Source organism: Natrinema pellirubrum DSM 15624 (assembly GCF_000230735.2).
GTDB lineage: Archaea > Halobacteriota > Halobacteria > Halobacteriales > Natrialbaceae > Natrinema > Natrinema pellirubrum.
This window is the reverse complement of sequence record NC_019962.1, coordinates 1116645-1174315: the sequence shown is the minus strand read 5'-3', so window position 1 is coordinate 1174315 and position 57671 is coordinate 1116645. Positions and strand designations below refer to the sequence as shown.

The 57671-nt window shown below is 62.8% G+C and carries 47 protein-coding genes, 1 tRNA gene and 2 pseudogenes (2 of these 50 cut by a window edge); 22 read left to right on the top strand and 28 right to left on the bottom strand.

Annotated elements, in window-relative coordinates:
* Together NATPE_RS05780 and NATPE_RS05775 are read right to left on the bottom strand one after the other, a co-directional pair.
* Positions 1 to 449 carry the beginning of a transcription initiation factor IIB gene (locus NATPE_RS05780; RefSeq protein ID WP_015298819.1) on the bottom strand. 529 nt of this gene lie to the left of the window's left edge, so 449 of the gene's 978 nt are visible here — the first part of the coding sequence; its start codon is at positions 447 to 449; the stop codon falls past the left edge of the window.
* A gap of 214 nt (positions 450 to 663) precedes the next feature.
* Positions 664 to 951 carry a DUF357 domain-containing protein gene (locus NATPE_RS05775; protein ID WP_006179700.1) on the bottom strand — a complete coding sequence of 96 codons (288 nt, stop codon included), beginning with the start codon at positions 949 to 951 and terminating at the stop codon, positions 664 to 666.
* Between the two features lie 272 nt (positions 952 to 1223).
* Between NATPE_RS05775 and NATPE_RS05770 the strand changes: the two genes are divergently transcribed.
* From NATPE_RS05770 to NATPE_RS05760, 3 genes are all read left to right on the top strand, one after another.
* Entirely contained in the window at positions 1224 to 2549 is a 1326-nt protein-coding gene (locus NATPE_RS05770) for an FAD-dependent oxidoreductase (RefSeq protein ID WP_006179701.1), read from the top strand.
* Positions 2550 to 2792: 243 nt separating this feature from the next.
* Positions 2793 to 4406, top strand: coding sequence for a COG1361 S-layer family protein (locus NATPE_RS05765; protein WP_006179702.1), 1614 nt, complete (start codon positions 2793 to 2795; stop codon positions 4404 to 4406).
* Between the two features lie 3 nt (positions 4407 to 4409).
* Positions 4410 to 6896 (top strand): efflux RND transporter permease subunit, encoded by a 2487-nt coding sequence (locus tag NATPE_RS05760; protein WP_006179703.1) that lies wholly within the window; start codon positions 4410 to 4412, stop codon positions 6894 to 6896.
* An 808-nt stretch (positions 6897 to 7704) separates the two neighbouring features.
* Here the strand turns inward: NATPE_RS05760 and NATPE_RS05755 are convergent.
* The 3 genes from NATPE_RS05755 to NATPE_RS05745 form a co-directional block, all read right to left on the bottom strand.
* Positions 7705 to 9336 (bottom strand): DUF7827 domain-containing protein, encoded by a 1632-nt coding sequence (locus tag NATPE_RS05755; protein WP_006179704.1) that lies wholly within the window; start codon positions 9334 to 9336, stop codon positions 7705 to 7707.
* A gap of 349 nt (positions 9337 to 9685) precedes the next feature.
* A complete protein-coding gene (gene csg, locus NATPE_RS05750) occupies positions 9686 to 12556 on the bottom strand; it encodes an HVO_2072 family ArtA-dependent S-layer glycoprotein (RefSeq protein WP_152422556.1) in 2871 nt (956 codons plus the stop codon).
* A gap of 351 nt (positions 12557 to 12907) precedes the next feature.
* Entirely contained in the window at positions 12908 to 13681 is a 774-nt protein-coding gene (locus NATPE_RS05745; RefSeq protein ID WP_241432718.1) for a hypothetical protein, read from the bottom strand.
* A 300-nt stretch (positions 13682 to 13981) separates the two neighbouring features.
* On the opposite strand from NATPE_RS05745, the pseudogene NATPE_RS21035 reads away from it, so the two are divergent.
* Positions 13982 to 14086 (top strand): annotated as a pseudogene (locus tag NATPE_RS21035) (transposase); the annotation flags it as partial.
* Between the two features lie 6 nt (positions 14087 to 14092).
* On the opposite strand, the gene NATPE_RS05740 reads toward NATPE_RS21035, so the two are convergent.
* Positions 14093 to 15205 carry an IS630-like element ISNpe13 family transposase gene (locus NATPE_RS05740; protein WP_015298696.1) on the bottom strand — a complete coding sequence of 371 codons (1113 nt, stop codon included), beginning with the start codon at positions 15203 to 15205 and terminating at the stop codon, positions 14093 to 14095.
* A gap of 46 nt (positions 15206 to 15251) precedes the next feature.
* Here NATPE_RS05740 and NATPE_RS05735 point away from each other — a divergent pair.
* Positions 15252 to 16031, top strand: a pseudogene (locus NATPE_RS05735) (IS1595-like element ISNpe21 family transposase); the annotation flags it as partial.
* Positions 16032 to 16689: 658 nt separating this feature from the next.
* Here the strand turns inward: NATPE_RS05735 and NATPE_RS05730 are convergent.
* The 8 genes from NATPE_RS05730 to NATPE_RS05705 form a co-directional block, all read right to left on the bottom strand.
* Positions 16690 to 18636, bottom strand: a complete 1947-nt coding sequence (locus NATPE_RS05730) for a S8 family serine peptidase (RefSeq protein WP_006179708.1) — start codon at positions 18634 to 18636, stop codon at positions 16690 to 16692.
* Positions 18637 to 19086: 450 nt separating this feature from the next.
* Complete coding sequence (locus tag NATPE_RS05725) at positions 19087 to 21438, bottom strand: hypothetical protein (RefSeq protein ID WP_006179709.1); 2352 nt, start codon at positions 21436 to 21438, stop codon at positions 19087 to 19089.
* A 1009-nt stretch (positions 21439 to 22447) separates the two neighbouring features.
* Positions 22448 to 23263 carry an IS5-like element ISNpe14 family transposase gene (locus tag NATPE_RS05720; protein WP_015298633.1) on the bottom strand — a complete coding sequence of 272 codons (816 nt, stop codon included), beginning with the start codon at positions 23261 to 23263 and terminating at the stop codon, positions 22448 to 22450.
* The gene (locus NATPE_RS05715) at positions 23229 to 23792 is read right to left on the bottom strand and encodes a surface glycoprotein (RefSeq protein ID WP_015298816.1); all 564 of its coding nucleotides are present in this window, start codon (positions 23790 to 23792) and stop codon (positions 23229 to 23231) included. Before NATPE_RS05715 ends, NATPE_RS05720 begins: the two co-directional genes overlap by 35 nt.
* Before the next feature lie 130 nt (positions 23793 to 23922).
* Entirely contained in the window at positions 23923 to 24084 is a 162-nt protein-coding gene (locus tag NATPE_RS22595) for a hypothetical protein (RefSeq protein WP_172637280.1), read from the bottom strand.
* Positions 24085 to 24666: 582 nt separating this feature from the next.
* A complete protein-coding gene (locus NATPE_RS22590) occupies positions 24667 to 24816 on the bottom strand; it encodes a DUF7563 family protein (protein ID WP_006179713.1) in 150 nt (49 codons plus the stop codon).
* 342 nt (positions 24817 to 25158) lie between these two features.
* Positions 25159 to 25548, bottom strand: coding sequence for a hypothetical protein (locus NATPE_RS05710; protein ID WP_006179714.1), 390 nt, complete (start codon positions 25546 to 25548; stop codon positions 25159 to 25161).
* A gap of 1340 nt (positions 25549 to 26888) precedes the next feature.
* A complete protein-coding gene (locus NATPE_RS05705; protein WP_006179715.1) occupies positions 26889 to 27185 on the bottom strand; it encodes a TetR family transcriptional regulator C-terminal domain-containing protein in 297 nt (98 codons plus the stop codon).
* Between the two features lie 819 nt (positions 27186 to 28004).
* On the opposite strand from NATPE_RS05705, the gene NATPE_RS05700 reads away from it, so the two are divergent.
* Complete coding sequence (locus NATPE_RS05700) at positions 28005 to 28244, top strand: hypothetical protein (protein ID WP_006179716.1); 240 nt, start codon at positions 28005 to 28007, stop codon at positions 28242 to 28244.
* A complete protein-coding gene (locus tag NATPE_RS05695) occupies positions 28241 to 28594 on the top strand; it encodes a type II toxin-antitoxin system PemK/MazF family toxin (RefSeq protein WP_006179717.1) in 354 nt (117 codons plus the stop codon). The genes NATPE_RS05700 and NATPE_RS05695 overlap by 4 nt, the downstream gene beginning before the upstream one ends.
* Before the next feature lie 337 nt (positions 28595 to 28931).
* On the opposite strand, the gene NATPE_RS05690 is transcribed toward NATPE_RS05695, so the two are convergent.
* Positions 28932 to 29258 (bottom strand): chorismate mutase, encoded by a 327-nt coding sequence (locus tag NATPE_RS05690; protein ID WP_006179718.1) that lies wholly within the window; start codon positions 29256 to 29258, stop codon positions 28932 to 28934.
* A complete protein-coding gene (locus NATPE_RS05685; RefSeq protein WP_006179719.1) occupies positions 29255 to 30127 on the bottom strand; it encodes a shikimate kinase in 873 nt (290 codons plus the stop codon). The genes NATPE_RS05690 and NATPE_RS05685 overlap by 4 nt, the downstream gene beginning before the upstream one ends.
* Before the next feature lie 175 nt (positions 30128 to 30302).
* Between NATPE_RS05685 and NATPE_RS05680 the strand changes: the two genes are divergently transcribed.
* Both NATPE_RS05680 and NATPE_RS05675 read left to right on the top strand, forming a co-directional pair.
* Complete coding sequence (locus NATPE_RS05680) at positions 30303 to 30734, top strand: DUF5796 family protein (RefSeq protein WP_006179720.1); 432 nt, start codon at positions 30303 to 30305, stop codon at positions 30732 to 30734.
* Entirely contained in the window at positions 30734 to 30979 is a 246-nt protein-coding gene (locus tag NATPE_RS05675) for a DUF7508 domain-containing protein (RefSeq protein WP_006179721.1), read from the top strand. Before NATPE_RS05680 ends, NATPE_RS05675 begins: the two co-directional genes overlap by 1 nt.
* Position 30980: 1 nt before the next feature.
* Here the strand turns inward: NATPE_RS05675 and NATPE_RS23205 are convergent, their stop codons facing one another.
* Both NATPE_RS23205 and NATPE_RS05665 read right to left on the bottom strand, forming a co-directional pair.
* Positions 30981 to 31115, bottom strand: a complete 135-nt coding sequence (locus tag NATPE_RS23205; protein ID WP_006179722.1) for a DUF7128 family protein — start codon at positions 31113 to 31115, stop codon at positions 30981 to 30983.
* Positions 31116 to 31191: 76 nt separating this feature from the next.
* Positions 31192 to 32091, bottom strand: a complete 900-nt coding sequence (locus tag NATPE_RS05665; RefSeq protein WP_015298815.1) for a ribonucleotide-diphosphate reductase subunit beta — start codon at positions 32089 to 32091, stop codon at positions 31192 to 31194.
* An 86-nt stretch (positions 32092 to 32177) separates the two neighbouring features.
* Here NATPE_RS05665 and NATPE_RS05660 point away from each other — a divergent pair, with 86 nt between their 5' ends.
* Both NATPE_RS05660 and NATPE_RS05655 read left to right on the top strand, forming a co-directional pair.
* Positions 32178 to 32813: a helix-turn-helix domain-containing protein gene (locus NATPE_RS05660; RefSeq protein WP_006179724.1), complete on the top strand. Its 636-nt coding sequence runs from the start codon at positions 32178 to 32180 to the stop codon at positions 32811 to 32813.
* 52 nt (positions 32814 to 32865) lie between these two features.
* Positions 32866 to 35100: an AAA family ATPase gene (locus NATPE_RS05655; protein ID WP_006179725.1), complete on the top strand. Its 2235-nt coding sequence runs from the start codon at positions 32866 to 32868 to the stop codon at positions 35098 to 35100.
* A 69-nt stretch (positions 35101 to 35169) separates the two neighbouring features.
* Here NATPE_RS05655 and NATPE_RS05650 read toward each other — a convergent pair whose 3' ends face one another.
* The 3 genes from NATPE_RS05650 to NATPE_RS05640 are packed head-to-tail and all read right to left on the bottom strand — an operon-like array spanning position 35170 to position 38094.
* Positions 35170 to 36315: a hypothetical protein gene (locus NATPE_RS05650; protein WP_006179726.1), complete on the bottom strand. Its 1146-nt coding sequence runs from the start codon at positions 36313 to 36315 to the stop codon at positions 35170 to 35172.
* Positions 36312 to 37550 carry a hypothetical protein gene (locus NATPE_RS05645; RefSeq protein WP_241432719.1) on the bottom strand — a complete coding sequence of 413 codons (1239 nt, stop codon included), beginning with the start codon at positions 37548 to 37550 and terminating at the stop codon, positions 36312 to 36314. Before NATPE_RS05645 ends, NATPE_RS05650 begins: the two co-directional genes overlap by 4 nt.
* Positions 37551 to 37578: 28 nt before the next feature.
* Positions 37579 to 38094 (bottom strand): DUF7382 domain-containing protein, encoded by a 516-nt coding sequence (locus NATPE_RS05640; protein ID WP_006179728.1) that lies wholly within the window; start codon positions 38092 to 38094, stop codon positions 37579 to 37581.
* Positions 38095 to 38168: 74 nt separating this feature from the next.
* On the opposite strand from NATPE_RS05640, the gene NATPE_RS05635 reads away from it, so the two are divergent.
* Positions 38169 to 39245, top strand: coding sequence for an ATP-binding protein (locus NATPE_RS05635; RefSeq protein WP_006179729.1), 1077 nt, complete (start codon positions 38169 to 38171; stop codon positions 39243 to 39245).
* Positions 39246 to 39386: 141 nt separating this feature from the next.
* On the opposite strand, the gene NATPE_RS05630 is transcribed toward NATPE_RS05635, so the two are convergent.
* On the bottom strand, positions 39387 to 41618 hold the full coding sequence (locus NATPE_RS05630) for a CDC48 family AAA ATPase (RefSeq protein WP_006179730.1): 2232 nt from the start codon (positions 41616 to 41618) through the stop codon (positions 39387 to 39389).
* Between the two features lie 208 nt (positions 41619 to 41826).
* Between NATPE_RS05630 and larC the strand changes: the two genes are divergently transcribed.
* A complete protein-coding gene (gene larC, locus NATPE_RS05625) occupies positions 41827 to 43176 on the top strand; it encodes a nickel pincer cofactor biosynthesis protein LarC (protein WP_006179731.1) in 1350 nt (449 codons plus the stop codon).
* A gap of 211 nt (positions 43177 to 43387) precedes the next feature.
* Here the strand turns inward: larC and NATPE_RS05620 are convergent, their stop codons facing one another.
* Positions 43388 to 44194 (bottom strand): hypothetical protein, encoded by an 807-nt coding sequence (locus NATPE_RS05620; RefSeq protein ID WP_015298813.1) that lies wholly within the window; start codon positions 44192 to 44194, stop codon positions 43388 to 43390.
* A gap of 504 nt (positions 44195 to 44698) precedes the next feature.
* Positions 44699 to 45163 (bottom strand): hypothetical protein, encoded by a 465-nt coding sequence (locus NATPE_RS05615; RefSeq protein ID WP_241432720.1) that lies wholly within the window; start codon positions 45161 to 45163, stop codon positions 44699 to 44701.
* A gap of 773 nt (positions 45164 to 45936) precedes the next feature.
* Between NATPE_RS05615 and NATPE_RS05610 the strand changes: the two genes are divergently transcribed.
* Entirely contained in the window at positions 45937 to 47451 is a 1515-nt protein-coding gene (locus NATPE_RS05610; RefSeq protein WP_006179734.1) for a hypothetical protein, read from the top strand.
* 76 nt (positions 47452 to 47527) lie between these two features.
* On the opposite strand, the gene NATPE_RS05605 is transcribed toward NATPE_RS05610, so the two are convergent.
* Complete coding sequence (locus tag NATPE_RS05605; protein ID WP_006179735.1) at positions 47528 to 48319, bottom strand: hypothetical protein; 792 nt, start codon at positions 48317 to 48319, stop codon at positions 47528 to 47530.
* Between the two features lie 173 nt (positions 48320 to 48492).
* On the opposite strand from NATPE_RS05605, the gene radB reads away from it, so the two are divergent.
* Complete coding sequence (radB, locus tag NATPE_RS05600; protein WP_006179736.1) at positions 48493 to 49200, top strand: DNA repair and recombination protein RadB; 708 nt, start codon at positions 48493 to 48495, stop codon at positions 49198 to 49200.
* A 72-nt stretch (positions 49201 to 49272) separates the two neighbouring features.
* Here radB and NATPE_RS05595 read toward each other — a convergent pair whose 3' ends face one another.
* Complete coding sequence (locus NATPE_RS05595) at positions 49273 to 50430, bottom strand: CBS domain-containing protein (RefSeq protein WP_006179737.1); 1158 nt, start codon at positions 50428 to 50430, stop codon at positions 49273 to 49275.
* A gap of 104 nt (positions 50431 to 50534) precedes the next feature.
* On the opposite strand from NATPE_RS05595, the gene NATPE_RS05590 reads away from it, so the two are divergent.
* From NATPE_RS05590 to NATPE_RS05575, 4 genes are all read left to right on the top strand, one after another.
* Positions 50535 to 50861 carry a lycopene cyclase domain-containing protein gene (locus tag NATPE_RS05590; protein WP_006179738.1) on the top strand — a complete coding sequence of 109 codons (327 nt, stop codon included), beginning with the start codon at positions 50535 to 50537 and terminating at the stop codon, positions 50859 to 50861.
* A gap of 72 nt (positions 50862 to 50933) precedes the next feature.
* Positions 50934 to 51674, top strand: a complete 741-nt coding sequence (locus tag NATPE_RS05585) for a CAP domain-containing protein (protein WP_006179739.1) — start codon at positions 50934 to 50936, stop codon at positions 51672 to 51674.
* A 109-nt stretch (positions 51675 to 51783) separates the two neighbouring features.
* Positions 51784 to 52566 carry a YihY/virulence factor BrkB family protein gene (locus NATPE_RS05580; RefSeq protein ID WP_006179740.1) on the top strand — a complete coding sequence of 261 codons (783 nt, stop codon included), beginning with the start codon at positions 51784 to 51786 and terminating at the stop codon, positions 52564 to 52566.
* A 90-nt stretch (positions 52567 to 52656) separates the two neighbouring features.
* On the top strand, positions 52657 to 53409 hold the full coding sequence (locus tag NATPE_RS05575) for a hypothetical protein (protein ID WP_015298812.1): 753 nt from the start codon (positions 52657 to 52659) through the stop codon (positions 53407 to 53409).
* A 47-nt stretch (positions 53410 to 53456) separates the two neighbouring features.
* Here NATPE_RS05575 and NATPE_RS05570 read toward each other — a convergent pair whose 3' ends face one another.
* Complete coding sequence (locus NATPE_RS05570; protein ID WP_006179742.1) at positions 53457 to 54365, bottom strand: AEC family transporter; 909 nt, start codon at positions 54363 to 54365, stop codon at positions 53457 to 53459.
* 131 nt (positions 54366 to 54496) lie between these two features.
* Here NATPE_RS05570 and NATPE_RS05565 point away from each other — a divergent pair, with 131 nt between their 5' ends.
* A complete protein-coding gene (locus NATPE_RS05565; RefSeq protein ID WP_006179743.1) occupies positions 54497 to 55483 on the top strand; it encodes a hypothetical protein in 987 nt (328 codons plus the stop codon).
* 275 nt (positions 55484 to 55758) lie between these two features.
* On the opposite strand, the gene NATPE_RS05560 is transcribed toward NATPE_RS05565, so the two are convergent.
* Positions 55759 to 55833 (bottom strand) — tRNA-Val (locus NATPE_RS05560).
* 184 nt (positions 55834 to 56017) lie between these two features.
* On the opposite strand from NATPE_RS05560, the gene trpD reads away from it, so the two are divergent.
* Positions 56018 to 57085, top strand: a complete 1068-nt coding sequence (gene trpD / locus NATPE_RS05555; protein ID WP_006179744.1) for an anthranilate phosphoribosyltransferase — start codon at positions 56018 to 56020, stop codon at positions 57083 to 57085.
* On the top strand, positions 57082 to 57671 hold the 5' portion of the coding sequence (locus tag NATPE_RS05550; RefSeq protein WP_006179745.1) for a phosphoribosylanthranilate isomerase. Its footprint extends 67 nt past the window's final position; the window shows 590 of its 657 coding nt (coding positions 1-590); the start codon lies at positions 57082 to 57084; its stop codon lies off the right edge, out of view. Before trpD ends, NATPE_RS05550 begins: the two co-directional genes overlap by 4 nt.

Sequence of the window (57671 nt, the reverse complement as noted above, 5' to 3'; positions counted from 1 at the left end):
GCAGAGGCCATCCGGTCGATCTCGCCCAGCGCCTGCTTGAGGTTGCGCTCCTTGGAGTCACGGGTTCGGAACCGCTCGTTCCAGGTGCGCAGGCGCTGCATCTTCTGGCGCTGGCGGCTCGAGAGCGAGCGGCCGTAGGCGTCCTTGTCCTGCCAGCCGATGTTGGTCGAGAGCCCCTGGTCGTGCATCATGTTGGTCGTCGGCGCGCCGACGCGGGACTTCTCGTCTTTCTCGGCAGCGTCGAACGCACGCCATTCGGGGCCGCGGTCGATCTCGTCTTCCTCGACCACGAGGCCACAGTCCGTACAGACCGTCTCGGCGTGTTCGTCGTCGGAAACCAGTCGGCCACCACACTCGGGGCAGTGTTCCTGCTCGTCGGATACCGTGGTCTCGTCCTCGGTCTCCGCCTCTCGCTCGTTCGTATAGGTTCGGATGCTCGTATCTGTCATGGTGTATCGGGTGGGTTACTCGGGGCTCCCGGGTGGGGTAACCAGAAGAAACCCGGTCGCCTCGGCTAACATAGGGTAAGGTCGAAACGCATATAAACCTTTCGCCTACTTTATAAACTGACCGTATTTTCTATTATATAGGTTCCGGTTACATAGTGATTAATCGTGTGGGATTCTCCACCTGGGACCGAGTGTCGTCGGACGGCCCGAGTCGCTACTCGACGGTGAAGAGATGCCCCTCCCTCGGGACGTCGAACAGTCCGACCCGGGCACCCGCGTCCAGCCACGCGTGTCCGTACGAAAACGACGCCAGTGCGTTGACGAGGTCGTCCTGCTCCCGAAAATGGTTGCCGTCGTCCAGATACGACGCCGCCATCTCGTAGCAGTCGGCGGCCGCCTCGGCCATCGGTGTCCCCTCAGGCGGTGCGATCGTCGCCTCCTCGAGCGCCTCCGCGAGCAACTCTCCGTACCGGTTCGTCTTCTCCTCGAGATCGGCGGCCATATCCGATCGTCATCGCTTGCGTCCGTAAGTGCATCGGCTGGTCGATGGGCCGTCAGCAGAGTGCGGTCGAACCGTCCGGTGCGGTCTCAGCGTGTGCGTCGAGCGATCGCCGCTGCAGCGAGACGTGCGACGCTGCTCGCAGTTCGAACCGACCGCAACGGGCTGGTAGAGCGGCGTTCGTGACGGCCCCGACGACGGCGCCCGCGTCACAGTAAGGGGGAGTGATTGCTGAGAACGCAAGCGGTTTAGGCGCTCTACCCCAACCGTGACACATGAGCGACCAGCCACGCGTCGAGATTTATACGAAGACTGATTGTCCGTATTGCGAGAAGGCCAAAGATCTCTTCGACAGCAAAGGCATCGAGTACGAGACGTACAACGTCACCGACGACGACGAACTCTTCGAGGAGATGGTCGAGCGCGCGGACGGCCGCCAGACCGCTCCCGAGGTGTTCATCGACGACGAACTCATCGGTGGCTGGGACGACACCTCCGCGCTGAACGAGACCGGCGAACTCGACGAAAAGCTGGGCATCGCCGAGGACACCGACGATGAGATCGTCGAACACCGCAAACTCGTCATCGCCGGCACCGGCATCGCCGGCCTCACCGCCGCCATCTACGCCGGCCGCTCGAACAACGAGCCACTGGTCATCGAAGGCGACGAACCCGGCGGTCAGCTCACCCTGACTACCGACGTCGCCAACTACCCCGGCTTCCCCGACGGCATCGGCGGCCCGGAACTGGTCAACAACATGAAAGAGCAGGCAAAACAGTTCGGTGCTGACCTGAAAAACGGTATCATCGAGTCCGTCGATGACTCGAGACGTCCCTTCCGCGTCGAGATGAAAGACGGCGACGTCTACACCGCCGACGCCGTCATCGCCGCCTCGGGTGCCAGCGCCCGCACGCTCGGGATCCCCGGCGAGGACGAACTCATGGGCTACGGTCTCTCGACGTGTGCGACCTGTGACGGCGCGTTCTTCCGCGGCGAGGACATGCTCGTCGTCGGCGGCGGCGACGCCGCCATGGAGGAAGCAACCTTCCTCACGAAGTTCGCCGACACCGTCTACATCGCCCACCGCCGCGAGGAGTTCCGCGCGGAGGACTACTGGGTCGATCGCGTTCAGGAGAAAGTCGAGGAGGGCGAGATCGAGATCATGAAAAACACCGAACTGATCGAGATCCACGGCTCTCAGGAAGACGGCGTCGACCACGTCACCCTCGTCGAAAACGAGCAGGGCCACCCCACCGACCGCCTCGACGACCCCGAGACCGAGGAGTTCGACTTCGACGTCGGCGCGGTCTTCTTCGCGATCGGCCACACCCCCAACACCGACTACCTCGAGAACACCGGTGTCGAAACCGATGCCGACGGCTACCTGAAAACGAAGGGCGGCGACGGCGGCGACCAGACCGAAACCGATGTCCCCGGAATCTTCGGGGCTGGCGACGTCGTCGACTACCACTACCAGCAGGCCGTCACCGCGGCCGGCATGGGCTCGAAGGCCGCCCTGGACGCTGACGAGTATCTGGAGGACCTCGAGCGCGCCGAGTCCGCCGCCGGGGAAGTCGAACCTACGGCCGCGGACGACTAACGTCGTCGACTGTATTCTCTCCGCCGGTCGATCCGCCCGTCACACAGTCTCGAGGGTCGCAAAACGGAACTGCGACCGATCGGTCCGCTCCAGTAAGCCAGCTCTACGTGGAACTCAGCTCCGGTAATGAAACAATACATCTATATGAACGGGTTGGTAAGGAAACAACTGAATGTTCATTCACTCTGACTTCGTTGAGTATGTGCAGAACCGCTCGCCGCTCGAATATGGGTGGCACGGACGATGAAGCCGCTTAATCAACTCGCGTCGCTGCTCGTGGTCGTATTGGTCGTGACTGCGGGAGTCGGACCCGCAGTCGCACAGTCGTCGTCGGGTCAGGTCGTCGGGCAGCCGGATATCTCGATCGAGACGTCGGCCGGGAAGCTGACGCCGGGAACGACAGTCGAGTTGCCGCTGTCGATTACGAACCGCGGACAGATCGACCGCGCCGGCCCGCAGCAGTACGAGGACCGCGTCACCACTGCGCGCGGTCTGTCGATGTCATTTCAGGACGAGGAGTCCCCGTTGGAGGTAAATAGCGGTTCAGTCGCCGTCGGTAACGTGCCGACGGGAACGAGGGACGTCTCGCCGGTCGAGATCACCGTTCCGGAGGGGCTCGATCCCGGCGTCTACGAGCTTCCGGTCGAATACGAGTACTCGTACACTCGAGTTGCGGAGTATGGTGCGAGTACCGAATACAACGACCTCACGCGAACGCGGACGGCGACGGTCGAGATCGAAGTGGACGACAAACCACGGTTCGACGTCGTCGGCGTCGACTCGAGCGCACAGATCGGCGATCGAAACGACGTCGCGGTAACGCTTCGGAACACGGGAACCGAGACGGCACGTGACGCGAGCGTGACGGCACAGTCGAAGACGAAAGAACTGACGTTCGGCGCCGGTCCGGCGAGTTCGACGGGATACGTCGGCGACTGGGAACCGGGTGAAACGAAAACCGCAAACTACAGCGTCGGACTGTCGGACGATGCGCCACATCGCGGCTACTCCGTCGATCTCTCCGTCGATTATACCGATTCCAACGGCATCGATCAAACCTCTCGCCAGTTAGAGGCGGGTATCCCCACCACCGCCGAACAGTCGTTCGGCCTCGAAAACGTTTCCTCGACACTTCGCGTGGGCGAAGACGGGAGTATCTCAGGGACCGTCACGAACACGGGCCCGAAACCGGTCGGGAGCGCCGTCGTTCAGTTCACCGACGACGACTCGCCGAACGTGATCCCTATCGAACGGTCCGTCGCCGTCGGATCACTCAAACCCGGAGAATCGAAGTCGTTCCGACTGCCGATCGAAGTGAGCAGCGAGGCCGAAGCCGGAGCGAAATTGCTGGACTTCGCCGTCCGCTATCGGAACTCCGAGGCGGAGATCCGTCAGTACACCAAACTCGACGTGACTGCCGATATCGCTCCCGAACGTGATCAGTTCGATGTCGATATACAGGAGTCGACGATCACGGCCGGCGGCGAGCAAGCGATCACCGTCTCGGTCACGAACGAACTAAATCAGACCGTGACCGATGTCGAGGCGCGTATCTTCGCCGACGACCCGCTCGACACCGGTGACGACGACACGGGTTACGTCGAGTCGCTCGAGCCCGGCGAGTCGGTCACCATGACGTTCGAACTGAGCGCGTCGGAGTCGGCGACAGAAAAGACGTACCCGGTCTCCTTTGACTTCCGATACGACGACGAACGGAACAAGAGCCAGCTTTCGAACACGATTCGCGTGCCGATGTCCGTTACGACCGACGACGGCGGCTTCCCGCTATCGCTGGTCCTCATCACGGGCTCGCTTCTCATCGGCGCGGTCGGCGTGTTCTGGTATCGGAGGGACTAATCGATGACAGCGGGCGAGCGAATCGAGACTGCGACCGAAACCCTCAATGACGTGATCATCGCCCGATCACGAACAGTCGTGATCGGGTTTCTGGTCCTCACCGTCGTCTTCGCCGGTGGATTCGGACTGGTCACCACCGATACGGATTCGACGGACTCGTTTACCGAAGACCTCCCGGAACAGGACGCGCTTGACTCCGTCAACGAGGAGTTCGAAGGCCCGTTCCAGACCTCGGACGAGACGACACAGCTCGTCCATACCGGAGATAACGTTCTGACCAAGGAAGGCCTCATCCGGAGTCTGCTGGTCCTCGAACGCGTCGAACAGCGCGAGGACCTCCGCATGGAGTCGGCGAACGGACCCGCACCGCTTATCGCTCAGGCGATCGATCCGACGGCGACCACACCGGCCGAACAGCGGCAGGTAATCGAATCCGCGACGACTACCGAGATTCGACAGGCGATCCGGGAGCAGAGCGACGATCCCACGTTTAAGCGCACCCTGTCCACGGATTTCAACCCGACGGCGGCGTCGGCGTCGGCCTCGATCACGGTGATTTCCCACGACATCCCGAACGAGTTCACCGACGACGACTTGACCGACATTCAGCTGTCGATCAAGTCGATCGCGAGCGACCAGACGGGCGACATTCGTGCGTTCGGGAGCGGTATCACCGACGCGGAGACCGCGAACGTCATCGGTGACTCGATGACGCTCGTCATGCCCGTGGTCGTCCTCCTGTTGCTTGCCTTCCTTGCGATCTCGTACCGGGACCCGATCGACCTCGCGCTGGGGCTTCTGGCGCTGTTGATGACGGTCATCTGGACGTTCGGTTTCCTCGGATACTCCGGGATTCCGTTCAACCAGCAGATGGTCTCCGTTCCTGTCTTGTTGTTGGCCGTCGGGGTCGACTTCGGGATTCATATCGTCAACCGGTATCGTGAGGAAACCGTCCAGGGGTACGAACCGCTCGAGGCGATGCGGACCGCGAACAATCAGCTTATGGTCGCGTTCGTCATTGTCACGGTGACGACCGTCTTCGGGTTCGGGGCGAACGTGATCTCGGACCTCGGCCCCATCCGGAACATGGGAATCGCCTCGAGTGTCGGGATCATCTTCACGTTCTTCATCTTCGGAATCTTCCTTCCGGCAGCCAAGCTGGAGGTCGACCAACTTCGCGAGCGGTTCGGCATCCCCGAGTTCGGCTCGGACCCGATCGCATCCGAGGACTCGTCCCTCGGACGCCTCCTTGCGATGCCCGCCAAGGCGAGTCGCCACGCACCGCTCGTGTTCGTCATCGTACTCATCGTCATAGGAGGCGCGGCGGCCGGGTACGGGGCGGGAGTTGATACCTCATTCGACACTGAGGACTTCCTGCCTCCCGAAGAGCAACCCGCGTACGTCTCATACGTCCCGGCCCCGCTCGCCCCCAACGAGTACACGGTAACGGAAACGATCAACCTCCTCGAAGACAAGTTCGCGACGGACCAAGACGAATCCGTCAAGATATACGTCGAAGGATCGTTCGAGGACGACCACGCGCTCGAGGCTCTGGCCGACCCGAACGACGATCCACCGAGCAACCTCGCAGTCGGCTCCGGCGGCGAAGCGGAGGCACGGAGCATCATCACGGTCATCCAAGCCCACGCCGCCGAAGATCCCGAGTTCGCCGCGCTCGTCGATCGGAACGATCGGAACGACAACGACATCCCCGATCGGAACCTCGATCTGATCTACGACGAACTGTTCGCGTCGTCGGCCGGCTCGCAGGCGGAACAGTATCTGACCGAAGACCGACGCAAGGCCCAGGTCGAGTACGCCATCGACGGCGATGCGTCCCAGCAGGCGGTGGCCGCGGACGCCGCCGAGTTCGCCACCGACTTCCGCTACGAAGCGACGGCAACGGGGAATATCGTCGTCTTCGCAGCGGTGACCGACCTGATCTTCTCGTCGTCGGTCCAAGGCCTGATCCTCGCAATCGGCTTGACTGCCGTGTTCCTCGTCATCACGTACGCCGCACTCGAGCGAAAGCCGTTACTCGGGATCGTCAACGTGTTCCCGATCCTGATCGCGATCGCGCTCTTGATTGCCACGATGCGGCTCCTCGGCATGTCGCTGAACGCGCTGACAGGGACGATCCTGTCGATTTCCGTCGGGCTCGGGATCGCATACTCCGTCCACACGACACACCGGTTCGTCGACGAACTCAGTGAAACGAACGATGCGTTCACTGCGATTACGAGGACGCTTTCGGGAACCGGCGGTGCGCTCATGGGAAGTATGCTCACGACTTCGCTCGGAACCGGTGCGCTCGCACTGGCGATTACGCCCGTACTCGGGGACTTCGGCCTGTTGATGGCGCTGAGCGTCGCCTACTCGTTCGTTACGTCGATCGTCGCCCTCCCGCCGGCGATGTTGCTGTGGGCCAGATACAACGACTCCACGAGTCTCTGGAAGCGACTGGTCGCCACGAGCGACGTCTACGAGTGACCGATTACGGCTCGATCCACCCCTAATCGGTCGCTGACGACTCTGTCGCTTAGACTAGCCGAGAAGGCTCGATTCAGTCGGGACGGTCGCTATTTCAATATTGAAGTTGCTATTGCTCGTCAACCTATGTAATCGATCACGTATCCCAGAATGTGCGCTTCTCGCCGGGCCGTCGCGTAACCTCCACTTCGGGAAGACCGCCGCCATCACCACCGCCCATCGACCGCCTTGCTCGATGATCACGGCCCGGGCCTGCTCCGCGTTGCCGCCCCAATGTCCGTTTCCAGTCCGTTACGACGACGCGCTGGCTCTGACCCTCCTGAGCGGCCGTCCGCCGCCAGTGCCGCCCGACTTTTCGTTGGCCGTCGCGGTCGTATCCGAGTCGCCCGGAGACCGCAACGTTGCCGTTCTGCTTGCTCCATTCGGACACGACTGAATCCTAACCGCGCCACTCGACCGATCGTGTCCGGTTACGCTTTCGTCGCTTTAGCTGCGTGTTCGCCTTCGTCCGTCCCACAGTCGACGTTCTGGGTGGTCGCCGTGACAGTTCCAATGAGTGCGGCGAAACGGTCGCCGCTCCGAGGGTGTCGAGCTGATCGCAGCGGTCGACAGGGGCGTCAGTGACGCTCGTATCTCGCGTTCGATCGCGGAATTGGGCGAAGTGTCAATGGATCTGTAATCCCGGTCACTCGCGCGCTGTAGGACGAACCTGCCCACGGACGGCCATTTATACACCCCAGCAGATAGAACGGTCACCAATTCGCTCGAGAGAGTCGAACGGATTTCGCCGTCACCTCTCCCAACCAGTTTAGGACGTTTCGCTCGTCGACGGTTCGTACTCGATCGGGCCCGCGAGTACCGAGTCGTTCTGCCTGACCGAAATCAGCAGCGGGGACTCGGTGTCCAGTAGGTCGAACTCGCACGACGCCGTCCCGTCCCGGTCGACCGTCGAACTACGCTCGATCAGGTAGCCGCCCTGCAGTGAGTCCGTCCGTACCCGGATCGTTACCGGACTCCCCGGTGCGAGATTCGTCGACGTAGCGACGGCCAGCGTCGACTCGTTCGTCAGTCCCGTATTCGAGATCGTCACCGATCGAGGGACGACGGTGAACTCCTCTCTCAGGACCGTTCGCTCGTGATCGAGCGGCGATTCCTCGTCGATACGGAGCTGGACCGCGTACGTACCTGTCTCGAGGCTCGCCGTATCGACGGCGGCGGTGAGCGTGTTCGTCGTCGGCTCGTACGCGACTGTCGTGGCGGCAAGCGGCGGGACGGACGCGGATGGATCATCAGCCGATCGGAGCCGGAGATCGACACCGTGGCCGAGGGTGCCCTGGCTGGGCAGTCCGTATCCGACGGTCCCGGTTTCGACGTACTGCCCCGAATCGAAGCTGACGCGAACGTCAGCGGTGCCGCTCTCGCTCGGATTCGTCGCCCGATACGCCGCGATGAGCGTCTCCGAGTCCGAGATCGTAACCGAGCCGTCGAACCGAACCTCGAGCTCGCCGTCGGACGTCGTCCGGACGCCGGTCACGGCGTGTTTCAGGGTACGATCAACGCGGCCGTCGCCGTTCGAGTCGACGCCGAGCGCTGCGATGTTCCGCCAGCCGAGCCCCTGAACGTTCGGTGCGGCTCCCCCGCTGTCGTCGTAGTCGATCGCCATCGTCCGCACGGTCTCAAGGTCGCGATCGGGGGACAGCCGGAGGTAATGGGTCGTTTCAGCTCCCGGACGACTGTCGTTCGCGAACACGAGCCGGTCGTTCGGTGTCGCTCCCTCGAGGAGGCCCTCAACCCCGCTGACCTCGAACTCGACCCGGTCGCGATCGCCCTGTGCAACCCTGGTCGGTACCTCGCGCTCGTTTGTCAGTGATTCGGCGGTTACGGTACGATCGAACTCCGCGGTCGAATTGGGGGCGACGACCATACTTCGACTCTCCCCGCTGGTCGCGTCGTCGAGCCGTAACACGGCCGCGACGCGGGACGTCTCGGTCGCCGCGATCAGGTTGTAGCGGCCCGACTCGAGCACGGGAAGCGATTGGGTCGTCGACTGCTCGCGGACGGTGGCGCTGTCAGCCCCCGCGGCAGCGAAGGCCGGACGACCGTCGCGCTCGAGGCCGCGGAACGTGTTAAATCGCACGTGGACCGTCCCGTCGTTGTTCTCGTCGCGGACCCGAAGATCGGCCCTGTAGTTCCGTTGTGCCGAGCGAATCAACAGGTCGGTCTCGTCGGTGTTCGTGAACTCGAGTCGGATCGTCGCCACGTCGCCGCGCTGGTCGACGGTTTCCGCCGCGGCGAAGCCGACCGTTCCGTCGGCAGGTTCTGGTTCGGTTTCGGTTCCGTTCGTCACGTCGGTCGTCGCGACCCCGACGCCGACCGTGACCGTCGAGAGGAGGAGACAGAGAGCGAAAAGCGTTGGTAAGAGCGCGGTGCGTAGCTGCATGGTAGTTACCGGAACCTTTGCCTACGCTGGTAAGTACTTTCTGGTGGGTTTTCAGAAGAACCAGACCGTCAGTGAAGTACGCATCTCGGCTCGGAACTGCAGGACTGTCGAGCCGGTCGTACGATGACGAGGGTGCGTCCGATCGACGGATCCAGAAGCGTCTCGAGGATCAGGAGATCCTAGTAGAACGGGACGCGGTCGTGTAGAACGAGCGTCAGCGATCAGGCTCGAGCTCTCGCAGCGACGGCGAACGGATCGCTTCTGCTGGCGTCGTCACTGGCCGAGTAGCGACGCCGAAAGAAAGGAATGTGCGACAAGGGCCAGGCGAGAAGCCTGGTAGTTCGACTGCTTAGTTGTCGTTACGGCGGAGTGCGATCAGCGCAGCACCGAGCAGCGCGATCATGGCGACAGCGACGCCGAAGCCGGGCGTCCCGTCGTCGTCACCGTCGTCACCGTCGGTGCCGTCGTCGCCATCGTCACCGTCGGTGCCGTCGTCGCCGTCGTCACCGTCGGTGCCGTCGTCGCCATCGTCACCGTCGGTGCCGTCGTCGCCGTCGTCACCGTCGGTGTCGTCTTCGCCGTCGTCACCGTCGGTGCCGTCGTCGCCGTCGTCACCGTCGTCATCCTGTCGTTCTTCGACGATCTCGATGTCGGTACGGTCGGTGGTTTCACTGTCGTCCGATTCGAGCGTGTAGGTGCCGACGTCGAGGTTGTCGGTGCTGACGGAGAGCGACCACTGACCGTCAGTGTTCCACTCATCCGTGCTGGCGATTTCCTTCGAGGTACCGTCCTCGTCGAGAATCTCCACCGAGATCGTGTTGTCGGACGGCTGGAGGTTGGTCTGGCCTTCGGCGACGATCGTGTCGTCAATGCCGACGGGGTTGACGCCGTCAGCTGCAGCCCCTTCGGGGTAGACGGACTCGACCGTGGTCGAAGCGTCCGTGTAGCGGAACGTGTCCGTGACCATGCGGTCGTCGCTGGCGGACTCGTCGACCGTCTCACTGGAGATACGGTCACGGATCTGGTCGCCAGTAAGGCTCTCGTCTTCAAGCTCGTCGACCCACGTTACGATGTCGGTGTACGTGCCGGGAAGGTCGTCGTCACCGTACTGATCGTCACGACCGTCCGAGATGACGTGTGCGGAGACCGTTCCCTGCGAGAGACCCGCCAGAGAGAAGTCCTCTTCGTCGAACGTGTGGTCGTCGCTATCGACCGAGACCGTGTCGACGACCGTGTTACCGCGCTGGTCGACGAACGCGACGACGACTTCTCTCTGGCCGCGAGCAGTGCCTTCGAAGGTGATGTCCTCGTCGACGTCCTCGGCGATCTCGCCGTTGATCGTCTCGAACTCGGCGGTCAGGTCACCTTCGGCCACGCGCAGCGACATGCTGGCGCTGGATCCCTGGTTGAAGTCCGAGGTCCCGATGGTGTTGTCGTCGTTCATCACTTCGTCGGCATCGGACTGGTCGATGACACCGAAGCGGTACGTGCCGGGCAGACTCAGAATGTCCGCACCGTCACCGTGGTCACTGCTGGAGAGGACGAAGTCCTCCTCTTCGAAGGTGTCGTCGGAGTCGACGTCGATGTTCTGGGTGATCAGTTCCCAGTCGCTGTTGTCGCGAGCGAAGAGTGCGACCTCGTCGGCACCGGTCGCGCTCCCGGTCACGTCGATTTCGGAGCCGACGACGTAGGTGTCACTGGGGTTCTCGATCGAGATGTCGCCCTCGGAGACGTCGAGGGAAACGTCGTCCTCGGAGTCAGCGTCGTCGATCTGATCGATGGCGACATCGTTGTTGTAGACGTCGACATCGATCGAGGAGTCGTCGACGTACTGGGTCTCGATCTGACCGACGGCGGTCGTGCCGTCCATCTCGACCTGAGCCCACGCGAAGTCGGCATCCTCGATGTCGGCCGGATTCTTGACGTCGTTATCCGCGTCGTACGCACCGACCTCTTCCGTGTCTGCGACGTTGCGGAAGATGCGTTCGGCGTTGTCCGGGGAGACACCGTCACGGAAGTCGGAGCTCTCGATGACCACGTAGTGCAGGTCATCGTCGCTCCCGCTGGTGACCGTGTACTTGACGTTATCGCCGCGCACGGCGTCGCTCGTCGCGAGTTCGAGGCCGAGGTCGTCGTCGGTCGTCATCTCGACCGTCGTGGTGTCAGCCGCGGAACCGAAGTCGAGGTTCTCGCCACCTTCGACGGTGAAGGTGTAGGTGCCAGCGTCCTCGTCGGAGAGGTCGAGTCGGACGGGTTCACCGTCTTTGAGCGTGTCATCCTCACCAGACGCGAGGACCTGGTTCGTGATGTCGGTGTCGCTCTCGTCCGTGATGGTGAGTTCGGCGTATTCGGCGTCGTCGAAGTTGTAGTCCGCGACGACGTTCATCTGATCGGCGTCCTCGGTCGTGATGCTGGAGCCGTCAACGTCAGTGATCTCGTTACCGCTGTCGTCCAGACGGTTGATCGTGATATCGTCAACGCGCGGGTCGGTGACCGTCACGGTGTTTTCGTTACCATCACCGTAGACACCGGTCTCCTGATCTTGCGGAATCGGGAACGAGAGTTGCTCACCCTCGGCACCGCCGTTCTCGACACCGTTCAGGACGTCCGACGTGAACTCGTCGGAGAATTCGGTATCTTCCTCGCCCTGGTAGACGGTGTCACCGGGGGAGACGGACAGATCGTTTTCGTAGCGAGGTCCGTCGCCGGTGTTGTCTTCGTTGCCACCGTCACTGCCGTCACCACCGTCACTGCCGTCGACGACGGTGATGGTGTCTTCGCCGGTTACATCGGTTTCTTCGGGGCTGGAAAGCGAGCTACTGATCGTGTAGGTATCGTCGACGTTCGCGTCGTCAGGGATCGTGACCTCGTAGACGAGCGTCACTTCGGAGACGTCGCCCCACGAAGCAAGTGCCTTATCGTTGTCGAACGTCGGGAAGTCAGCGTTATCAGTGCTCGTATATTCCACGTTCTGGAAGGCCGGACTGAATTCAGCACTCCAGTCGACCGTTCCGGACTCGCTCAGCTGGATCGTTTCAGTGACCTCAACTACATCGCCTGCTTGGGCTTCGGTACTCGAGAGGGTGCGTTCTGCAGTGTCCGCGCTCTGAGCCGCTGCGGGAGCGGCAAACGAGGCGGTCAGCGCAACTACAGAAAGCACCATAAGCGCTGCGAGGAACAGTGAACGTCCCTTTTCACGCATGGTTGTGTTTTCTGTCATGGTTTATTTCTATTAGTTTGCTGGAAGCGACCACTCCACCGATCGGCTCCCAGATGGGAGCCGACCGAACGGAATGTGTTGGGCTTCCTTTGGGTAGGGGCAGATTAACCTATATCCGTACCCTGTAAATGCTTTGTGGATCGGCCTCCCCCGGATCATGCTACTATTACTCAGGGGCAGCAACTGATTAGAGCCGTACTCGGTTCCACGTACTCGGTTCCGTTAGCACCACGTATTGCGAGTGGATACCAAAAGCAACGATCGAAAATAAGCGGCGATGGTTCTCGCTTCAGCACAGTCAGGACCGCCAGTATAGCGACGTAATAGAGTACTACTGCGGTTGAAACGGTTTTAGCGGACGGGTACGTCGTTTCGCCAGCTTCCGATCACGTCAAACACTACCGAATCAGTGATCTCTCCCGCTCGCCAGTCGCCGATCGCTTCGAAAGTCCCTGTTTGACCGACCATTCCGCTCTCATCGGCATAGGCCGCAGCACCGACCCAAACTGTCGTGGTTGATTCGATCTGTCCTTCGGTCGTCTCGAGTGGCTGGTCGATACTCCCTTGCTGTGCTGCATGGAGACGAACAGTAACCGACTGACTTTCCTCCAGTGGTTCGTCCAGTTCTATGGCGTAGTTCTCGATTGATTCGTTGGCCTGAATCGACGCACTAGAGCCGATTTCGGTGCCGTTTGCCATGACTACTGCGGCATATTCGACGTTTGCCGTCGCTGTATCGACAACGACCGTATCGCCCGTCGGAACGGATTGGTCGCTGAGTTCCAGGCTGCCAGTGGTCGCCGACGCTTCGACGACTTCGATCGTCGAATCGCCTTGAATACTCCTCTCGAACGTCTCTGCCCCGTCGCTGATCGTCCCTTCGATCTCGAACGTGTCTCCCGGGGTAGCGTTCTCCGGAACGGTCACTTCGTAGCTGAAAGTAACAGCGTCGACGTTGCCCCACGATGCCAAGCCTTTATCGGACTCAAGGACCGGGAAATCCGCACCACTGCTATCGACGAATTCGGCGCTCTCGAACGCAGGTTGGAACGACGTTTCCCAGTAGAGGTCTGCCGATTCTTGCAGATTGGCGGAGACGGTTACCGTCGTCGATTCGCCCGGCATCAGTTCGGTTTGCTCTATCGATCGATCCGCATCGTTGTTGTCAGGGTCGGTGTTATTGTCGTCATCGCTGTCCCCGTCCGTTCCGGTATCGTCGGCGGCAGTGATTGCGTTGTCACCGGTGATGTCGACGGTCGTCTCACCGACCGTCGCGGTACCGCTCAACTGATACACGGTTCCGGGTTCGGCGTCGGCCGGGACAGTAACGTCATACGCTCTTCTGTAGGAGATTGTTGACGCCGCTTAGCTGTCGCTGTCGAATCGAAGAGAGCAAGGACACCGCGTCAGCGGTGTCCGTTAGGCATGATTCCGCTAGATGTGTTTGGGTCGGAATCGGTCGCAGCGGACCTGTTGGAGCAGGTTCGCTGGCGTAACGGTGTTACTTGCCCTCGCTGCCGTTCTGACCGATAGTGATTAGCAAATCTTATTGAGAAATCCACTGAGGTGATTGTCAATCCACGATGCAGCGAAACTCAGTTTCTCGGTCAGTTGGTCGAACAGTTCGTCAAGGAGTCTCCGGTACTCGTCTTCGCCGTTAACAATCAACGGCGAAGACTCCCACTTGAGACTCTTCCAGACAGGTTCGATTGGGTTGAGGTCCGGGGAACCAACCGGAAGGAACACCAGATCAATCCCGAGTTCATGAGCACGCTTGCGCGTGTGCTTGCAGACGTGTGACGAAAAGTTATCCAACACGAGCAGAATCCGCTTGCCGGGATTCTGCTCGCGGATCTCCTCGAAACACCCACAGATTTGTTCTTTCTCCTGGTTCGGTGGGAACGACAGCACGCTCTCTCCGTTGAGCGCATAGAACCCGGCCGCTGGTGTATCGATTTTCACCAGCGGCCGAGTGATATGTGGTTCATCGACCGTATACAGTCGCTGAGAGTTGTCCCATGGTTGTGGATGCGAGACATCGAAAAATCCCACCACAGTCCCGCCATCAGTGCAGATATCCTCATCGGTACGCCACTTCTCTTCGTCGTCATCGTCGTCACTCTCGCGCTTATTATGTGGCTGGTCGTGAGCATCCTCGTCGAACGCGTACTCAACGCGTTCGTCGAGGATCTCTTCGGCGTTGTCGGGTCGATCAGGCCGTTTTGTCCGAGGAATGGCGTAGGAAAGGCCGAGATTGTGTAGGAACGTTGGGAGGTAGTGTGGATGATATTCGACGTCGAACTCCTCGTCGAGAAGGTGCTGAATCTCCTGTTTTTTCCACGGTTGTCCCTCACGTAGTCGATCGATGAGTTCGTCTTGTTGGTCTTCGTCGAGCTTCGGGGGCCGACCGCCCCCGAAGTTCGGAGTGAGTTTGCCGAGACCTCCTTCGTTCCAGCGGTTAACCCAGTTCGTGGCGGTGCCCTCAGATTTCCCGACGTCGTCGGCGGCTTCCTTCAGCGTGGCACCCTTGTACAGCCGTTTGATGAACACGAGGCGTTCGAATTCCTTCTGATCGTCTGCCTCGCCGAGAAGACGATCCAGATCTTCTTCACTCAGGTGTCGCACGATTTTCTTCTCTCGACCAGTCACTACACTAAAGAGATACTTCTACTCAATAACTTTCCCGAATCACTATACGGTCAAGAACGGCAGCTATGGGAACTTTCAGCGCTATCTCTGTAAGAATTGCGACCGCACATTCAACGACAAGACCGGCACGATTTTCGCCCATTCGAAGGTTGCACTCAGAAAGTGGCTGTTCTCGATTTACGCGTTTCTCCGGTTTAACACGAGTCTTCGCCAACTTCAGCTAGAAATCGACGTTCAGTACAAAACGATTTACCAGCGCGTCGAGCGCTTCACGAAGGCGCTCGACGCGCCTTCGATCGACCTCGTCGGTCCCGTTGAAATCGACGAAGTCTACGTTTCTGCAGGGCTGAAAGGCCGCGAGCGCGACGCTCGGTCGCGCTCGCGTGGCCTGTCCACGCGTGGACGAGGATCGTACGATCAGGACAAACCGCCGGTGTTCACGATCGTCGATCGCGGCACCGACAATCGGTACGTGATCCCCGCGAAATCCGCCGACGAATCAACGGTTCGGCTCCTTCTCGCAAACCGCGAGAAGGAGCCACTGACCGTCTACACCGACGGATTTCGTGTCTACGACCCACTCAACGAGGACGACGCATTCGAGCGCGAATACGTCGTCCACGGCGACGGCGAATACGCGGATGAAGATGTCCACGTCAATACCTGCGAGAGCCACGGATCGCTGCTGCGACCGTGGCTCTCGCCTCATCGAGGCGTCTCAAAAGATAAGCTCACACAGTATCTCCGAGCGTTCCAGCTTCGACGAAAACTACTGCGGAAACCGGGAAGAGAAGCGCTCAAACACGCTATCAAAGCTACGCTGTGAGATCAACAAAGTGCTACACAAGAGCGAACGTCATAAGTCAGGGTCACGGCATCGGCCGATTCCCACGTTGAGATCACTTCGTCGTCCTTCGCGGAAGCGAATCCACCTTCACTATTGACGACCTGAACGTTACCGAACGCAGGTGAGAACGAATCGACTATGTCGATCGACTGCGCTTCCGATGTTGATACGCTCACCGTTACTGACGTCGTTTCCCCAGGCGCTACCTCGGTGCTTCCGATCGAACGGTCAGCATCGATTCCACGTTCCTGTGCCGTACCGGTAATCGCGAGTCCCCCTATCAATACGAGGAGTCCAACAAATATGATTCCGACCGTTCGCATTCGGTTTCGCATGAATATCAAATCCTCACAACAGTCAATAAATCCCTTGGTAGATCTGGTTCACATTGGTCTTTCCGATCAGTATCACTCGACATCCGTTTCTCCGGTTGGGACCGCCGCTGACCGTCGTTCGTGAGGATTACGGTGACAAGCTAAGACAGGGAAAGGCACATTCCAGTGGTCGTTTGTCGTCCCACGTCGGGATTAGTACGAGCAACTGAATCGAGCCGGTATCGTGTATCGAAAACCGGGAACGACAATCAAAACCGGTTACGGACTGATCCGCGATGGATCGCTGGTTGCGTCAGTGATCGTTAGCTGCCGGTCCGCCAGCGTTCGATGATGTTGAACACGACAGTTGTATCGAGGTCGTCGTTACGCCAGTCGGCCATAGCGGCAAAGATGCTCTGGTTGGTGTATTTGCCGTCAATCATGTAGTCATCGGCGCTCGTATTGTCGTCATTGACGGTTACTTCGACGGTTTTTGGACCGACTTTATGGTGGGTTCCGTTACTTCGGTTGTAAGCAGTTACCTCGGCCGTGATCGTTCCTTTCTGATCGGGACGGACTGAGAAGGTCGCGGCACCACTGTCGATCGTGGTTTCGTTGTCAACGTTCGGTCCAGAGATAGCGACCGTCGCATTGACGAGATTAGTTGCACCGTCCTGTCCGCTCGGTGCGTTTCCATCGCTACCGGTGACGAAGATAGTGATATTCGTTTCAGTCGTTTTTACCTCAACCTCTTTGACGTTAGTCTCAATATTGAGTGGCTCTCTAACGCTTACGACTACAGAGTGTGCATCCACGATTCCGTGTCCATACCGGGTGTCCTGTTGCTCGGATGTGCCGGATGGCGTTCGACTGGTTTCGGTCAAGGCATTGTTAATCTCGGCTGGAGACAGACGGTCGTCAGTCGACGACTGCAGCAGTGCTACAACGCCGGCGACATGAGGCGTCGCCATCGACGTCCCGGACATCTGTCCGTATTCCCCACCGGGTTCGGCACTCGTAACGGAAGCACCTGGTGCGACAACATCCGGGACGACATACTCGTCCGGCCAGTCGTCCGGCGCATCCTCTCCCCACGCTCGTTCGGTGTCGATCGTTTCGCCCGACGAAAAGGACGTAACGGACTCATATCGATCAGTCGCTCCCACAGCGATGGCATCGTAGCTGTTTCCCGGCGATGTACTTGTCCCGGGCCCCTGATTCCCGGACGCCGCGACGACCACTATCCCCTCAGACTGTGCGGTACGTATCGGCTCAATAAACTCCTGCCTGTAGCCGGATCCGCCAAGGCTCATACTCAGGACATCTGCATCGTTCTGAATGGCCCACTCTAGGCCGGCCAGCATTTGCGCAAATTTCACTTGGCACCCTGTCTCGCAGTTCTCCGTTGCGACCGCTCCATGCATGATCTTCGCATCAGGCGCGACTCCGATAGAGTGTCCACTAGCGTTACCGCCGGCGATCGTCCCGGTGACGTGGGTACCGTGACCGTCTGGGTCGTAATCGTTTGGTTCCGTAAACCGTCGATTGCCACTCAAATCGAAATCTGCCCAGCCGTTCTCCTCGGCTAGATCGATGTCGGGGTGGGAGGTATCAACACCGGTATCCAAAACCGCAACTCGAACGCCGTCACCACGCGTATCGAAGTCGGTCCACACGTTCGGTGCGTCGATCTGTTCGAGTCCGTATGTCGCAGTCGGAGTAGATGCTGGTTCGTTTGTCTGGCCGCTCGGTGAATCAGCCGCTACCGGTGTTTCGACCGCGGTTCGGGTTGGACCCGCGTTCGGTTTCGTTGCCGAGTCAAGCGTCTGCACCTGAAAGTTCGGCGTGATCTTGGTAACGCCCTCCATCGCCGCAACCGCTTCGACAGACGTTTCGGTAGTGTCGACGGTAACGAGTGCACTGTTCGTAATCCAGAAGGTCCGCTTCACCGTAATGCCGGCGGTCCGCCGAGCCTGTTCGAGAAACGGATTCTGGGCCGCGGCGGCATTCTGCTTGAGGAGCGATGCCGGCTCTGCCGCTGACTGAACGGTTGTCGTATTGGTATCTGATTCGAAGTGGACGAGCACTTCTTGAGTCTCGCCGGTACCAGTGTCGGCAACTTCGGGATGAACGATAGTCTCGTTCGTAGTCGCGTTCGGTGTTTCGGCGGCAACTGATCCACTCACAAACAGAACACCGATCGTAATCGATGTTGCAACGAACGCGGTTGCTATCAGAATACAGAAGACCCATTTTGCCGTGAGTTTCATTTCTCCTGTTTATACACTATTACTAAGAATATCTTTCGGAAGGTATCCCACGACTGTCTCTCGGTTGGTCCGTCGTATGGGTCCCACACAAGGTGTGACAGTCGTCCGTTTTCTCCGGCCACGACCGAAAATCGATTTCAGACACAGCAACCGCCGTGACAAGGTCTATGCTATCCCTGTAGTGGCCCGAATTAGCGATTTATCTTATGTATTCGTCGCCGAACCACCGAATATCAGTGTCTGACCCTATGGAGAGAACTGTCTATTTATCGCCTTTAGAACCCCCGTAAGTCAGTTTCGTTCGATAACCGTTGTTAATCGAGCGGTCACGACGATTGTGCCGTAGTGATTGTATCGGGGGTACGCCAGCCAAAAATGGAATCGCAACAGAGCCGATCCGAACTGGATCGGTAGTTCGGGGTGTGAGCGAGTCAGTTGGTTGGAACCGCGTTAGTTGTTCCGGAAGCCGTCGATGACGTCGAAGACGACAAATTCGTCGATGGCACCACTGCGCCAGTCCTTGACAGCGTCGAAGACGCTCTGATCGGTGAACTCGCCGTCAACTCGGTAGTCATCGGCAGTCGACGATTCGTTGTCGTCATCGTCGGTGGTAACGTTCAGCGTAGCGGAGGCAGCGTCGACATCGGTTTCGATGCCGTGTTCGTACTCGCCATCCTCGACATCAGGCACGGTGATATCGAAGCTGACTTCGTCAGTCTCGCCGGCTCCGAGGGTGACTTCCTGGCTGTCTACCTCTTCACCGTCGAAGACGAACGTGACGGAGCTGGTCGCTTCCTCGCCTGCGGTGTTCGTGATGTTCGCTGCGACTTCGATCTCCTCACCAGGGGCTGCGTTAGCTGGGGCCTGGAGGCTGCCGTCTTGGATATCGAACCCTTCGGGCGCGACAACGTCTTCGATGACGATGTCAGCGTTCGTCGTCCCGCCGGGGATCTCAGTCAGCTGTGCGAAACCAGTTCCTTCGTTACCTTCCTCGTCTTCGTAGGTGGCCTCGACAGTGTAGTTGAGGCCGGAGCGGACACCATCCTCACCCGTGAAGGAGAACGATCCTCCGGGACCTGCTTGGGTGGTTGCCAGCTCTTCGAGACCGTCAGTTTCGTTCTTGACGGAGAGCGTCACGTCGGCATCGGGCAGGTTGTTACTGGGCGTCTTGTCGGTGACAACGTCGCCAGTGATCTGTGCATCCTGGAAGATGTCGACGGTCGCCTGTTCGTTGCCTTCGGTCGTGTAGACCTCTTCACCGGAGTCGAAGGTTGCGGTGATGTTGGTCGAGCCGACCTGCGGGCTGTCACCGGTGAACGTCGTGGTGGCGACGCCCTCGGCGTCGGTCGTCACACTCGTCTGTGCGAAGTCGCCGATGTTGTTATTGAGTGCGTCGAGGTCGATGTCGATGCCAGTCGCAGGCTGCGGGTCGGCGTTGGAGCCGACTTCGCTTCGGGTAGCCGTCACTTCGACGGCGACCGGCTCATCGACCGGCGCTTCGGCGAACTTCTGGCCGTCTTCGACCGTCACGTCAAGGTTGTAGTTGTAGTCGGTAACGGGCGTGAATTCCTGAACGCTCAGGTCGACGTTCTGCTGCTGAGCGGTGTCGTCAGCGTTCGGTTCGACCGGAACGTCCGTCTCGAAGCCGGCGAAGTTGGCGAAGCCAAACTGGTCTTCACCATCCGCAGCAGCACCTTGGCCGGCAATCACGGTGTACTCCTGCGTACCGTCCTGATCCGTCGGCAGGTTCAGGAGCATGAAGTCACCGGTAGCAGTCGTCGTGTCGTTCGGAACTGCGCGTTCCTCGTCGAATCGATCCGCGATGTCGGAGTACGTGATGCTCTCGGTGTCGCCGATCTCGACGAGATCATCAGTAGTACCGGCCGTAGTCGTACTCACGTTCTTGAATTGAGTTTCGACATCGTCAGCGCCCTCCGTGTCGTTGGTGTAGGTAACCTGTTGCTGGACGGTGAAGTTGCCCGATTCGAGGAACGTGAACTCGATATCGTCGTCTGCTCGATCCATGTTTGTCTGGTGGATCTGGACACCAGGCACGGACTCGTTCTGGACGAGTTCGAGGTTCGAGCTATTGGCACTCGTCGTCGTCAGGTAGTCGGATCGCGGGTCGCGCGGAACCGCGTCGCCGTTCTCGTCGAAGGTAACGACGCGGAAGATGTCGCCTTCGCTGAAGCGAACGTCAGTGAAGTCCGTACTGTAATCGTCACTCAGCTCGGCCGGAACGGTGACGTTGAGATCGTCGCCATCCGCGAGGGTTTCGGTGTTGTCCTCAACGTCGTCCTGATCGACGGCGTAGACCGGAACCCCTTCGGGGCTATCGAGGTTGCTCTGGACACCGAGCTGCTGGTCCTCGCTGACCTTGGTGATCGTACCGGAGATCGTACCGGTGTCACCGATGTCCGGGACGAATTCGATGCTGTTCTCGGCGGTGGTTACGTCATTACCGTCGGTCGCTTCGAAGACGAGATCGTCCGTAGCGACGACCGATTCGATGTCATCGAAGTCCGTACCAGGAGTGACGCTGAAGGTGAATTCGACTTCACCCTTCTCGTCGGTGGTCATCCCGTTCGGCGCAACGTAATCGATGCTGTCAGCACCGTTGTCGTCGGTGTAGCTCACTGCAACAGGCGTGTCTTCGATCGGCAGTCCATTGCCGGCCTGTTTGTCGTCGGTGGTCACCGAGACCGTCGCGGTGATCTCGTTTTCGATACCGACGCTCTGGCTCGGCTCGAACGAAACGTCGATGTCGTCCGGTGTGATGATCCGCTGAAGCGACGGGGACACCTTCTCTTCGACGTTGTTCGTGTCGAGGTGTGCACTACGAGTGGACGCTTCGAACCCTTCCTTCTGAGCTTTCACGACGTACTCTTCAGCACTTCCGGAGGCACCGACTGCAAGGCCGCCGTCGATACCATCGGAACTGCCGTCAAAGCGCAGGAAGTCGTCGTCGCCAGTATTTCCGGTTGCAATGATGTTGTCCGAACCCTGACTACCCTGATACAGAGTAACGTTAACGTTGTTGACAGGGTTGTTGTTCGTGTCAGTGACTTCAACTTCAACCGCACCACTGTCGGAAGTACCGACAGTGAGGCCCTGCGATGCGGACGTAGCATCCAGAGAGTTCTGGTCCTCGATTGAAGCTACAATGTCGTTGGTTTGCGACGCGGTATCATCCTCATCGGTAAGAGTGTTAGTGTTGAACGTCGTTTCGAGTGTGACGTTCTCTCCGCTGGCGATTGTTTGATCCGATAGGTTATCGATCTCGCCTGCAGACCAGGCCGACCCATCAATCACAATGTTTTCGGCAGCAACATCGGACTCACCATTGTTCTCGAAGGTTGCTGTTGCCGTGATCTCACTGCCGTACGGAGCCGCCTTCGGCACGGTGAGGTCTGCGTTAAGCGAGGATTCGATGTCCGAGGATTCGATGTCGTAGCTACCGCCGGTAGCCCGAACACTGTTAGTTCTCGGATCTGCGGTCACATCGTCAGTGAGCTGAACCGTAACATCGCCGGTACCAGCTTCTTCCGGATTATTGACGCCTTGTAGTTCGATCGTTAGGACATCACCTGCTCTGTTGAACGCAAGACGGCGGCAGTATTGAAACTTTGACATTCAGGCAGGTGGCGTTAGAACTCCTGTACTGATGGTTTTGAGATCTGGATGATGTGGGAGGAGTACAGTTCGTTGATTCTGCAACCATCAGAATTAGGTCACTTTGTGAGAACCCGTACGTGGATGACGGCGATGTCTCTGGCGGATACGTCCAGAGAAAGAGAGCAGGCGGCGAGCCCTAACTCGCCGCCTGCGATAGGTTATGCACGATACACTTGCGCGTGAGCTCTCGGAACTGGCCGTGCCAGCTCCGAGAGCGTAACTTCTCACCGTCATCCTTCAGCAGTGAGAACGCAGTCTCACTCAGTGTCCGCTGATGGTACAGATCTTCGTCCATCCGAGCGTTATGCGCTTTCTTCAGCGCATTGTGCTCCCTGTGTTTGATTAGCGGTCGTGTCGCGCCAGCGCGACACTCCTCTCTGAGATCTGACCACGAATAGTTCGCATCTGCAAGGAACTCTTGCAGGTCTTCGGCGTTGCGCCGATAGACCTGCAAGCCGATGTGTCCGTCCCACTTGCGCTTCGTCGTGAAATGAACGTCTTTGATCGCCAGTGACTCTGTATCGACCAAAATCGTTGTCTTCAGCTTGTGAAACGAGAAGCCAGCACGATTCCGGTAATGATAGCTGGTTTGATCTCGCTGGAAGCCACTGGCGTCGATTGCTGCTGTTCCCGACCAGCCAGCCTGCTCCGCACTGCGGCGGAGCAGGCTGCGGAGTTCACGCATGTCGACCTGTTGCTCCCATCGACAGAGCGTGGTGTGATCCGGCGATTTGTCGATGTTAAGCTCTTCACGGATGGCTCTGGAGTCATTGAACCATGCTTCAGTCTCTCGGAAATCTTTGTCGAGTTCCGCATGCAAGAGGATAAACGCGATCTGAGTCCACTCGGCGAACCCGCTGGCGCCGTCCGGCGCAGCGGGTTCGTCAGGGTTATCCACGTGCTGTTTGGCAAGATTCTTACACTGCCGTATGATCGGCCGTTTCGACCTCATATCGCAAGACGGCGTCCAATTCCCCACAAGCCTCACGGAAATCAGCCGAGAACAAGGCTGAAACTGGTGCTATTCGACGCTGCAACAGAGCAACATCACCGCTACTGTAGGATTCCGTCCCGTTGAGGGCAATCTCGAGGGTACTATCCTCTCCCGTTGCAACCCCGTTAGTCGAGGTTGAGTCGACAGAATCAACATCAACGGTGGTGTTTGACAGGGAAACGTCACTCGCGGTCACGCTACTGGCATTTGGTTGGTCGGCACCAAATGCCCCCGAGTCATCGAGGTCAACTCGGATCCCGTCAACCTCCGCAGAGGTGATGTCGTCGTTTATCGCGACATCGATCGTGTACGTCGTGTCGTCATTCGTCGTATTGATTCCGTTGAGATCGGTGTTGTCAACGGAAATATCTGGGCCAGTGTCCAGTGCTGCCGCCGAACCCGCAACCGCCGTGGACATGGCCACAACCGACATGACCATCAGCGCCGCGAAAACCGTCGCGCGAACCTTTTCGCGTGTCGTACTCATAGAGATATCACCTGTTGGGGCCTAGCCGCCCTCGTGTCGTCGGTCGATACTGCCGATTCCGTTCCATCTGTCATTTTGATTAGATACTCCGTATAATCGTTCATTGTCTGGTTAGTTCGCGTGCGATACGTCATGGTTCCTCTTCGTCGAAGTACTCTCGGAGGATCTGCTCGAGTTCCTCCGAGACCCGCCTGTCTTCGCGGATCGCTTGCGACCGGACGCGCCGCCAGATTTCGTCGTCGATCTTGATCGTCGTACGGGTAGTGTTGTCCCCGTTCTCTGACTCCGTCATTTCGACGCTCATGGGTGTGGCGACCACCGGTCGTCGTTGGCTACCCACGTCATATCGGGTGTAGGCCGGTTCATCTGTCTCTGAACCTGTACTTCTTCCTGTCGTGTTTTTCCATTGCTGCTTACGATCTCTCCAGTCGACACCTCTCAGTGAGTCTACTTAAAGGTTATTGGTCGAACGTAAAAGTACATTACTAGTGCAGGTGGTTCCATGATAGACTGCAGACGATGGGTCGGTTACGGAGTACTGCATACGTAGGCAGTCATTACCCGTTCTATACTACCGCTCGAACTACCGAAGCACGTGCGGGCAGCTGAGGCCACGACTCGTGTATCGATCGGTCCGCCCCTCGAACCGGCCCGGTTCGACGGATACTCGCCACGTCCCGAAAACAGCGCACGCGAATCGTGGCCGAATAGTATCCTCTCGAGAACTCGAGTCCCGGGCCGATATCTCGATGGCTCGGACAGAAACGCGAAAAACGAACCCGGATCGACCGGGCAGATATCGGACCCGGCGTAACGGACCATGCCCGTAGTGTCTCATCGCGTCCGACGCCGCGCGGCCGCTGCGAACCACCGGCTACTCGGACCCCCCATCGCGGTCGTTCGGAGCGGCCGTGATCTCCCGGTAGGTCGAACACGCCGGACACTCTCGGACCTCTCCGTCGACGCCAAAGACGCGGACGAAATCTCGCGTGACGAACGCGCCGCAGTGCTGACACTCGGGCATCGGCCTACGCGAACGCTCGGACACCCGCACCTTGAATCGAACGGAATACGCGTCTCCCCCCGTCGGACTGTGGCCCGACCACTGAGACGAGTCCCGAACCGACGTACCGGGAGGAGCGACCGCCCTGCGGTCTCACCGCCACTGACTTCTAGTCGACCGTATGAGGCCCCGTCGGAATCCGTGTCACCGCCGTGGGAACCGCCGCTGGTTCGCCACTCCTTTGGTCGGCGTCTCACCGCTCCCGCCGTGGCCCAGGACGAAACGATCCCGTCGACGCCGAGCGTCCGCTCGACTTCCGCCCGTTCGTCCCCGGTTCCGACGGGGTTCGGCCCACTCGCCGCTCTATCTGTCGATCGCTCCTTTGTCGTGGACCTGGCCGCAGTGGCTACACTCGAGCCGTCCGTCACCGAGATTGCGAAATCCGCTCCCGGGACACTCGCGGTCATCACACGGCAGGAGACGGTCGGTCCGCGTGGACGTCTCCCGGAACGTCTGGACGGCGTCGTACAGCTTGGGTTGGGTCCTGTAGTACCGGCGATCGCTGTCGTCTCGCTTGCCTGCCACTCGTTCGACCAACCCGCGTTTCAGCAACGAGGTCACGATGCGATCGTCGATGCCCGTCTCGCTGCTGGTCCACTCCCGGCCGGGTTCGGGAATCCCCGAGAGTTCGTACATGTGATTCCGTACCCAGTTGGCCGACGACGTCTCGAGTTTCGTGATGGGATCGCTCATGATGTGAGTACCTCCGAGGAGACCGTATCGCTGCTGTAGTTTCACTGGGGTTTCCGTCCCCCATCAATGTCTCGGTCAGCGATATCGCTGCTCGAGGCGACAACGGAACGCGGGACTGGGTGGGGAGCGACTCATCGTCCGCTCCTGTCGCGGAGACGATCGTTCGTGACGCACACGGCCAACGCCGCGCTGCTCCTGGACGCGTTTCCGCTTCGAGAAACCGCCGGCCGATGGCCGGCGTCCCCGATCCCCGTCGGTGGTGTGTCAGGTGGGTGGTGGGAGGGGGAACCGGCTCCGAGATCAGTTAGTAGCGTTGGGCCGCCCGATCTCGAGTGCGGCGAGAGCTTGGATGTCTCCGGGGTCGGTCGGTAACGACCGAATCCCGTTCCCTCGCCGTCCGTGGATCGGAATCGATTCCCCATCAACCACTGGGCCACCGCATACGACGGCCACCGACGCGGTGATCGTACCCGACTGACGAGTACCGCGACCGCTCCCCTCCGAGCCGGTCTATGAACGGTATCCGTGCCCGAAAGACGCGATCGCAGCTCCGAGTCCGTGATGATCGGCTCGTCGATGAGACGCGCAACGGCGATGACCGACGATGGCAGGAGCGTCCACCGTACTCGGTCCGCGTGACGTCACCTCCCACCGGGTACGGCCGACGGCGGTCCGTAGTGATCGCTCCGAGAGGACCGACTACGCCTCGAACCGTTCGCCGGAATCCGCTCGCTCTCGAAGTGGACTCGATCGCTCCGAGGACGGAATTGCGAGGGGATAGCCCGTGCTTTAGCGCGGGGAATGAATCCGACAAATACTCCCTCACCGAAAGCTACCATCATCCCCGACATCGTTCCAGCGTGCAAGCCACTCGCGTAACGGTTCAATCGGAAGGGGGAAAATCTCGCCGAAACGGCCGGTTCCACGTCCACCGAATGGGCTAGCAACTGCTCGAGGCATACGTGGTTCGGATCCACTCGCCGCCCTCGCAGAACCCTCCGCTGGAATCTGGCGGTGACGGCTCGATCAAAACACGTCCGTTCGCGGTTCAATTCGCCATCATCGGCGGAGTCTGGCGATGGCACGATCCGTGTCCGCCCACATTCCGACCGCTGGCGGTCTCCCGGTATTCGGACACGTTGATCTGTGTGGTATCGGGTGCGGCACAAGCGGGTACCGTGTCCAGCTCGGACGCAGAATCCGCCTGCCACTCGTTTCGAGGCGCGATGTGTAGCGCACGAACCCAGCTACTCTACGCGAGGAGTGGACGTCGCCTTTGGGGAACTCGAGACCGACCCGATTCCACACGACGGAATCCTCACCTCGGGGCGGGGAGGATATCAGTCGTCGGTATCTGCTCGCTCATTCATTCGCGCGTCCGTATACCGTTCGAGTTCCCGTCGAACGACGGCCAACCAGGTATCGTCGTTCGTACTCGAGCGTCGGAGCATTGTGCCGAGGGCGGCCGTCTGGATCGTTTCCGCGACGGCGTCCGGATCGCACTCGGGGTCCCCGTCGGTCACGCTGCGAACGGCCTTCGCGATCGACTCCGTCAGCAGCCGATCGCCCCGCGTGAAGTACTCGCGGTAGGCCGGGTCGTAAACCGCCCGTGTCCGAAGCTCGAGTAGCGGCGTCATGAACGCGTTCCACTGTCAGGTCGGCGTATCCCTGGTCTCTGAGGCAGCGATACGTCGCTGCCAGGATTTCTTCGCGAGTATCGGCCGGATCTCCGAAAATATCGTCGGTCACGGTACCCCCTCTCGCCGCGGATTCAGTCGAGCCGTCAGAGACTCGAGTCGGAACGACACTGCTTCCCTTTGTGGGGGCCTCCGGATTTCCATATCGTTCGACGGTCGTACGTACAAAAAGTTATAACGATAGCTGCCTCGTCATCGAACAATGCGTGACGGTCATCAGTTGGGATATATCGGGCGCGCCGTCTCGATCGCATTCGAATTAGAGGGGGTTCGGGGTGGATGACATGAGCTATTATCGGTCTACAGAGGAAACAAGGCGAGTGCCTCGGGACTTGACCCCGAGGCGGTTCACGAGGGCGTTGCTCGGTCTCAAACGCCGGAGACGAAGCGAGAGCGAATTCTCGAGATACTGGAAACGAAGTACGTCGTGAGTGCTGACCACACCGCGATGCGAAAAGCCGGAAAATCTCCGGTGAGGTAATCAATGACGGCGAACGGATTGAGCGAGAAGACTGCATTATCGCTGCGACTGCGCTTCTCAACGACGAACCAGTTATCACGAAAAACACGAAGCACTTCGGGCGTATCGACGGCCTCGAAGTACGGTCTCACTGAGGCTTTTAATCGCGTGATCTATTACCTATTCTCCCGCTGCTCGACCTTGTTCAGGGAGATGAAATCCATGGTATGATCCATCGAAAACATCGCGGTGGGTAATAGTGGGCAAGGCTTATTCAGTAGTAGACTCTAGTTGGGAACATGACGAAAGTAGATGCGCGAGACCTCCAGACCAACGAGACTGACGGCCGAGGTCGAATCTATCTGGGAACGGAGTACGCGAACAAGCGCGTGACCGTCGCTGTCGTCGAAGTAGAATCTGACCACCCGGACGAGGGCGAACTTGCTGCCGCGTACCGCGAGGCTTCTGAGAGTGCGGAAGAACTTGCGGACGAGTGGGACGACGCATCGGACGAGGCGTGGCGCGGACTGGATGAATGAGCGAGGAGACAGAGATTCGTCGCGGTGACGTCGTTATCGTTCGACTCGATCCTGCGGAAGGGCACGAGATGAAAAAGACTCGTCCAGCGGTAGTCGTCCAGAACGATGTTGGGAACAAAAATGCTAGTACGACTATCGTTGCACCTGCGACGGGAACGTATCGAGGCTACCCGTTCGAGGTTCTCGTCGAGGCAGCGGAGTCGCCGTTCGAGAGAGATTCCTCGATCCGTCTCGACCAAATTCGTGTCGTCTCCATCGAAAAACGGATTCATTCAGTGCTTGGAGGCCTCGACGCAGAGACGATGGAGGCCGTTGACGAAGCAGTAAAACTGAGTCTCGGACTGGACTGATGTGTGTGTGTGCTGTTATCAGTATCGGGAACGAACTTTTTCCACCTCGGGTTCGCCGCAGGCGAACCGCTCTCTGCTCACGGGCACGGAGTGCCCGTTCGCACGGCTCGCGGGACCTCTGGTCCCGCGCTGGGCGCAAAAACGTCGATGAAAACGGCCGACGGCTCGGCTTTCGGCCTCGCTGCAGGAGAACCGCCCGCTTCGCTCGCGGGTGCTCGCACCGTTCCATTCTCACGTGTAGTGTCTGTACTTAAACCGTCCTCACGAACGATGAACAGCAACCAGAGAGTCTACTTGCCAATCGAGCCTACACATGCACTCAGGGATCCGCTTAGTGCTATCTACTATCCCGCTGCTCGACCTTGTTCAACTCGATCAACAACCGAAAGATCGCCTTGACGAGGTTCGCGTCGACGTCGAACTGTTCGGCGTTGTCCCCCGCTCGGTCCATGACCTGCTGTTCCTGTGACTCGTCGGTCGTCGGCAGGCCCTGTTCGTCTTTGACCGCTGCGATCGTGTCCGCGACGTAGGTCCGCTGGGCGATCAGCTCGACGATCTCCTGATCGATCGAGCGGATCTCCTCGCGGAGTTCGTCGAGGCTCATTTCGTCGGGCGTGCGGTTCTCATCGTCGTCGGTCGGGTCGTCGGTTGGCTCTCGAGTCATAGTCGTTGCGTACCATCAGTCCGCGTCTGCAGTAGCCGCGTCCGTCCGTCCCGGTCGGTCCAGCGCTCCTGTACCGCCTCGAGCGCGTCCCGTTCCCCGACGGCGACGTAGCTCGGGCCGGTGCCGGACAAGGAGACGCCGGCGGCGTCGGGGAGGGCCTCGAGTATCGGCCCGGTCGGGAACTCGAGGGCCGCGGCGAACGCGAAGCCGTTGACAGTCATGGCCTCGCCGTAGCGCTCCTCGAGTGCGAGTTCCTCGACGAGTCGGGCCATCGGCGCGATGCGCTCGCAGGCCGAGACGTCGGCGTCGGCGCTGTAGGACTGTTCGGGCGGGGTATACACGAGCGCGTGCCAGTCGATCTCCTCGCGGGCGAGCAGGGCGTCGGCCGTGTTATCGGTGACGGTCACGCCGCCGAGCATGCTGGCGCTGGCGTCGTCGAAGGCACCGGTGACGGTGACGCCGGCGTCGCGGGCGGCCCGGACGCCGAGCCGGCAGGCTTCGATCCGTTCGACCGCGTCGGCGACCTCGAGCGCGTCGAGCGTCGCGAGGACCGTCGCGTTCGCGGCGGCGCTGGAACTCTTCAGGCCGGAGGCCATCGGCACGTCGCTTTCGGTTGTCACGCGGGCGCCGACGGTGGACTCGTCTAAGCCCGCGGCGGCCGCGTACTCGGCGACCGTCAGTTCGACACAGCGCTCGACGAGCGTCGTATCGGCCTCGGGCCGGCCGGCGACCTCGCCGACGACGTCGCCGTCGTGGGTGAGTTCGACGCTGGCCGTCGTCTCGAGGTCGATCGCGAACGCCGACCCGGTGCCGGTCGCGAGTGCGTTGAGTACCGTCCCGGCTGCGGGTGCGACAGCACGGCCGTCCATACTCGAACACTCTCAAAGCGTGTACTTACGGCTGACGGTCTCGTGGTTACGCGACCCAAGCGGCTGCGGGGTGTTTCTCGAGCGGGTACCGACACCTCGAGGGCGAACGTCTTGGCCGGACCGACGCGGGCGACGGAACGCACTCCTTTTCCCCGATCCGACCGAACGAGCCCCTATGAGCGCGCGCAACAACGTCGCCCCCAGCACGATCGGCGTCGATCTCGTCGACGGCGGCGTCGTCGTCGAGTACCACGACGGTCGGGAGGTCTTCTACCACGGCCCGCCGGAACCGGTCGAAGACGCCGTGACGACCCCGCCCGGCAAGGAGGTCCACGTCCTCGTGACCGATCCCGACGGCGTCGAGGGCGTCATGACCTACGTCAACGACCGCAACACCCACGACGACATCCTCGAGTCGACCGGCGTCGGCCGCGTGATGCTCGATCGCAACGACGAAGAAGAGCTGTTCCCCGGCGTCACCGTCGCCACGGAGGCCTACTCGATCCGCGTCGAGGCGGACCCCTCGGTCGTCGACGGGCGGGTGTTCGTCTTCGCCGAGGACGAGATGAGCGAACACGCCTACGAACTCGTCGAGGAGGCCGACTGATGCCGCTGCAGAAGTCCTGGCGCGACCTCGATCGCGACGCGGTCGCCGCCGCTCCCGATCGGCCCGGCGTCTACGAACTCGGCGACGGGTCGGGGACGGTACTGGCAGTCGACCACGGCGTCCTCCGGGACGAACTCAAGAGCGCGCTGGCCTACGGGGACGGCGACCGCGTCCGCTGGACCGAAGCCCACACGCTCGAGCAAGCCGCGGAACTCGCCGCCGAGCATCGCGACCGCCTCGAGTGACCTACTGGATGTAGGACGGATCGCTGTCGTCGCAGTGTTTCTCGTGGTCGGCCGCGGCCGACTGTTCGTCGAAGAGCATCCCGCAGGTCTCGCACTCGTACCAGGTGGCGTCGTCGCGTTCGGTCTGGACGACCATGGTAGTCGTTGGAACGCGAACGACAAAAGGCGTTGCTCCGGTTCCATCGCCCGGGAACTGACCCGCGACGCTATGGTCAGTTCTCGAGTTCGGTCAGTTCCTCGACGTCGGGAATCTTCTCGCTGGCCGAGGTGATCTGTTGCATGCGCTGTTCGTGTTTCGTGTAGGCGTAATCGGCCAGTTCAGACGGGCTCGGGCCGGGGCCGCTCTCGGAGCTTGCACCGCCGTCACCGGCCAGACTCTCCTGGACGAGCGGCACCAGTTCGTCGACCGTCTCCCGGAGGAGGTCCGGCTCGACCTCGCCGTCGCCCACGAGCGACTTGAGTTTGGCCATCCCGAAGCCGACGTGGCGACCCTCGTCGCTGCGGACCAGTTTGAGCCCCTCGACCAGCCCCGGTAGGTCGGGGAGTTCGGGCTCGTTTTCGCCGTAGGCAAGCGTGAGGCCGTAGTAGCCGGTCTGGGCGAGGATTCCTTCGATCGTCAGATGATAGTGACAGTGTGCACGCGCACGGTTTTCGGGGGTGTCGTCCTCGAGCAGCCGTGCCATCGCCTGCTCGTTGCGCTCGAACAGTTCGTCGTACGGCTCGTTGTACCACTTCTCGTCGGTCGGCGACGATAGCTCCTGCCCGCGGCGCTTCTCCTCGGCGTGGATGACTTCCCGCCAGTAGCGGTCGAAGAAGTCCGTATGTTTCGACTCCTCGTAGAGCTGGGTCGTGAGGAACATCTGGTCGTTGATGTCCTCGAGGACGACGGCCAGCGGCGCGAGGTCTTCGGTCACCGATTCTTCGCCAGCGCCGAACAACGCGAGCGACTGCTTGAGCCCCTCGAAGGCCGGCTCGGAGAGTTCGGCCGCTCCCTCGCGGTCTGCCTCGAGATCGACCTCGTGGGGGTCCCAGTGTTTCTCGACCGCGTTTCGGTAGTAGTTGTGCGAGCGAATTCCCGTATCGAGTTGCATTGCCGGCTCATCAGCGCTCATGCGTGCCCGAACATATGCGTCGGTTCCCGATGAGGCTGTATCTCATGTATTAGGGTGTTTAAGTTCTATCGGGCCGAACGCGACGTATGGGTCTCATCGCGGAGTTTCAACATAACTCGCCGGATATGCCGCTGACGGACGCCGTCGCGGCCGTTCCGGACGTAACGCTCTATATCGACCGAATCCTCGTCGTCGACCCCGATCGGCCGGTCGTCCTCTGTCGAGTCATCGGCGACGAGGAGCGGTTTTCGGCGGCGCTTGCGGACGACCCGACGGTCGAAATGGCCGAGACGATCGACGCGGGCGGGGACGAGGACGCGATGTACCGGATCAGACTCCGGAACCCGCCGCTGCCGATCTACCGAAAGTACGTCGAACTCGGGACGACGCCGCTGGGCGGGATCGTGACCGTCGACGGCTGGTGGGCACGCGCCCGATTCCCCGATCGGGAGGCACTCGCCGAATACCGGGCGTTCTGTACCGAGCGGGGCAGTGACTTCAAACTCGAGCGACTCACCCGTGAGTCGGCGAGCGACGAGCCGCCGTTCGGGCTCACTCGCGAGCAATACGAGGCCCTCGTCGAAGCCCGCGATGCGGGATACTTCGCCGTCCCGCGGGCGGCCTCCACCGAGGAGGTCGGCGATCGACTGGGTATCTCGGCACCGTCTGCCTCCGAGCGGCTCCGTCGCGGGATCGATCGATTGCTCGAGAACGCGCTGTGAGGGCGCTTCCGAGGGGACAATTCTCAAGGCCACCGGCGCGAAAGGAACGGGTATGAGTTCGTCGGAAGCGGACGGCGTGACGCTGTCGGTTCGCGCCGCGGAGAAAGGCGACGCCGGCCGGGGTGTCGCTCGCATCCCCGAGCAGGCGCGGCGACAGCTCGGTGTTCTCAGCGGCGATACCGTCGTGATCGAGGGCACGGCAACGACGGTCGCCAAGATGTGGCCGGCCGACACCTCCGTCCCGGAGACCGCGATCCAGATCGACGGCGATACGCGCGCGAACGCTGGCGTCCACGTCGGCGATACGGTCGCCGTCCGGGCCAAGGACAAGTCGACGATCACCGACGCCGACCGCGTGACCCTCATCGCGCCGCCGGGACTTTCCGACCGCCAGCAGCGGGCCGCCGAAACCGACGCGACGAAGCGACTCCGGAACCGGCCGGTCCGTGCCGGGGAACAGATCCGGATCGAAGGGATCGACCAGCAACCGTTCAGAGTGACCGACACCGATCCGAACGGCGACGTGCGGATCACCGACGAGACGACGGTCCGGATCGTCGACGCCGGTGCGGGATCGGGTGCTGTCGGCTCGAGCGACGCCGGCTCCGATACCGCTGCCAGCGGCGGTTCGGATACCCGCAGCGAGGGGGCCGCGTCCATCCCGTCCGACGGCGCGACCGACCGCGACGAACCCGGGCCGAGTTCGGGCGTCACCTATGAGGACATCGGCGGCTTGGACGAGGAACTCGAGTTGGTTCGGGAGATGATCGAACTCCCGCTGTCGGAACCGGAGCTGTTCCGTCGTCTCGGCGTCGAGCCGCCATCGGGCGTTTTGCTGTACGGCCCGCCGGGCACCGGAAAGACCCTGATCGCACGGGCAGTTGCCAACGAGGTCGATGCCAACTTCGAGACGATCTCGGGGCCGGAGATCATGTCGAAGTACAAAGGCGAGAGCGAGGAACGGCTCCGAGAGGTGTTCGAAACCGCCGAGGCGAACGCACCGACGATAATTTTCTTCGACGAAATCGATTCTATCGCGGGCGCTCGAGACGGCGAGGGTGACGCCGAAAACCGTATCGTCGGCCAACTGCTGACGCTGATGGACGGTCTCGACGCCCGCGGCGAGGTCATCGTCATCGGCGCGACCAACCGCGTCGATACGATCGATCCCGCCCTCCGGCGCGGCGGTCGCTTCGACCGCGAGATTCAGATCGGCGTCCCCGACGAGGAGGGCCGTCGGGAGATCCTCGAGGTCCATACCCGCGGGATGCCACTCGCGGACGACGTCGATGTCGACGCGATCGCGCGACGGACCCACGGCTTCGTCGGGGCAGACCTGGACGCCGTCGCGAGCGAGGCCGCGATGGCGGCCATCCGCGACCGGCCGACCGAAACCGACGAGCGCCGCGACTGGAACCGGAACCCGACGGTGCGAAAGGCCCACTTCGACGCCGCGCTCGCGTCGGTCGAGCCCTCCGCGATGCGCGAGTACGTCGCCGAGTCGCCGACTACCGACTTCGACGACGTCGGCGGCCTCGAGGCGGCGAAACAGACACTCCGGGAGTCGGTCGAGTGGCCGCTGACCTACGACCGACTCTTCGAGGAGACCAATACGAACCCGCCGTCGGGCGTCTTGCTGTACGGGCCGCCCGGCACCGGCAAGACGTTGCTCGCCCGGGCGCTCGCGGGCGAGACCGACGTCAACTTCGTCCGCGTCGACGGGCCCGAGATCGTCGACCGCTACGTCGGCGAGAGCGAGAAGGCGATCCGCGAGGTCTTCGAGCGCGCTCGCCAGTCGGCACCCTCGATCGTCTTCTTCGACGAGATCGACGCGATCACCGCCGCCCGCGGCGAGGGCCACGAGGTCACCGAACGCGTCGTCTCACAGCTGCTGACCGAACTCGATGGAATGCGGGAGAACCCCAACCTCGTGGTGCTGGCCGCAACGAACCGCAAAGACCAGATCGACCCGGCACTGCTTCGACCCGGCCGGCTCGATACCCACGTCTTCGTCGGCGAACCGGACCTCGAGGCTCGGAAAAAGATCCTCGCGGTCCACGCCGAGGGCAAGCCGCTCGCCGACGACGTCGATATCGACGACCTAGCGGTCGAACTCGAGGGGTACACCGGTGCCGACCTCGAGGCGCTGGTCAGGGACGCCTCGATGCGAGCGATCCGGGAGGTCGCGAGCGAGTACGGGCCGGAAACAGCAAACGAGAAGGCTTCGGAGGTCCGAATCGACCGGCGGCACCTCGAGGCCGCGCGGGACGCGACCGACCGGCCCTAGCGTCGCGTCACGGGCCGTCGATCCGGGGCCGGCTCGTCGGCGTCGGCGTCGGCGATTCGGTCAGTGTCGTCACGATCGTCCATCCGGGGCCACCGAACGCAGTTCGTCGACGGTACCGAGGACGGAGAGGTCGTCGCCGGCCCGGAGGGTCAGGTTGTCCGCCGGGAACGGGCGGACCTCGCCGTCGCGGACCACGGCGAGGACGGTCCCCGGAACCCACCCGACGAAGACGTTCTCGAGCGACCCGCCGTCGTCGACGGTGACCGACCGAACCGTCCCGTCGGCCGCTCGGAGTGCGGCGAGTAGCCGGAACCCGTCGTCAGGGGGATCAGACCGAGCCGCGAGTCGATACCGCGCGTCGGGCTCGGTACCGAGTCGGTCGACGGCATCGGCGTCGACGGCGACGGTCGCGGCGTCGCCATCCGTCGCCCACAGCCGTCCGGTCGCGACGAGGCGACTCGATCCCTCGGCGGACGCCCAGACTTCGACGGGATCGCCCGCGCCGACTGCGGGTGCTGGCTCGCCGCGGATCGACACCGCGACGGTTCCCGGCGGGATGGTAGCTGCGATCCCCGACCGGGTTCCCCCGACCGCGAGCCGGTCGATCGCCCCGTCGGCCCCGACCGTGATCGAGACGTGGCCGAGATCGTAATCGCGCTCGAGCCGGCTCGAGAGTCGGGTTCGAAGCGCCGAGTGGGTATCGACCTGCGGTAACAGGACCGTGCTGCCGGCGAGATCGCGTTTGATCGACGGCTCGACGGACGGGTAGCCCGCCGCGTCGTCGATCCGGTCGGGCAGCCGGACGACCGACGGGAGCCGCGCCGACCGAACGAGGGCGGCGATCTCGCCGGTCGCGCCAAGTCGCTCGATGTCGAAGACATCGCGGGCGATCCGATCGCCCACCCGCCGGCCGCCCTCGGCGCTGAGGGCGCTCGCGGCGATCACCCCGAGGAAGTACGCGGCGGTGGCGTAGTGAACGAGCGGCGTCCCATCGAGTATCGTCGACCGACCGAGCCCGACTGCGTTCAGCCGGCCGACGACGACGCCGAGCCCCGCGAACAGCCCCACACCAACGGGGAGCGCTCGAGCGCTCACGACACGGTAGCCGAACGCGACGACCGTCGCGACGAGTCCCGACAGGAGCGCGAACCCGACGACGGTGCGTATCGCCGTTTCGGTCCACTCGGTGACGACCGCCTGAGCGAGGATGCTCATGGCGACACCTCCGTCGCCGCCTCGACGGGCGGCGGTGGACGCAAGTCCTGATCGTCGTCGATGTAACGCTGGAGGGTGACTTTCTCCCCCGAAACGAACACCGATTCCCGGTCGTCAAGTGTCTCCGGATCCGGATCGAGCTGCCACCGGTTCCGGCCGACAACGGGCTTTGCTTCCGTCGTCTCGGTCGCATCGACATCGACCGGTGAACTCGCCGCAACGGGATGGATCGAATCGTCAGTCTCGCCCTTGCTCGCCTCGAGCGCCGATGCGATCGTCCCCCCGGAGACGTGCCGGACCGCGTAGTCCGCTCGCTCGAGGCGGGCCAGCGCCTCCCGCTCGGGGTCGTGACCGGTCGCGGGAACGGCGATGCGAGCGTGATCTGCGGCCAGGAGCGGCGTGGCGTCGGGTGCGGGAACGGCGACAGTAACGGTCTCGTCCTCAGCAGTCGAATCGTCGGTTCCCGTCTCTCGCCCCGGGCGGGCACATCCGTCGACGGACAGGACGGTTCCCGTCGTCGACGCGTCTCGAGTGGCGACCTCGACGGTCGTCCCGGGCACTAATCCGGGCGGGAAGGGGGCGGAAACCGAAACCGCACGCCAGCCGTCCGGAACCGCAGCCGCGACGCCGTCGGTCGGCGGTGCAGCGGCGACGGTCGCCCGGCCGCGGCCGTCGATCGATACCGACACGGCGGTCAGGTCGTACTCGGTTCGGAGCCGCGTCGCTAGCCGGGTCTCGAGGGCCGACAGCGGAAGATCAGCGGGCAGTCGCCACGCGTCGGACTCGATCGCCGTCCGCAAATCCGGCGATAGCGGCGGGTAGCCGTCGATATTTCGAACGCTGCCGGTCGTCCGGATTCGTACCTGTCCCATGGCATCGACCGCGTCGATGGCAGCGGCCGACAGCGACCGCCTCCGGACGGTCGGTCGATCGGCCCCGATCGGGAGTTCCGCGGCGACGCGCTCGCCCTGACTTACCGCGAAAACAGCAAGCAGGGCAACGACGATCGCCGCGGCCACGAATCGAGGGACCTGCGCCCAGCCGACCCCACCGTCGAAGAGGCCGACGAGATAGCCGTTGCATCCGGCGAGCCCGAGGCCGATACCGACGCCGGCCGGGAGCGGGAGTCCCCGACTCCGGCAGTCGGTCACGGCAGCGAGGGCACCGACGGCGATCGCGGGACCGACGCCGACGACGAAGCCGAACGCGATGCCGACGACGAGTTCCGTCGTCATTCCGATCATCGGTGGGCGAGGTCGGCAGTCATCGGGAGACGACCCGAATGTTCGGGTTCGGCTGCTCGTCGATGTAGTTGCTGTCCGACGGCGGGATCACCTCGAGCTGGATCGCTCCCATGTCCTGGTCGGCCCGCAGGCTCTGGTCACCGCTGAAATCGAGCTGTGCGTGATTGTTGTCGCCGGTCGATTTATCGAGGACGCCGTCGAGTTGCGCCGAGTCGGCGGTCGCGACGATGGTTGCATCCGAGACGTTGTTCCCGTTCTCGTCGATCGCGTAGACGTCTACCTTCGCGTCGCTTCCGGTCGCGTCCGCCTCGATCACCTGATCGTCGTCGGCGATCTTCACGGTCACTTCCGTATCGCCGACGCTACCGATCCCGCCGAGCATGTTCAGCATGATCGCGAGCGCCGCGACCCCGACGACCAGCGCGATGACTAGCCGGATCGGCAGTCCCTCGATCGCGCGGTCGTCGCGGGCGAACGACGACAGTGATCGATGCGGTCCGTCCCTCGAATCGGACTCAGTCCGGTTCGAACTCATGGGCGCTCTGGCCGCGGCTTCCACCTTAAACGGTGGGACGCGGGTTCAAATACGAAGCCGCGGGAGTCGGGGCCGTGAGCTTCGTACTCGGTCGCAATGCCGACCGCGAGGACGGCCCCAGCTGTCGGCTCGGTGTCTATCGGGCGCTCGACGGCAGCGACGGCGCAGCGCTCGCGCTCGATCTGGACTCTCCCCACGCGATCGCGCTCGTCGGCAAACGTGGCTACGGTAAGTCCCACACGATGGGTGTGATCGCGGAGGGGCTCGCACGGGCGCATGGACTCGCACCAGTCGTCGTCGATCCGATGGGAGCGTTCGCAACGCTCGCGTCGTCGGCGGACGGCGAACCGGTTCCGGCGACGGTCGTCGCGGAGCCGACGGTCGCGCCGGCGTCGCTCGACCCCAGGTCGTGGTGTACGCTGCTCGGCCTCTCGCCGGAAAGCGCCGCCGGAAGCCTCCTCTGGCGGGCCGCACAGGCAGAATCCACGATCGACGGCATGCGAACGCACATCGAGTCGACGGACGCGGCACGCGCCGCGCGACGCGCCGCGACGAACCACCTGCGGCTGGCCGACTCGTGGGACGTCTTCGACGCCGACGGGCTCGGCGCTCGAGCGCTCGCCGGTCCCGAAATAACGGTCGTCGACGTCTCCGGCCTCTCGGCCGCCCCGATGAACGCCGTCTGTCGCGGGATCGCCGAAGCGCTGTATCGCGCCCGCGTCGACGCCGCGATCGACCAGCTCCCCTGGCTCTTGCTCGACGAGGCCCACACCTTCTTCGACGGCGTGGCCGCACCCGCCCTCGAGACGATCCTGACCCGCGGCCGCGCGCCCGGCGTCAGCCTCGTGGCCGCGACACAGCGTCCGAGTGCGCTCCCCGATGTCGGGATCTCACAGTCCGACATCCTCGTCTCGCACCGGCTCACCGCGGGGGACGACTTGGCGGCGCTCGAGGCCGCCCAGCCGACCTACGTGGGCGGCTCGCTGGCCGACGCCGATCGACTGCCGGAGGCCCCCGGCGAGGTCCTCGTCATCGACGATGCTACGGAGACGGTCCACGCGGGACGGGTGCGGGAGCGAGACACGCCACACGGCGGCGAGAGCCCGGCTGCGAGCGACGTGGTCGTTCGTCCCGACTGTAGTAGCCACTGAAAGTCATTGCGCACCCGATCGCACGACGGCTGTGCGATCGGTGTGTAAATCGTTTCAGTTGTTACGATGGCGACCAAACGGCTGTCTCGCGGTTCCGTAGGGTATCCGACCGGCGAAACAGCGACGAAAAGGGGATTCGCGTTACTGGAAGCCGATCCGGCTGCCGCGACGCCCCGTCGGGTCGGGACCGCCGCCGCCACCGCCGCGGAACTCCTCTTCGATCCGCTCGTAGTAGTCGAGGATGTCGTCGGTGATCGTCGGCCGGACGTTCTCCATGGCCTGGCGGAAGTGTCGCATCTCGACGACGTCGGCCTCCTCGTCCTCGCGCAGCGCCTCGATGGCCGCCTCGCGGGCGATCGACTCGAGGTCGCTGCCGACGTAGCCGTCCGTGATCTCGGCGATCTCTCGCAGGGTGACGTCGGCCGCCAGCGGCGTGTCCTGGGTGTGGATCTCGAGGATGCGTTCGCGGCCGTCGACGTCGGGCTGGCCGATCATGACCAGTCGGTCGAAGCGGCCCGAGCGCAGCAGTGCGGGGTCGATCATGTCCGGGCGGTTGGTCGCGCCGATGACCATCACGTCGCCCATGTCCTCGAGGCCGTCGAGTTCGGTCAGCAGCTGGTTGACGACCCGCTCGGAGACGTTCGAGCCGGTCTCACCGCCCCGTCCGGGCGCGAGCGCGTCGAGTTCGTCGAAGAAGATGACCGTCGGCGAGACCTGGCGGGCCTTGCGGAAGGTCTGGCGGATGGCTTTCTCCGATTCGCCGACCCACTTCGAGAGCAGTTGCGGGCCACGCACCGAGATGAAGTTGGCATTGGTCTCGTTGGCGACGGCTTTCGCCATCAGCGTCTTCCCGGTGCCCGGCGGGCCGTACAGCAAGACGCCGGCAGGCGGGTCGACGCCGAGCCGATCGAACCGCTCGGGGTTCGAGAGCGGCCACTCGACCGATTCCTGGACCTGATCCTTGGCGTCGTGGAGGCCGCCGACGTCGTCCCAGGAGATCTTCGGCAGCTCCACGAGGACTTCCCGCATCGCCGAGGGTTCGACCTCGTTCAAGGCACCGCGGAAGTCCTCCCGTTTGACGATCATCCGGTCGATCAGGCTCGGCGGGATGTCCTCCTCGTCGAGATCGATCTCGGGGAGGTACCGGCGCAGCGCCTTCATCGCGGCCTCCTTGGTCAGACTCTCGATGTCGGCCCCGACGAAACCGTGGGTCTCGTCGGCCAGGTGACCGAGGCTGACGTCGTCCGAGAGGGGCATCCCGCGGGTGTGGATCTGCAGGATCTCCTCGCGGCCCGTCTCGTCGGGGACGCCGATTTCGATCTCGCGGTCGAACCGGCCCGGCCGTCGGAGGGCGGGATCGACGCTGTCGACGCGGTTAGTCGCCGCGATGACGATGACCTGGCCTCGTGACTCGAGGCCGTCCATCATCGTCAGCAGCTGGGCGACGACGCGGCGTTCGACTTCGCCGGTGACGTCCTCGCGTTTGGGCGCGATGGAGTCGAGTTCGTCGATGAAGATGATCGAGGGCGACTCCTCGGTCGCGTCCTCGAAGATCTCCCTGAGTTGCTGTTCGGACTCGCCGTAGTACTTCGAGATGATCTCCGGCCCGGCGATAGAGAAGAAACTGGCGGAGGTCTCGTTGGCGACGGCCTTCGCGAGCAGCGTTTTCCCAGTGCCCGGCGGGCCGTGCAGGAGGACACCTTGTGGCGGCTCGATGCCGAGTTTCTTGAATATCTGCGGGTGTTTCATCGGGAGTTCGACCATCTCCCTGACCCGCTGGATCTCGTTTTGGAGGCCACCGATGTCCTCGTAGGTGATCCCGCCTCCGGTCTTCTCGAAGCCCGAAATCGGCTCCTCGCGGAGTTCGACGTCGGTGTCCTCGGTGATGAGGACCACCCCCTCGGGCTCGGTTTCGACGGCGATCAGCGGGATCGCCTGTCCGGGCGACCGCATGAACGGATGGTTCGTTGAGGACATCACCGGAACGATGTCGCGACCGACGACCGGCCGCTTGAGGATCTGGCGTTTCACCATGCCGGCGGCGTCGGAGCCGAACTGGACCGACGCCTCCTCCGGCGGCGCGAGAACGAGCTTGTCGGCTTTCGTCGCCTCGGCCTTGCGGATCGTCACCCGCTCGCCGATACCGACGTCGGCGTTCTGGCGCGTGAAACCGTCGATGCGGACGGTGTCGGTGTTCCAGTCCTGCCGGTCGGCACGCCAGACCTTCGCGGCAGTGGTGTCTGCACCCTCGATCTCGATGATGTCGCCCGGACTCAGCTTCAGATGCAACAGCGTGTCCGGGTCGAGTCGGGCGATACCACGACCCGAATCGTTCGGGTACGCCTTCGCAACCTCCAGTTGGACTTCGTTCATGATTTGGGGACGGCGATGTGATTGACTCCGATTCGTGCGCGGATAGGTTTTTTGCTAGGGTGAGTCATTTCCTGTGCTAGTAGCTACCATACTCACGTCGGACGGGCGGTTACAAAGATGTACCGGCCTCGGTTGGTTTTGGCCCTATCGATACCGCCCCTCGAGCGAGGAGAGATGGCTTTTTGCGTTTTCCGCGCCGAGAACGGGCATGCGAATCCTCGCGTTCGACGGCCGAATGGGAGCCAGCGGCGATATGATCCTTGCCGCGCTCATAGACGCCGGTGCCGACGCCGACGTCCTCGAGCCGGTAACCGACGCGCTGCCGGTGGCCTACCGGATCGACGACACCGAAAAGACCGGGATCGGGGCCACGACGGCCGACGTCGTCTTCCCCGACGACGATCACGCACACGACCACGATCACGCCGACGGGGACGGTGCGCACGATCACGATCAGTCCCACGGCCACGATCATTCTCACGAGCAGGCCGACACGGAGGGCGGGCACACACACGAGACGGCAGGCGACGGTACCGACACTCCCGCAGAGGGCCACGGCCCCCATCGCAGCTACCGCGAGGTCTGCGAGATCGTCCAGGGGATGGACCTCGAGCCGGCGATCGAAGCCGACGCGCTCGCGATCTTCGAACTGCTCGGCGAGGCCGAGGCCGCCGTCCACGGCGAGGACCTCGAGTCGATCCACTTCCACGAGGTCGGGGCCGACGACGCGATCGCGGACGTGGTCGGCGCGGCGGCCCTACTGCACGACCTCGAGCCCGATCGCGTCGTCACGACCCCGCTCGCGACCGGCGGCGGGACGGTCTCGATGAGCCACGGCGAGTACCCCGTCCCCACGCCGGCGGTGGTCGAACTCGCCCAGCGGGCCGACTGGTCGCTGCGGGGCGGTCCCGTCGACGCCGAACTCCTGACGCCGACCGGCGCGGCCATCCTGGCACACGTCGCCGACGGCGTCGACTCGCTGCCCGCGCTCGACCTCGAGTCATCGGGCTACGGCGCGGGCGGCTACGATCTCGACCCGCATCCGAACGTGCTTCGCACGCTGGTCGGAACCGGCGAGGGGACGCTGGTGAAAGACGACATCGCCGTCCTCGAGACCAATCTCGACGACGCGACGCCGGAAGTGCTGGGTGGCCTGCAGGAGACCCTTGCGGACGCGGGCGCGCGAGACGTGTCGATCCTGCCCGCGACGATGAAAAAGTCCCGACCCGGGCATCTGGTGAAGGTCATCTGTAAACCGGCGGATCGGGAACGGGTCGCTCGAGCGCTGGCCGAGGAGACCGGGACGCTCGGCGTCCGGGATGCGGGGGCCACGCATCGATGGATCGCCGAGCGGGAGTTCGAGACTGTGTGCCTCGAGGTTGACGGCGACGAGTACGAGGTTACCGTGAAAATCGCGAGCGGTGCCGATGGAGAGGTGTACGACGTGAGTGCGGAGTACGATGATGCGAAAGCGGTGGCTCAAGCGACGACGCTCCCGGTTCGAGCCGTCGTCGAGCGGGCGGAAGCGGCCGCTCGAGTTGATCGGGCGGCCGAGTGAATCCAATCGCGGGTACTCTCGTCTCTCGAGGGCACCCGATCGCTATCGGCCGGAACGATAGCACGGCGTACTGCCGCCTTGGCCCTCCCCCCCCCCCTGCTCGAGATGTCGTTCAGAACGACCTTCCTGACCGCCCTCTAGGGGGTATCGTGGCTGCTCGAGGCAGGGCCGCCGATAAAAATCGATGTGAAGTAGTTGCGAAGCGACTCTCTCAGCCGAGGAGGACCGAGAGAATGTCGCCGGCCGAGGCGGACGCGTCGGCGTTCTGCGCGTTCGAGTTCGACGCGTCAGCGTTCTGTTCGACTATCTGATTGACGGTCTGGTTACCGACGGATCCTTCGACGGAGTTTCCGTCGTCAGGCGTTTCGTCGGGCGTTTCGTCAGGCGTGTCGCCGAGTGATTCGCACTGGTCTGGGCCAATTTCCCCGCTTTCTTGGGGAGAGTCATATGTGACCTCACACAGATCACCAGAGGAGGTCCCTACTTCGATACGCACAATCTTGTTGTCACTGGTGCCGGTACCCGTATAGTCCCAACTGACTTTAACCGGGTCACCATCCACAGATTCTTCAACATTCACATCGACATTGTCGTTCGAGAATCCCGAACCGAGCCATCTTTCAGTACCAACTAGCACGTCTCCAGGGGAGTTGCCCGCTGCTCGATAGAACGTGAGAGTTTCGATGGTGGTAGTGGCACCGTCACTGTTATTTCCGTCGCTGTTGTTCCCGTCACTGGCCTCATCGTCATCATCAGCGGCACCGTCATCGCCGGTCAGGAATTCGTCGATGTCGACCCCGGTCGCGTCCTGATCGGCGTACTGGCTCGCGTTCTGTTCGATCACGTTCGTCTGCGATACGCTCTGTGACTGGCTCACGCTCGAGGCTGAGAGCCGATCGGCGCTGCTGTCGCCGTCGTCGTGCTGGTTACCGCCGGCAGCTGCCGTTCCGGCGAAGCCGACGAAGGCCATGCTCCCGATGAGCGCGAGCGTCATCAGTATCGTGAGTGTCCGTTTCATCGTTGTTGCTGTTTGTCCGGATGAGTACGCACGCACATGCGGGACTTCCGATAGGACACCGCTTGCTGTAACACACTGCGGTGTGTACCGCCTTGGGCTCGGTCACCTCCCGCGTCGTCGTGGTACCCCATCCGGTCAAATCGAACTACAGAGGCCCATATGAAGGCAAACCACTGTTCGCGATGCTATTCGAATCCTACATCGAACGGCACCAGATATTGTCTGAAATTACAGAATTCTATCAGCAGTTGTATATACCTGCTCGATTACTGTCGGGCCAAAATCATATTGTTGAAAGTAACATTACAAAACGGTATAGATTCGGGACTCGCGCTTCGAACGTTGCCCTCGCGATCATGTCTCCGCTATGGAGTTCTATGTCACGACTACAGCCGCCGTTCGGCGGTCGATACGCCGCGCTCCGGACGACGAACCACCGGCTGGTGTGACCGTTCTCGAGTCCAGTAAAAAAGAACCGTCGCTGATTGGAAAGCGCTGCGCCGCTCAGATCTCGAAGTCGAAGTTAGTGGCCGTCGCGGCACCGACCTGCGAGTTCGAGTTCGACGCGTTGGCTTCCTGATTGATGTCCTGGTTGACCGTCTGGTCGCCAGTGGTGCCGATCTCGACGTTCACGCCGTCAGTTTCACCGTCGGTATCGTTGTTAGACTCGTTGTTGTTGTCAAGTGAGTCGAGTCCGAGAGCGGAAAGAAGACTGCTGCTACTGCTATTGTTCTCGTTATCATCGTCGCCGGCGTCGATATCGATATCGATTCCGGTCGCGTCCTGGTCGGCGTTCTGACTGGCGTTCTGGTCGATATCGTTAGCCTGATCGACGTTCTGACTCTGGACTACCGCTGCGGCCGCGACTTGGTTGTCGTCCGTCGAGGTGTCTTCGTCACCGAGACCCGCTGCCTCGCCTGCCGTATCGGCCGTGCCGCTCGCTGCTGCCGTTCCAGCGAAACCGACCATCAGCAGACTAGCGACGAGTACGACTGTCAGTATCGTGTTTCGTGTCATGTCTATCGTTCCAGGAGACACGAACGCTGAACGGGTCTGCCGTGCGACCGATAGCTGCCGCTCGTCGGCTACGGCTGCGATCGGTGCATCGCCTGCGGCCACCCGCTCGCTGCGTGTCTCCCGACTAAGGCCCACATCGGAGATTCATATGAAGGGGGGGAACGGTTTCGTTCCATAGCAACGGTTGATAGTACCGTTTCAATTCCTATCTCGGATTGATCGATCGTTTCGGTGTAGGCACTCGATTCGAGATCAACGAGTGCGTATGGCGACCGTACGGAACGAATAGTCCGCGATGCTGGCGGTCATTCCGCAGCGAAACAGGGTTGTACGGCCGGTATATCGTTATTTCTGGCACTCTAATCCGGACTTTCCGCTCCGTAACAGCTACTCGAGTTACGATTCGATTACTCGTGACCGTCTCATCGTTACGGGAATCTCGGAGATGCGATGTTCCGAGGGCTGTGATCCGGTACAGCGGGTCTCCGTATCGATTGACCGCCGACGATTGCTCTGACGATCACGTTCCGGGAATTCCGCGTAAGCGTCCCCCTTCAATGCGGTATCAGCCTTCTTCGGCGCGGAAATATACAGATAACAAAGTCTGTAATCGGGATAGGAGGGTTTGCGACGCACAGCCCTAGCAAGAAACCACAATCACGACTCAAATCAAACGATCAATGACAACCGACACGACGAGACGATCACGAACTACGACTTTTCTTATGGCCTGTATGGTCGCCCTGTCGATGGTAGCGGCCGTCCCGGCGGCTACCGCAGGCGGGGACGCCGCGTCGAACAGTGACACGATACACACGCTCGAGGACGGCGACGAGCTGTATCTCGTCTTCGGCGCGGACCTCGGCGACATGTCGCTCGAGGAGTATGTCGACGAACACGCGGACGGGACGAGTAGCTCGGCCGCCGAAGTCATCCAGCACCAAGACGTCGATCAGGTCAACATCAACGAACAGGGATCGGCGGTCTCGATCTCGATCGACGGCGGTGAAGCGACGGCCGTCCAAGAGGCCAACCAGCAGAACGACAACGTCCAGACTGGTGAGGCAACGGCCGGCAACGTCGAGGTTCGAACCGCACAGACGCAGTTCGAAAACGTCGGCACGGTCAACATCATCATCGGCGACGGCGGCGACCAGCAGTTCGACGGCTGGGGAATCAAAGACGAGAAGGGCGACGACGAGACGGTCACGCAGGAAGCCATCGCCGGCGTGACCCAGTCCCAGGCGGTCGGCCAGATCAACTACAACAACCAGAGTACCGCGTTCGCGTACGCGATGAACGACAGCGATGCGACCGCGCTCCAGCAGTCCTACCAGCGCAACGAGAACCTCCAGGAGGGAATGGCAAACGCCTCGAACGTCTACCTCGGTGACGGCGAGTTCGGACACGCGAAGGACAAGTCCGGCGACGACGCTGGTGTCGGCCAGAGCGCCGAAGCGCTGCTCAACCAGTCCCAGGACGTCGCGCAGCAGAACGTCAACGAACAGGGCGGTGCGGTCGCCATCGCGATCGGCGAGAACAGCACTGCCACGGCGATTCAGTTCACTGACCAGAGCAACCTCAACGAGCAGTTCGGCAGCGCGACCGCCTCGAACCTGATGGTCTCGTCACTCGGGATGAACGTCGCCACCGCCGGCGATGTCGACGGCGACGTCCTCTCGACCACGACTGACGCACACAAGCCCGACAAGAAGGACAAGGTAGACGGTGTCGACGACACCGAACAGACCGCTACCGCGGGCATCGCCCAAGAACAGGCGGTCGAGCAGCAGAACATCAACTTCCAGAACACCGCGATGGCGCTCGCGGAGAACGGAAGCGAAGCGACGGCGATCCAGCTCGCCTACCAGCAGAACTACAACGCGCAGGTCGCCTACGCCGACGCGCTCAACGTCTACGCGAGCCCGGGCTACGTCTCCGACGACGTCACTCGGACCTCGAGCATGACCGTCACGGTCGACGGGAACGCGGGCATGGCTCCCGGCACGTCGTACGACTACGCCGGGAACGCCACGCAGACGAACGACGTCGAGCAGGAGGCAAGTGCCGCGATCGCCCAGCAGCAGGTCATCACGCAGCAGAACCTGAACGAACAGCACAGCTCCATCGCGGTCGCCGAAGACGGCGGCAGCGCCGGGAGTTCACAGATCAGCATGCAGGAGAACGAGAACGTCCAGCTCACGTCGGTCGCCTCGACGAACACCTGGGTCGGCGCGTAACCTCTCGAGCCGTCACACGGTCGGTTTTCGACCGCAGTGACCGACGTATCCGTTTCTTTTGTCCGGTTTTCCGACGCTACGACGACGGCTCCGAGCCGTCGGCCTCGTCCGTCTCGTGCGACTCGGTTTCCGAGCCAGTTCCATCGTTGCGGTGTTCCGCGAGCGCCTCGTCGATCGTCAACTCGCCGGCGGCAACCCGCCGGGCCAGTGCCTCGTCGATCGCCCGATTGTGGTCGCTTCGCTCGCGCGAGCGGTCCTTGATGACCTGAATCTCTCCTTCCGTCGGCTCGATCTTGCGGGCGTCGACGACCTCTCCCTCGAGGCGAGCGATATTGACCGCGGCCAGCACGTCGCCCATCCCCCGCGAGCCAGTGCCCAGATAGGGGGTCGTCCCCGTCTCGTCGACGAGTTCGACCCGGACGTCCTCGAGGTCGGTGACGAGTTTCGCGCCCTCGAGGCGGGAGCCGTCGCCGATCCGGACGACCGGCGAGGGCGCGTCGCTGGCCTCGCGTTCGATCACGTCGACGGCGTCGGAAAGGGGAACCTGAAAGGCGGCGACGACCGTCTCGCCGGTGAGGACGGCGATTCCGGGTTTACGGCCGGGATCGACGCCGATGATCGTCCGACCGCCGTCGCCGCGGACGGCCGCCAGCGCCCGGTCGACCGCACGCCGTGGATCGTCCGGATCGGCGACCACGGTCGTCGCGTTCGCGAAGGCGTCGGCGTTGTCCCCGTCGGTGATGACGACGGCCGCCCGATCCGGTAGCTCTTCATCGAGTTCGATGGTCGTAAACGTCGTTCCGCGGTCGCGAAGTTCGTTGACGACACCGTGGTACACCTCGAAGTCCGCCGTAGCGACGACGATCACGGGCGACCTTCGCCCCCATCGGAGATAAACGTACGCGAACGGATTCCATCGTCGAGACGAGCGGTCGGAGTCGCGAGCGCCGACAGTATCGGACCGCGATCGCCCGCGTGGTGGGTCGAAGTCCCGCCCCGTCGTTCCGGGGCCTTTTTGCGCGTCCCCAGTCAACTCGAACCGTGACCGACGAGGCGATCCCGACCGGCTGTGGCCCGGTCGACGAGTTGCTCGACGGGGGGTTCGAACGCGGGACCGTCACGCAGTTGTACGGCCCGCCGGCGGCCGGGAAGACGAACCTCGCGCTGTCTGCCGCCGTCCAGACGGCCGTCGGCGGGGGAACTGTCGTCTACATCGATACCGAAGGCGTCTCGGTCGACCGCTTCCAGCAGTTGCTCGAGGGAAGCGTCGACGGGGACGACCTCGAGGCCGTCGCCTCGCGGATCGTCATCGAAGACGCCGTCGATTTCGAGGAACAGGCCGAGGCCGTCCGCGACGCCGAGGGGTTCGCCGAGCGCGCCGAACTAATCGTACTGGACAGCGCGACGGGCTTTTACCGACTCGAGCGGACCGCCGACGGCGACGAGGGGGAAGCGCTGCGAAGCGTCACCCGGCAGGTGACCCACCTGCTCTCGCTCGCGCGCAAACACGATCTGGCGGTCGTCCTGACGAATCAGGTCTTTTCGGACCCGGATTCGGACCGGACCCGTGGACTGGGTGGCAACACGTTGGAACACTGGACCGGCACCGTCGTCCGCTTGGAGCGGTTCCGGGGCGGGAACCGACGCGCGACGCTGGAGAAACACCGCTCGAAGCCGGCCGGCGAGTCGGTTCAGTTCCGGATCACGGATCGGGGGCTCGAGGGCGGCGAGGAGTCGGCCCGACACTGAGCCGTCTCCGACCGGCCGGGGGCCGGTGTCCAGTCCGGGGTTGGAAAAAACGAATCGGGGTCGACGTCGATGCTACAGTTCGTTGAGTTTCCGCAGGAGCTGGCCGCGGTACTCCTCGTCGCTGGTGACGCCTTTGAGTTCGAGGACGTTGCGCTCGAGTTTATCGAGCGCGACGCGGAAGGCGTTTTCCGAGCCGTAGCCCTCACCGGTGCCGGCGACTTGACCCTTGTTAGTACGCAGTCGGATCTGTGACTGCACGAGCGGCGTGCCGCGGAGTCGCTCTTGGTGTTCCTTGAATCGAACGTGGGCGTGCATCACCTGCATGTCCTGGTACTTGTCGACGACGTCCTCGATGTTCTCGACGATCCCCTCTCGAGTGATGGTATCGAGCATCGAGATGTTGGTGATCTGGACGTCCATGTGTTCCTCCTCGGTGAAGGTCAGCGCCCGCAGGACGTCGGTCTTGGTGATGACGCCGATGACGACCCGGTCGTCGTCGGCCGGCGTGACCATCAGCCCCGCGTAGTCGTTGCCCAGCATCCGCTCGACGGCTTCCTCCGCGGTCGTGTCCAGCGTGGTCGTCTCGACGGGGCTGGTCATGATGTCGTAGACCGGCACGTCGAGCAGGCGCTGGCTGTCACCGACCCGGTCGCCCGTCGTCGTCGTATGGTTTTCCCGGATGACGAAGTCGGCGATGTCGTGGGTCGTGACGACCCCAGCGAGGAAGCCGTTCTCGTTCATCACGGGCAGGCGGGAGATGCCGTGTTCGCGCAGGAGATTGATCGCCTTGCCGATCCCGTCGTCCTCGGTGACCGTGACCGGGTCGGCGGTGTAGATGTCCTCGACGGTCAGTGCGTCGAGGTTCTCCAGTACTGCCTCGAGGATCGCGTCGTCGGTGATGACCCCCCACAGCTCGCCGTTCTCGAAGACCGGCGCGACCTTCGCGTTGCTCTCGACGAGGACGCGGGCGGTCTCCCGGACGTCTTCCTGGCGGTCGACCTTGGGCGATGGCGTACTCCGACTGGGCTTCGTGAGTGCCGCCACCTTGGCGTCGTCCTCGACGTGGGACTGGAGGATCTCCCGCTCGCTGATGACCCCCTCGTAGTCCCCGTCGTTCGTGACGATAATTCCCTTGGGGTTGCCGTCCTCGAACATGGACCGGACTTTCCCCATTCGCGTCCCGACGTCGACTTCGATGAACTCCGTGGTGGCGATATCAGCGATATTCATCCTTCTACGTGAACGTAGTGCCGCCGGGGTATTTAAGATACTGCCCGTTTTATCCGGGTGGCTCCAGCCCGGGTGTTTTTATACTGGCCGTTGAATGGCCGTCGATGTTCGACATCAGCGTCTTCGGACGCTACACCTACCTCGTGACCGAACTCGTCTGGGGGATCGTCGCCGCGCTCCTGTTGCGCCGCGCGAACGCCGTTCGGAAGGCCGGCGTGACCATCCTCGCGCTGTACCCCATCGCCTACGTCTGGGACCGGTACACCCTCGCCGTCGGCGTCTTCGATATCAAACTCCGGACCGGGATCGACGTCGCCGGCATCCCGCTCGAGGAACACCTGTTCATGGCGGTCGTCCCCGGTCTCGTGATCGGCATGCACGAGACGATCTTCGGCGACGGGGCGGACGGGGTCGCGGTCACGGACCCGTAATCGGTCCCTACCGCTCTCACTCGCTGTAGTCCGTCCCGACGCTCTTGTACCGTCGAGTCGACGGTCGATCCGATGGACGGGAGCCGGTCCGACGGAACGGGACACGACCGCGCCCGGCGGTGCGACCGGGCACTGCTTCGGGGACTCCTGAGTCTCCTCGTCGCGATCGCGCTCGTCGTTTCCCTCGCTGTCGGAACCGCCGTGTTCGCCCCGCAGGTGACCGACGGGTTCGGCCTCGGCGAGGGGCCCGCGCCCAGTTCCGAGCCGCCGCCGGCCGGCGAACGCAATCCGCCGGTAACGGATCCCGACGACCCGGGTACGACCCGGTACGAAACCGACGTCGAGACGATCACCTCGCCGACCGTCGAGGACTTCGTCCACGCCGAGATCAACGAGCGGCGGGCCGAACACGGCCTCGAGCCCCTCGAGTGGGACGGGACCGCCGCGTCGGTGGCTCGCGCACACACTCGTGACATGGGCCAGCGGGACTACTTCGCACATACGAACCCCGACGGCGAGGGGCCGTACGACCGCTTCAGAGACGTCGACGACTACTGTCGGGCCTACGGTGAGAACATCGCCATGACCTGGGTCGATCGACGCGTCGAACGGCCGACCGGCGGGGTCGTTCGCTACGAAACGGCCGAGGCCCTCGCGATCGGTCTGGTCGATCAGTGGATGAACTCCACCGATCACCGGCGGGCGATCCTCGAGGAGGGCGAAACGCCAACGTGGGACCGGGCGGGGGTCGGCGTCTACATCGACGAGGACGGCGCAGTCTACGCCGGCCAGAACTTCTGTCGCGAGTGGTAAGTATCGCCACGGGCGCGAGTCGGTCGGCGGCTACCGCTCTCCCCGATACCGGACGACAGGAACTGCGAACGATTTACACGTTCATAGTCCTGACCGTCGTACGAACTGTATGGAGCTTCCGGAGACGGTCACGACGATCTATCGGACAGCGAGCGACCGCGATCTAACCTTTCTCGCGGCCGGCTTCGCTTACTACGCGTTCGTGTCGCTGATCCCGCTGGTCCTGCTTGCACTCGTCGTCGGCTCGCTGCTGGGCGGCGAGGCGGCCGCAGAGCGGCTGATCACTGTCGCCGGGGATTTCCTCCCGGCGTCGGGCGAAGACCTCGTTACCGAAGCCCTGACGACCGAATCGGGACGGGCCGAGGCGACCGTCGTCGCGCTCGTCGTCGCCGCCTGGGGTGCGCTCAAGGTCTTTCGAGGGCTGAGCCTCGCGTTCGACAAGGTCTACGACGAGGTCACCGAAGAGAGCCTCGTCGGACAGCTCGTGGACGGACTGACGGTACTCGTCGCGGGCGCGGGCGCGATCGCGCTGATGATCGGGATCGGGGCAGCGCTCAGGCTCGTCACCGGTACCGTGCCGTTAGCCGACTTCCTCGGCTGGCTCATCCTGCTTGCCGGGCTCATCCTCGTCTTCCTGCCGATCTACTACGTCCTGCCACCGATCCCCGTCGACGTGGCCGAGATCCTCCCGGGCGTGGTCTTCGCCGCCGTCGGTTGGACCATCCTCCAGTTCGGGTTCCAGCTGTACGCGGCCAACGCCGCCCAGTACGAGGCCTACGGGGCACTCGGTGCCGTGTTGCTGTTCGTTACCTGGCTCTACTTCGCGGGCATCATCATTCTGATCGGGGCCGTCCTCAACGTCGTCCGGGCGAATCCGGCGCTCGCGGAGTGATTCGCCCCCCGCGTCTGGACACAGCTACGGACCCGCCGTTCGACCACCGACAGGGGAAGGATTATGTCGCCGGCAGCGACAGCCACCATCATGAGCGACGAGCGATCATCCGGTCCCTCCACGGCCGACGAGACGGACGCGGCCGACGCCGACTCGGACGATGCCTTAGAGCCCGGTGGCGGTCCCCAGCGGGTCGTCTCCGAGGAAAGCGTCGACGACATCCTCGAGTCGCTGGATTCGACCCAGTCGGATCCCGACTCGAGCGATGGAAACGCCGGCTCGAGCGACGAGGCCGACGACACGGCGACCAGTGAGTCCGTGACGGCTGCGTTCGACGAGGACGACGTTCCGACAACCGATCCCGTGACCGACGACGGCGACGACGAGCAGTCGTCGGCGCGAACGGACACCGCTCCGGCCGACGACACGGCAGCCGAACCGACCCCGGAGCCGAGTGCGGGCGAGGATCACGACAGCACGTCCGCGGACGCCACTGAGACGGAGCCGGCGTCGATCGACGACGCTGCCGCTTCGATCCCGGACGACGCCGACCTCGAGGACCTCGCGGCCCGCGTCGAGGCGGGCGACGTGACCGGCGCGGACGTCCGCGCGGCCGAGGCCGGCGAAGGCCGCGAATCGACCCCCGAGATCGACGATGTCGATCTCTCGATGGACGACCTCGAGACGACGGCCGCGTCGGGGTCGGCGGACGACGACTGGCCCGACGACGCCGGCCCACTCGCCGGCTCGGTCGATCGCGACGGAAACGGCGGCGGAAGCGACGACGCGTCCGACGACTCCCCCGGTCTGCTCGGGCGGCTCAAGCGATTCTTCTCGCCGTAACGCGGCGTCAGCTTGTGATCCTTGCTCGAAGGAGCGCCCGCAGTCGCTCAGCCGACCAGTGTAATGAGGACGAACAGCGTCGCGATCGAGGACAGCGTCGTGACGAAGACGTTCAGCGACGCGAACTCCGGGTCGCCGCCGAGTTCGCTCGCGAAGACGAACGTCGAGACGGCCGTCGGCGTGCCGAGCATCACGACGCTGGCGATAAACGTCGCGGTGTCGACGGCCAGCGCGGAGAAGACGAGCCACGCGAGGGCCGGCATCACCACGACCTTGCAGGCGACGACGGCCGCGGTCGTGGCCGCGTCGATCGAGGACCGGTCGATGTCCAGCGATGCGCCAACACAGAGCAACGCGACGGGCAGCGCCAGCGACCCGACGGCGTCGAGACCGACGGCAACGGGTGACGGCACCCCGAGCCCGAGCGAACCGATCGTCAATCCGGCAAGCAGCGTCACGAGGACGGGGTTCGTCGCGAGTCGCCGCAGTTCGCCGGTAACCGTCGCGCCGGCCGCGTTGAGTGACGAAAGGATGACAACCGTCAGCGGGACCTGCGTCAGCGAGACGACGCCGAGTACCACGCTCGCGATCGCCGTGACCGTCGGATCGAACGTCGCGGCGACCAGCGGCAATCCCAGATAGCCCAGATTGGAGTGATACGACTGCACGATCGCGACGCTCCGGCGCGCGCTCGAGTCCCGATGCCAGTGGACGACCCAGGCGACCCCCGCGGTTCCGAAGACGACGAGCAAGAGCCCGCCGAGCAGCGCCGGCGAGAGCAACGCGGCGATCGAGCGATCGAACGTCGAAACGAAAATCAGTGCCGGGAGCGCGACGTAGTAGGCGAGGTCGTTCAACAGCGCGGTCCGGCGGTCGTCGAGGACGCCGATCGCTCGGACCCCCGCGCCGCCCACCAGGACGACGAGCAGTGCTACCAGCCGACCGACGACCTCCATACCCCGTCCCAGTCGGTTCCGTGGTTTGTACCGTTCGATCCGGTTCAACGGGATTTTATAATAGATAACGGGACTCGTCTACTATCATGACTGTAAACCGCCGTGATGTGTTGAAGCTCACAGGTGTTTCGATGGCAGCGGGTGCCGCCGGCTGTCTCGGGTCCGACGACGAAAGCGGCAACGGGAACGGAGACGGCGAGGACTCCCCGCCGACGTACGCGCAGTGGCTCACCACCGACGACGAGGGCGCGGTCGGGTTCATCTACATCGACTGGTCGGACTTCGAGGACTCCGAAAGCGACGACGAGACGCAGGACGACGAACTGGGCGAAGAGTATCAGAACGACCCGATGATGGGGCTGCCGATGGCCGGGACGATGGCGGCGGGATTCGTCATCGCGTTCGGACTCAACTCCTACGGTCTTACCGGCGTCCTCGAGGCGACCGACTCCGAGGACGTGGAGTCGCTCGACTCGAGTGCCAACGCGACAGTCGTGGCCAATCAGGCGGTCGTCCTGCCCGGCGATATCGACACCGACGAAGTGGCCGATGTCCTCACCGCCGAACCCGAGTCCGCATTCGCGAAGCAGTACGAGCGAACCGACGCGATCGACGACTACGACATCTTCACCCCCGGCGACGGGAGTGCCGACGCGATCGCCGTCGGCGAGGACGCGATCGTCTTCGTCAGCGGCAACGAGGTCACCGATCCCGTCGCCACAGTCAAGACGCCGATCGAGGCCGCCGCGGGCGACGCCGAGCGGGCGACCGAGGAAGTCGCGGACGTCGAGTGGTTCCTCTCGGCCGCCGGTCACGGTGCCGTCGCGTACGGGGGCTACGGTGACGAGTTCGAAACCGACGTTGGTGGTGACGGCACTACCAGCGGCGACGGGGCGTTCTCGGACGTGGAGTATCCCGAACTCGAGGGGCTCGAGGGGGGCGTCAGCTCGCTCTCGCTCGACGGCGATGGTGGTGGCTCCGGCGAGTTCGCCGCCGTCGTCGGCGACGCGGATGCCGACGCGCTCGAGGACTCGCTCGGTTCCTCCGCCGACGAGCGTTCGGTCGATGTCAGCGACGACCGGGTGACGGCCTCGGCGACCTGGGACGCCGTCGAGTAATCGCGACTACGAGCGTCGTCCTTCGACCGGACCCCGACGGTCGGGAGAGACGACCCCCGGACGGTGTCGCTCGTTCGGGTGCGATTTTCCGCCGGTTTCTCGGACCCAACTGCCCCTCGAGAGCGACGACTGCAGGATCGGACCGACGGGTCCAGCTGGTCGAAATTGTGGACGACTTCCTCGGGACGACAGTCGCATTCGGTCGCGAAAAAGGCGCCAGCCGTTCCGTTCGGGCGTGGACCTGTCGCTCGCACCTCGTTGTTGCGTCGTAGAAGTGGGTTGGAGCAGATTTGAACTGCCGGCCTCCTCCATGTCAAGGAGGTGTCGTAACCAGACTAGACCACCAACCCTGGTTCGACCTTCGTCCGTGGCCTGCGTCGCCACGTCCGCTGCATTCAATCATTGCCGGGCACACTAATTGAAGGTTTCGAATCGACCGCCGTACGCGACTCGTCCGCACGCAGCCGGGCGACACGCTTAAGTCGATGTACTGATTTGGGCATTACAAGACAACTACGTACATTGGTGTTCACTATGCAGGACTACGTCGAACGAGTCACGGACGGGCAGGATCTCACGCAAGCGGGCGCTCGAGCGGCCTCGGCGGCCGTTTTCGAGGACGCGACGGAGGCACAGATCGGCGCGCTGCTGGCTGCGCTGCGAGCGAAAGGCGAGACCGAAGCCGAGATCGCCGGCTTCGCGGAAGGGATGCGCGATGCGGCCCGAACGATCTCGCCGGACCGGGCGCCGCTGGTCGATACCTGTGGCACCGGCGGGGACGACTACGACACGATCAACGTCTCGACGACGAGCGCGATCGTCGCCGGCGGGGCCGGCGTTCCGATCGCCAAGCACGGCAACTACTCCGTCTCCTCCTCGTCGGGCAGCGCGGACGTCCTGGAGGAAGTCGGCGTCGACGTCGAAGCCGAGCCCCCGGCCGTCGAGGAAGCCATCGAGGAGGACGGTATCGGGTTCATGCTCGCGCCGGTCTTCCACCCGGCGATGAAGGCCGTCATCGGCCCGCGCAAGGAACTGGGGATGCGGACGATCTTCAACATTCTCGGCCCGCTGACCAACCCCGCGGGCGCGGACGCACAGGTCGTCGGCGTCTACGACCCCGACCTCGTTCCCGTCCTCGCGAACGCGCTCGCACGGATGGACATCGAGCGCGCGCTGGTGGTCCACGGCGCGGGCACCGACGAGATCGCGATCCACGGCGAGACCCGAGTCGCAGAAGTCTGCGCGGAACGAAGTTCCGCGAACCCTCGAGCGGCGGAGCCGCGAGACGACGGCGAGTCGGTCGAGGAGTACACCCTCGAGCCGGCCGATCTCGGCCTCGCTGAACACGACATCGCCGACATTTCGGGCGGCTCGCCCGAGGAAAACGCCGCGGACATGCGCGGGATCGTCGAGGGCGACGTGACCGGCGCGAAACGCGACGTCATCCTCGCGAACGCGGGCGCGGCGATCTACGTCGCCGGCGAGGCCGACTCGCTCGAGGACGGCGCGGACGCGGCCCGCGAGGCCATCGAGTCGGGCGCGGCCGCCGAGAAACTCGACCAGTTACGCGGCGTCACGGCCCAGCCGACCGGGGACCGATGACCCGGGTCAAGATCTGCGGCCTGACTGACGAGGCCGACCTCGAGGCGGCGATCGACGCGGGCGCGGACGCGGTCGGCATCATCTGTGACGTCTCGGTCGACACGCCCCGCGAAGTCTCGATCGAGCGGGCGACGGCGCTGGCGGCGGCGACCCCGCCGTTCGTCACGAGCGTCCTCGTGACGATGCCCGACGGGCCGGCGGACGCGATCGAACTGGTCGAGGAGATCGAGCCCGACGCGATCCAGATCCACAGCGACATCCGACCCGGCGACCTCGCGTACCTGCGCGCGAACCTCGAGGCGGAACTGCTGCTCGCGGTCGACGCCGACGACGCCGCGACCGCCGAGACCTACGACGAGATCGTCGACGGCCTCCTCGTCGACACGGGCAGCGCCGAGGGCGGCGGTGGGACCGGCCGCACCCACGACTGGGACCGGACCCGTACCGCCACGGCCGACCTCGAGTCGCCGCTGATCCTCGCCGGGGGTCTCACCCCCGAGAACGTCGGTGACGCGGTCCGGACCGTCGCGCCCTTCGCCGTCGACGTCGCCAGCGGCGTCGAGGAGCGGGGCGGGGTCAAAGACCA

Excerpts from the sequence above, each read along its gene's own strand:
- NATPE_RS05775 (WP_006179700.1), bottom strand. The coding sequence starts at position 951 with ATGGCCGCCGATCTCGAGGAGAAGACGAACCGGTACGGAGAGTTGCTC.
- NATPE_RS05770 (WP_006179701.1), top strand. The coding sequence starts at position 1,224 with ATGAGCGACCAGCCACGCGTCGAGATTTATACGAAGACTGATTGTCCG.
- NATPE_RS05765 (WP_006179702.1), top strand. The coding sequence starts at position 2,793 with ATGAAGCCGCTTAATCAACTCGCGTCGCTGCTCGTGGTCGTATTGGTC.
- NATPE_RS05760 (WP_006179703.1), top strand. The coding sequence starts at position 4,410 with ATGACAGCGGGCGAGCGAATCGAGACTGCGACCGAAACCCTCAATGAC.
- NATPE_RS05755 (WP_006179704.1), bottom strand. The coding sequence starts at position 9,336 with ATGCAGCTACGCACCGCGCTCTTACCAACGCTTTTCGCTCTCTGTCTC.
- csg (WP_152422556.1), bottom strand. The coding sequence starts at position 12,556 with ATGACAGAAAACACAACCATGCGTGAAAAGGGACGTTCACTGTTCCTC.
- NATPE_RS05745 (WP_241432718.1), bottom strand. The coding sequence starts at position 13,681 with ATGCCGGGCGAATCGACGACGGTAACCGTCTCCGCCAATCTGCAAGAA.
- NATPE_RS05730 (WP_006179708.1), bottom strand. The coding sequence starts at position 18,636 with ATGAAACTCACGGCAAAATGGGTCTTCTGTATTCTGATAGCAACCGCG.
- NATPE_RS05720 (WP_015298633.1), bottom strand. The coding sequence starts at position 23,263 with ATGAGGTCGAAACGGCCGATCATACGGCAGTGTAAGAATCTTGCCAAA.
- NATPE_RS05715 (WP_015298816.1), bottom strand. The coding sequence starts at position 23,792 with ATGAGTACGACACGCGAAAAGGTTCGCGCGACGGTTTTCGCGGCGCTG.
- NATPE_RS22595 (WP_172637280.1), bottom strand. The coding sequence starts at position 24,084 with ATGACGGAGTCAGAGAACGGGGACAACACTACCCGTACGACGATCAAG.
- NATPE_RS22590 (WP_006179713.1), bottom strand. The coding sequence starts at position 24,816 with ATGCCCGAGTGTCAGCACTGCGGCGCGTTCGTCACGCGAGATTTCGTC.
- NATPE_RS05710 (WP_006179714.1), bottom strand. The coding sequence starts at position 25,548 with ATGAGCGATCCCATCACGAAACTCGAGACGTCGTCGGCCAACTGGGTA.
- NATPE_RS05705 (WP_006179715.1), bottom strand. The coding sequence starts at position 27,185 with ATGACGCCGCTACTCGAGCTTCGGACACGGGCGGTTTACGACCCGGCC.
- NATPE_RS05700 (WP_006179716.1), top strand. The coding sequence starts at position 28,005 with ATGACGAAAGTAGATGCGCGAGACCTCCAGACCAACGAGACTGACGGC.
- NATPE_RS05695 (WP_006179717.1), top strand. The coding sequence starts at position 28,241 with ATGAGCGAGGAGACAGAGATTCGTCGCGGTGACGTCGTTATCGTTCGA.
- NATPE_RS05690 (WP_006179718.1), bottom strand. The coding sequence starts at position 29,258 with ATGACTCGAGAGCCAACCGACGACCCGACCGACGACGATGAGAACCGC.
- NATPE_RS05685 (WP_006179719.1), bottom strand. The coding sequence starts at position 30,127 with ATGGACGGCCGTGCTGTCGCACCCGCAGCCGGGACGGTACTCAACGCA.
- NATPE_RS05680 (WP_006179720.1), top strand. The coding sequence starts at position 30,303 with ATGAGCGCGCGCAACAACGTCGCCCCCAGCACGATCGGCGTCGATCTC.
- NATPE_RS05675 (WP_006179721.1), top strand. The coding sequence starts at position 30,734 with ATGCCGCTGCAGAAGTCCTGGCGCGACCTCGATCGCGACGCGGTCGCC.
- NATPE_RS23205 (WP_006179722.1), bottom strand. The coding sequence starts at position 31,115 with ATGGTCGTCCAGACCGAACGCGACGACGCCACCTGGTACGAGTGCGAG.
- NATPE_RS05665 (WP_015298815.1), bottom strand. The coding sequence starts at position 32,091 with ATGAGCGCTGATGAGCCGGCAATGCAACTCGATACGGGAATTCGCTCG.
- NATPE_RS05660 (WP_006179724.1), top strand. The coding sequence starts at position 32,178 with ATGGGTCTCATCGCGGAGTTTCAACATAACTCGCCGGATATGCCGCTG.
- NATPE_RS05655 (WP_006179725.1), top strand. The coding sequence starts at position 32,866 with ATGAGTTCGTCGGAAGCGGACGGCGTGACGCTGTCGGTTCGCGCCGCG.
- NATPE_RS05650 (WP_006179726.1), bottom strand. The coding sequence starts at position 36,315 with ATGAGCATCCTCGCTCAGGCGGTCGTCACCGAGTGGACCGAAACGGCG.
- NATPE_RS05645 (WP_241432719.1), bottom strand. The coding sequence starts at position 37,550 with ATGACGACGGAACTCGTCGTCGGCATCGCGTTCGGCTTCGTCGTCGGC.
- NATPE_RS05640 (WP_006179728.1), bottom strand. The coding sequence starts at position 38,094 with ATGAGTTCGAACCGGACTGAGTCCGATTCGAGGGACGGACCGCATCGA.
- NATPE_RS05630 (WP_006179730.1), bottom strand. The coding sequence starts at position 41,618 with ATGAACGAAGTCCAACTGGAGGTTGCGAAGGCGTACCCGAACGATTCG.
- larC (WP_006179731.1), top strand. The coding sequence starts at position 41,827 with ATGCGAATCCTCGCGTTCGACGGCCGAATGGGAGCCAGCGGCGATATG.
- NATPE_RS05620 (WP_015298813.1), bottom strand. The coding sequence starts at position 44,194 with ATGAAACGGACACTCACGATACTGATGACGCTCGCGCTCATCGGGAGC.
- NATPE_RS05615 (WP_241432720.1), bottom strand. The coding sequence starts at position 45,163 with ATGGTCGGTTTCGCTGGAACGGCAGCAGCGAGCGGCACGGCCGATACG.
- NATPE_RS05610 (WP_006179734.1), top strand. The coding sequence starts at position 45,937 with ATGGCCTGTATGGTCGCCCTGTCGATGGTAGCGGCCGTCCCGGCGGCT.
- NATPE_RS05595 (WP_006179737.1), bottom strand. The coding sequence starts at position 50,430 with ATGAATATCGCTGATATCGCCACCACGGAGTTCATCGAAGTCGACGTC.
- NATPE_RS05590 (WP_006179738.1), top strand. The coding sequence starts at position 50,535 with ATGTTCGACATCAGCGTCTTCGGACGCTACACCTACCTCGTGACCGAA.
- NATPE_RS05585 (WP_006179739.1), top strand. The coding sequence starts at position 50,934 with ATGGACGGGAGCCGGTCCGACGGAACGGGACACGACCGCGCCCGGCGG.
- NATPE_RS05580 (WP_006179740.1), top strand. The coding sequence starts at position 51,784 with ATGGAGCTTCCGGAGACGGTCACGACGATCTATCGGACAGCGAGCGAC.
- NATPE_RS05575 (WP_015298812.1), top strand. The coding sequence starts at position 52,657 with ATGAGCGACGAGCGATCATCCGGTCCCTCCACGGCCGACGAGACGGAC.
- NATPE_RS05570 (WP_006179742.1), bottom strand. The coding sequence starts at position 54,365 with ATGGAGGTCGTCGGTCGGCTGGTAGCACTGCTCGTCGTCCTGGTGGGC.
- NATPE_RS05565 (WP_006179743.1), top strand. The coding sequence starts at position 54,497 with ATGGCAGCGGGTGCCGCCGGCTGTCTCGGGTCCGACGACGAAAGCGGC.
- trpD (WP_006179744.1), top strand. The coding sequence starts at position 56,018 with ATGCAGGACTACGTCGAACGAGTCACGGACGGGCAGGATCTCACGCAA.